The sequence below is a fragment of the Edwardsiella sp. A.80236 genome, from assembly GCF_044540725.1.
In the GTDB taxonomy this organism is placed as follows: domain Bacteria; phylum Pseudomonadota; class Gammaproteobacteria; order Enterobacterales; family Enterobacteriaceae; genus Edwardsiella; species Edwardsiella tarda.
Genome location: NZ_JBIUCY010000007.1, coordinates 115,343 through 155,892, shown reverse-complemented (window position 1 = coordinate 155,892; position 40,550 = coordinate 115,343). Strand labels below are relative to the sequence as shown.

Genomic DNA, 40,550 nt, shown 5'->3' with positions numbered 1-40,550 from the left:
CACTCTTGGGGTATCGCCAAGCGGTAAGGCAGCGGATTCTGATTCCGCCATCCCGAGGTTCGAATCCTCGTACCCCAGCCAAATTTATTCGGTTCGCCCAGGCGGGCCGCGCATCGCGAGATGTCACTCACTCTTGGGGTATCGCCAAGCGGTAAGGCAGCGGATTCTGATTCCGCCATCCCGAGGTTCGAATCCTCGTACCCCAGCCATTAAAGAAGCTCACCCTCGGGTGGGCTTTTTTTTCATCGCAAGCACGCCGACATCCGGCCGCCCTACCCGGCGACGCGCGCCGGGTCCTCGGGTCGCACATCACAGCCCGATGGCGTAACGCAATGCTCGCGTCTTGAGTCCCCCGGCACGCTCCGCCGCCATCAACCCCAGGTTTCGTAGTAAGACCAGCGGGGGAAGACGGTTGCTGAAGGCGCCATAGAAGAGATCCATCCCACTCTGCATCAACAGATTATCGGGACGACGCCGACGCTGATAGCGTTGTAATACCGCCAAGCTCTGCCAATCCTCGCCACGCGCGCGCGCCGTCAGCAACGCTGACAACAACGCCTCGACATCGCGATAACCCAGATTCACCCCCTGCCCGGCGAGGGGATTGATGGTGTGCGCCGCATCGCCCAACAGTGCCAACCCCGCCTGCACATAGTGCTGAGCATGACGGCGGGTCAAGGGAAAGGCCGCGGCGGCCACCGCCTGCACCGGCCCCAGGCGGGCGGGGAAAGTCGCCTGGATCGCCTCAGTTAACTGCGGCAGCGGCATCGCTAACAACTGGCGGATGCGGGCCGGGCTGTCGTACCACACCAACGAGGCCCAGCCGGGCCACAACGGCAAGAAGGCCCGCGGCCCCGCCGGGGTAAACTGCTGCCAGGTCACATCCTGTGGCGTTGCCGGCGTCTTGACGCTGATCAGCATACAATCTTGGCGATACTGCCAGCCCTGAATGCCGATACCGGCCTGGCTGCGCACCCGCGACTCGGCGCCGTCGGCGGCGATCACCAGCCCGGCACGCAGGGTCGAACCATCCGCCAACTGCAACTGCCATCCCTCGCCCTCGCGTCGCAGCTGGCGCAGGGCCGTGCCGGTCCGCAGCGTAACGCGCTCGTCCGCCGCCAGCGCCTGCCATAACGCCCACTGCAACACCCGGTTTTCCAGCATATACCCCAGGCAAGGCAAGCCGAGACTCTCAGCCCGAAAGGCCACCCGAGCATCCTGCCATTCCCACGTCTCCAGACCGCGATACGGCACGGCACGCATGGCACACACCGACGCCCACACCCCGAGGCGCTCCAACAGACGCACGCTGGCCATGCTGATGGACGAGATACGCAGATCGGGATCGCTACCGGGGATGAAGGAAGCCGGAGGCTGCGGCTCCAGTACCGTGACCGCCAGGCCAGCCTGCGCCAACCCCAATGCCGCCGCCGCGCCAACCATTCCGGCCCCGACCACGACGATGTTATCCGCTCGTTCCGCCATCTCGCTGTGCTCTCCTCGCTCTCAACGCCGCCGCTGCGGCACCGCACATTTTGCGCTAGTGTAACGGATTTCCCCCGCCTTGCCCCCTGCTATCTGACTGGTCACGACAGCGCCAAGCGATTACAATAGCCGCCCTGCCGCGGACGCAACGGCCACCGCCGGTGGGCGCCTCATCGGCGTTCGCGCGTCCCTGATCCACCTGCACTGAGCAATGGCAAGTCGATGACAAAAAAACTGCATATTAAAACCTGGGGCTGTCAGATGAATGAGTATGACTCATCCAAGATGGCCGATCTGCTGGGCAGCACGCATGGCCTTGAGCTGACGGATAATGCCGAGGACGCCGATGTCCTGCTGCTGAATACCTGTTCGATCCGTGAAAAGGCGCAGGAAAAAGTGTTCCATCAGCTTGGCCGCTGGAAGATGCTCAAAGAGGCCAAACCGGATCTGATCATTGGCGTCGGCGGTTGCGTCGCCTCACAAGAGGGTGAGCACATCCGCGAGCGCGCCAGCTTCGTCGACATCATCTTCGGGCCACAGACCCTACATCGCCTACCGGAGATGATCGAGCGCGCACGCGGCAGCCACAGCCCGGTAGTCGATGTCAGCTTTCCAGAGATCGAGAAGTTCGACCGTCTACCGGAGCCACGCGCCGAGGGTGCCACCGCCTTCGTCTCCATCATGGAAGGCTGTAACAAGTACTGCACCTACTGCGTCGTGCCCTATACCCGTGGCGCCGAAGTCAGCCGCCCGTGCGACGACGTCCTGTTCGAAATCGCCCAGCTGGCCGCCCAAGGGGTACGCGAAGTCAACCTACTGGGGCAGAATGTGAACGCCTACCGTGGTGCCACCTTCGACGGCGGTATCTGCACCTTCGCCGAACTGCTGCGCCTGGTGGCCGCCATCGACGGCATCGACCGTATTCGCTTCACCACCAGCCATCCGATCGAATTCAGCGACGATATCATCGCCGTGTATGAGGACACGCCGGAGTTGGTCAGCTTCCTGCACCTGCCGGTGCAGAGCGGCTCCGACCGCATCCTCAACCTGATGAAGCGCACCCACACCGCACTGGAGTACAAGGCGATCATCCGTAAGCTGCGCAAGGCGCGCCCGGACATTCAGATCAGCTCCGACTTTATCGTCGGCTTCCCTGGGGAGACCCAGCAGGACTTCGAACAGACCATGCAGCTGATCGCCGACGTCGACTTCGACATGAGCTACAGCTTCATCTTCTCCGCCCGTCCGGGGACCCCGGCCGCCGACATGGTGGACGATGTCCCGGAGGAGGAGAAGAAACAGCGCCTGTATATCCTGCAAGAGCGTATCAGCCAACAGGCGATGCGTTACAGCCGCCGGATGCAGGGCACCGTGCAGCGCATCCTGGTCGAGGGCACCTCACGCAAGAACGTGATGGAGCTCTCTGGTCGTACCGAAAACAACCGCGTGGTCAACTTCGCCGGCCAACCGGAGATGATCGGCCGCTTCGTCGATGTGGAGATCACCGAGGTGCTGCCGAACTCCCTGCGCGGCGTGGTGGTACGCAGCGAAGAGGAGATGGGACTACGCATCAGCGAATCACCGCAGTCGGTGATCGCCCGTACCCGTAAAGAGGACGATCTGGGCGTCGGCCGCTACCAGCCGTAAGCCATCCCGTTCACCCTCCCCCCGTCAACGCCCGGTTCTGGACCGGGCGTTTTTCATACACCAGGGGCGGAAAACGGTGGAGGAAGTGGTAGAATATCCCGCCTAAAAGGCAATGATTACATCGGATTAAACCAACGCCTCCAGCCTGCTCTCCGCGCCGGAAACGGCGCCGAACAGCAACGCATATCGGGCCATGCGGCCAGCCGGGATTGGTAATTGTTCCCTCCTGGCATGTATGATGGAGAGCGTTTTCTTGCGCGTGACCGCCAGGCGGCACGCATTGAGGCGCGCCCGACACCGTCAGCCCTGACGGCGCTTGAGCGCAGCAACGAACCAATACATTCGAGGATCGATTTGAACGTCACTACCGAAGAGCTTCTGCTTGAACCCGCTGATAATCAGCGACTGAACAGCCTATGCGGCCCGTTTGATGACAATATCAAGCTGCTAGAACGCCGCCTGGGGATCGAAATCAGTCACCGTGACAATCACTTTAAACTGGTCGGCCGCACCCCCTGTGTCCGCGCCGCCATCGATATTCTCAAAAATCTGTATGTGGAGACCGCCCCGCTGCGCGGCCAGGTCGGCGACATCGATCCCGAACAGATCCACCTGGCACTCAAGGAGAGCCATGTGCTGGAGCAGGCCGCCGAACACGTGCCGGACTACGGCAAGGCGATCCACATCAAGACCAAGCGTGGGCTGATCAAGCCGCGTACCCCGAATCAGGCGCAGTACATCGCCAACATTCTCGATCACGACATCACCTTCGGCATCGGCCCGGCCGGGACCGGTAAGACCTATCTGGCGGTGGCCGCCGCGGTCGACGCCCTGGAACGCCAGGAGATCCGCCGCATCCTGCTGACCCGTCCGGCGGTCGAGGCGGGGGAAAAGCTGGGCTTTCTCCCCGGCGATCTCAGCCAGAAGGTTGACCCCTACCTGCGCCCGTTGTATGACGCCCTGTTTGAAATGCTCGGCTTCGAGCGGGTCGAGAAACTGATGGAGCGCAACATCATCGAGGTCGCGCCGCTGGCCTACATGCGCGGACGCACCCTGAACGATGCCTTTATCATCCTGGACGAAAGCCAGAACACCACCATCGAACAGATGAAGATGTTCCTGACGCGCATCGGTTTTAACTCCAAGGCGGTGATCACCGGTGACATCACCCAGGTCGACCTGCCACGCAACCAAAAATCCGGCCTGCGCCACGCCATCGAGGTGCTCTCTCCGGTCGACGAGATCAGCTTCAACTTCTTCCACAGCGAAGATGTGGTTCGCCACCCCGTCGTCGCCCGCGTCGTCATGGCCTACGAGGCGTGGGAAGCCGCCGATCAGCAACGTAAGGCAGCGCTGGCCGCCGAGCGTAAACGCGAGGCCCAAGCCTCTCAGCAACAGGAACAAGCATGAGTAATATTATTCTCGACCTACAGATCGCCTGCGACGACGCCCCCGGCCTCCCCGCCGAGGGCGACTTTCTCCGCTGGCTCGAGGCGGTACTGCCGCGCTTTCGTGACGAGGCGGAGGTCACCATTCGCCTGGTGGATGAGGCGGAGAGCCACGAGCTTAACCTCACCTACCGTGGTAAAGATCGCCCGACCAACGTGCTCTCCTTCCCGTTTGAGGCCCCGCCGGAAATTGAGCTGCCGCTACTCGGTGATATGGTGATCTGCCGTCAGGTGGTGGAGTTAGAGGCGCAGCAACAGAACATAACCCCGCTCTCACATTGGGCGCATATGGTTGTGCATGGCGCGCTTCATCTGCTAGGGTATGACCACATCAGCGACGAAGAGGCTGAAGAGATGGAGTCTCTGGAGGCCGACATCATGCAGGCATTGGGTTATCCCGATCCCTACGCGGCCGAAAAAGAGTCCGACTGAACGAACCCTCCGGGTTCATGTTTGCGCTGGCCGCCAGGCGGCCGGCGTTAAGATTGACCAGACAAAGAGTAACCACACACATACGCTATGAGCGACGACCATTCTCAGAATAGCGACAGCCCCAGTCCCCATAAGAAAGGCTTCTTTTCCCTTTTGCTCAACCAACTGTTCCACGGCGAACCGAAAAACCGCAACGATCTGGTTGAGCTGATCCGTGACTCCGAGCAGAACGATCTGATCGACCCCGATACCCGCGACATGCTGGAGGGGGTGATGGATATCGCCGAACAACGCGTCCGCGACATCATGATCCCACGCAGCCAGATGGTCACCCTGAAGCGTAATCAGACCCTGGATGAGTGCCTGGACGTCATCATCGACTCCGCCCACTCCCGCTTCCCGGTGATCAGCGAGGATAAAGATCACATCGAAGGATTGCTGATGGCCAAGGATCTGCTGCCCTTTATGCGCAGCGATGCCGAACCGTTCAGCATCGACAAGGTGCTACGCCAGGCAGTCGTGGTGCCAGAAAGCAAACGCGTCGACCGGATGCTGAAGGAGTTTCGCTCCCAGCGTTACCATATGGCCATCGTCATCGACGAGTTCGGCGGTGTCTCCGGGCTGGTGACCATCGAGGATATTCTGGAATTGATCGTCGGCGAGATCGACGACGAGTACGATGAGGTCGAGGACCGCGACGTGCGCCAGATCAGCCGCCACCTATACACCGTGCGGGCGCTGACCCAGATCGAGGACTTCAACGAGGCCTTCGCGACGCGCTTCAGCGACGAGGAGGTCGACACGATCGGCGGCTTAGTGATGCAGGCCTTTGGCCATCTACCGTCACGCGGCGAGAGTATTGAGATCGATGGCTACCTGTTTAAGGTCGCCATGGCGGACAGCCGGCGCATCATCCAGGTACACGTCAAAATCCCGGATAACGCTCCCCTGCCTAAACTGGACGTCGAGATCTAAAACGAGGGGGCGGCTCGCCCCCCGTTTAGCGCGCTTACGCCAACAGGCGGTGTGGATCGGTGTAACTCAGGCCATGTGCCTGCGCCACCGCCTGGCAGGTCAGTTGCCCCGCCATCACATTCAATCCAGCCAATAATCCCGCATCCTGACGCAACGCCGCCAAGCCGTGATCGGCCAAGGCCAGAATGTAGGGCAGCGTCGCGTTGTTCAACGCCTGGGTCGCGGTGTAGGCCACCGCCCCCGGCATATTCGCGACGCAGTAATGCACCACGCCCTCCTCGACATAGGTCGGCGCCTGGTGGGTGGTTGGATGCGAGGTCTCCACACATCCCCCCTGATCGATCGCCACGTCGACGATCGCCGACCCCGGACGCATCGTCGCCACCTGCGCACGCGATACCAACTTCGGCGCGGCGGCACCGGGCACTAACACTCCGCCGATCAGCAGATCGGTCGTCGGCAACAGACGCCCAATCGCCTCGCAGCTAGAGTAAACCAGCTTCACCCGCCCCTGAAACTCACTGTCCAAGCGTTGCAACACCGCCAGGTTACAATCCAGCAGCGTCACATCGGCGCGCATCCCCAGCGCCATACGCGCCGCATTGGCGCCGACCACCCCGCCGCCGAGGATCACCACCTTGGCCGGCTCGACGCCGGGTACGCCCCCTAACAGGATGCCGCGCCCGCCCTGTGTCTTCTCCAGCGCCTGGGCCCCAGCCTGGATCGACATCCGCCCGGCCACCGCCGACATCGGTGCCAATAGGGGCAGGCCCCCCTCACGCTGGGTCACCGTCTCATAGGCGATGCAGATCGCGCCGCTGGCCAGCAACGCCTGGGTCTGAGCCAGATCGGGTGCCAGGTGCAGGTAGGTAAACAGGATCTGCCCCGGCCGCAGGCGGGCACATTCCGCCGCCTGCGGCTCTTTCACTTTGACGATCAGCTCGGCGCTGGCGAATAGCGTGGCGGCATCGGCAACGACCTCGGCGCCAGCCTGACGGTACAGCTCGTCGCTATAGCCGATCCCCGCCCCTGCCGTGCTTTCCACCATAACTCTATGGCCTCGCAACGTAACTTCACGTACACTGCTCGGCGTCATACCGACACGATATTCGTGGTTTTTTATTTCTCTTGGTATGCCAATAATCATGTTACCCTCACGTTATCTGCTGGTTACCGCACCATAAAAAACAGCCGAATCATTGCTTTATTTTTCACCAGTATAGGCACTGTGGGATAGAATTTGTCACCATTTTTTAACAACGATTGGGCTACATCTCCATTCTGAAGTGAAAAGAGTAGAATTAATGACTATCGCTGCTTTACTGCAACGCCAACGCATTCGTGCGTTATTGGCCTTGGCCTGCGGGGCCTGCGGCACCCTCGCCTTCTCGCCCTACGATATCTGGCCTGCGGCACTGATCTCCCTATGCGGCCTACTCGCCGTCACCCTAAACCGCACCACTCGCCAGGCGATGCTACTGGGCTTCCTCTGGGGGCTAGGGCTGTTCGGCAGCGGCGTCAACTGGGTCTATGTCAGCATAGAACAGTTTGGCGGCATGCCGACGGCGATCAGCGTCTCCCTGGTGGTATTACTGGCCGCCTACCTGGCGCTCTACCCGCTGCTGTTCTGCGCCGTACTCAACCGCCTATGGCCACGTGCCACCGTCTGGCGTCTGGTCATCGCGGCGCCTGCGCTGTGGCAGGTCAGCGAGTTTCTGCGTGGTTGGGTACTGACCGGCTTCCCCTGGCTACAGTTTGGCTATAGCCAGCTCAACGGCCCGCTGAAAGGGATCGCACCGCTGGCTGGCGTCGACGCCATCACCTACCTGTTAGTCGCCATCAGCGGCCTGCTGGTCTTGGCCGCCGTGCAACGCCGCCTCCTACCGGCACTGTTGGCGCTGGTGCTCTTACTCGCCCCCTGGCCACTCCGCCAACTGCACTGGTATCAAAGCCTGCCGCAGAAGTCGGTCAATGTCGCCATGGTGCAAGGCGACATCGCCCAATCGCTAAAGTGGGACCCGAATGCGCTGATCACCTCGCTGCAAGCCTATCTCGACACCACCCGTCCCTATCTAGGCAAGGCGCCGATCATCATCTGGCCCGAGTCAGCCATCGCCGATACCGAGGCCAACGAACAGCCCTTCCTGACCATGATGGACCGCCTACTGCGTGCCCACCACAGCAGCCTGATCACCGGTTTGGTGGACGAACGCCCCGGGCCGAACGGCATGCGCTTCTACAACTCGGTGATCGTGCTAGGTGGCGAGACGCCTTACCACTACCCGGCGCGCCAACGCTACAGCAAGCATCACCTGGTGCCGTTCGGCGAGTTCGTCCCGATGGAGGATCTGCTGCGCCCGCTGGCGCCCTTCTTCAATCTGCCGATGTCGGCCTTCAGCCGTGGCGACTATGTGCAACCGGCACTCCAAGTTCAGGGTTACGATCTCACCACCGCCATCTGTTATGAGATCGTGCTGGGCGAGCAGGTGCGCGCCAATTTCCGGCCCAATACCGACTTCTTGCTCACCGTCTCTAACGATGCTTGGTTCGGCAACTCCATCGGCCCGTGGCAACACTTCCAGATGGCACGGATGCGCGCACTGGAGTTAGGCCGCCCGCTGCTGCGCGCCACCAATAACGGCATCACCGCCGCCGTCGACGCCTCCGGTAACGTCATCGCCAGCCTGCCGCAGTTCAAACGCCTGGTCCTCGAGGTGAACGTCACCCCGACGCGGGGCGAAACGCCTTACGCCCGCCTGGGTAGCACACCACTCTGGATCCTCAGTGCGCTGATGGGCGCCTTGGCGCTGCTCTACACACTACGCCGCCGTTAATCTCGCTCACGGGCGATCGCGAAGATCGCCCGCCTCCCCCACCTTTGGCATATCCCTTGCAATATCTCCCTGTAGTGGGGCAAACGTGTCGTCTAGCGATGGCATACCGCCTCGCTTGCACCACACTGGCGCAACCGGCCGCCCCAACGGCGTGCATCTCTGCACTAACGCCATAAAATGGTGCGCGTTACATCTCATTTTATAAACATATTTATATCAATTTATTTACATTGCGCTATGTTTTCTGCAACACGGCTCACGCTAACGTTCGGCGTGAGACGGATGAAAATAATCATTATAAAACAAATAGATAGACACAACACCCTCGACAGGAAGGAGTTAGGCATGCATAAGTCTGTGTTAACAATGGCACTTTTAGCATTATCTCTCCCGCTGTATGCCGTAGCGGATAACGGCGCCGCCGACTCGGCCACGTTAGCGAAGATCAAGCAGAATGGGGTCATCGTGGTCGGCCACCGTGAGTCGTCGGTCCCCTTCTCTTACTATGACAATAAGCAGCAGGTGGTCGGCTACTCGCAGGACTACAGCAACGCCATCGTGGCGGCGGTAAAGAAGCAACTCGGTCTCCCCAATCTGCAGGTGAAGCTCCTGCCGATCACCTCGCAGAACCGTATCCCGTTGCTGCAAAACGGTACCTATGATTTCGAATGCGGCTCGACCACCCATAACGCCGAACGCCAGCAACAAGTGGCCTTCTCCAATACCCTGTTCATCGTCGGTACCCGCTTGTTAACCGCCAAAGACAGCGGGGTACATGACTTCCGCGATCTGGCCGGTAAACCGGTGGTGGTCACCTCCGGCACCACCTCAGAGATCATGCTCAATCGGATGAACGAGAAAGAGGGCATGAAGATGCGCATCATCAGCGCCAAGGATCACGGCGACTCATTCCGTACCTTGGAAAGCGGCCGCGCCGTGGCCTTCATGATGGATGATGCCCTCTTGGCGGGCGAGCGCGCCAAGGCCAAGCAACCCGATCGCTGGGTCATCGTCGGTACGCCGCAGTCCTATGAGGCCTACGGCTGCATGCTGCGTAAGGATGACCCCGCCTTCAAGAAACTGGTCGATGACACCATCGCTCAGGCACAAACCTCCGGTCAGGCCGCCAGCGGATATCAGCGCTGGTTCGAGCAACCGATCCCGCCGAAGAATATGAACCTGCACTTCGCCCTCTCCGAGGAGATGCGTAAGTTATTCGCCTCACCCAACGATCGCATCGCCGAATAAACATAACCACGCCGCGTCGTCCCGTAGCCCCCTACGGGACACGGCATCGCTCTCCTCGCGCGCCCGCTGGCGGCGCGCAGGTTAACCGGAGTCATCTATGTCTATCGATTGGAACTGGGGCATCTTCCTCGAGCCGGCACCCTTCGGCGGAACCACCTACCTGGGCTGGATCGGCTCCGGGATGCAGGTGACCCTCGCCCTCTCCGCGGCAGCCTGGTTGATCGCCCTGCTGTTAGGTTCTTTGTTGGGCATCCTGCGTACCCTGCCCAGTCGCCCATTGGCTACCCTCGGTGCCCTCTACGTGGAGTTATTTCGCAACGTCCCGCTGATCGTGCAATTCTTTACCTGGTATCTGGTGGTGCCGGAGTTATTGCCGACGGACTGGGGCAACTGGTTTAAGGGTGAGCTGGATCCGCCGATCCAGTTCTTCGTCTCTTCGCTGTTGTGTCTAGGGCTCTTTACCGCCGCGCGCGTCTGCGAACAGGTGCGCGCCGCGATCAACGCCCTGCCGCGAGGGCAGAAGAATGCGGGGCTGGCGCTCGGTTTCACCCTGGCACAAACCTACCGCTATGTGCTGCTGCCCAACGCCTACCGCGTCATCGTGCCGCCGCTCACCTCCGAGATGCTGAACCTGGTGAAGAATTCGGCCATCGCCTCGACCATCGGTTTGCTCGACATGGCCGCCCAGGCGGGCAAGCTACTAGACTACTCGGCACACGCCTATGAATCCTTCACGGCCATCACTCTGGCGTATATCGCTATCAATGCGCTGTTGATGCTGGGCATGCATCTACTGGAGCGCCGCCTCCAGCTACCGGGCAATATGGGGAGCCGCTAATGTATCAATTTGACTGGAGTTCTATCGTCCCCAGCCTGCCCTATCTGTTGGATGGCATGGTGATTACCCTACAGATCACCGTCACGGCGGTCATCGTCGGTATCCTGTGGGGCACCTGTCTGGCGGTGATGCGCCTGTCGCGCTGGAAACCCCTGGCCTGGTTCGCCGCCCTGTACGTCAACCTCTTCCGCTCGGTTCCGTTGGTGATGGTACTGCTGTGGTTCTATCTGGTGGTGCCGAGCCTGTTGCAACAGGTGCTCGGTCTCTCCCCCAAACAGGATATCCGGCTGATTTCGGCGATGGTCGCCTTCGCCCTGTTCGAGGCCGCCTACTATTCCGAGATCATCCGCGCCGGGATCAAGAGCGTCGCACGCGGGCAGAACGCCGCCGCGCTGGCACTCGGCATGACACCGTGGCAATCCATGTATCTGGTGATCCTGCCGCAGGCGTTCCGCGCCATGGTACCGCTGCTGCTGACCCAAGGGATCGTGCTATTTCAAGACACCTCGTTGGTGTATGTCCTAAGTCTGGCCGACTTCTTCCGCACCGCCTCGACCATCGGCGAACGCGACGGCACCCAACTGGAGATGATCCTGTTCGCCGGCTTCATCTACTTTATTATCAGCCTCAGCGCCTCGCTGCTGGTCAACCATCTTAAGAAAAGGAGCGCAGTATGATCGCCCTGCAACACGTCAGCAAATGGTATGGACAGTTTCAGGTGCTGAACGACTGCAGCACCCATGTCGATAAGGGCGAAGTGGTGGTGGTCTGCGGCCCCTCCGGTTCGGGGAAGTCGACCCTGATCAAGACCGTCAACGGGCTGGAGCCGATCCAGCAGGGGCAGATCACCGTCAATGGTACGGCGCTACACGACCGCCACACCAATCTGGCGCAGCTGCGTGCCCAGGTCGGCATGGTCTTCCAGCACTTCGAACTGTTTCCCCATCTATCGATCATCGACAACCTGACGCTGGCGCAAATCAAGGTGCTGGGACGGCCGCGCGCCCAAGCCGTCAGCAAGGGACAGGCGCTGCTGGAGCGGGTCGGTCTGGCCTCGCACGCCGCCAAGTTCCCCGCTCAACTCTCCGGTGGCCAGCAGCAACGCGTGGCCATTGCCCGCGCCCTGTGCATGGATCCGGTGGCAATGCTGTTCGACGAGCCGACCTCGGCCCTCGATCCGGAGATGATCAACGAGGTCTTGGATGTGATGGTCTCCCTGGCACGCGACGGAATGACCATGATGGTGGTTACCCATGAGATGGGCTTCGCGCGCAAGGTGGCCAACCGCGTGATCTTTATGGATGAGGGGCGGATCATCGAGGATCGGGCCAAGGATGACTTCTTCACCCAGCCCCATTCGCCGCGGGCGCGCGATTTCCTGGCCAAAATCATCCACTAACCTCGCGGCAGCTCGGCATATCCGGAGTGCGCCCTGACTCACGCTTTGCCGCGCAACGACTGTCCGCGCTCGCGTCACGGGAGTATGGTGTAAGCCAACCATCCCGTGACGCGAACCGGAGGGTTCCCCATGACACTACCCCTGATTATCGATTGCGACCCTGGCCACGATGATGCCATCGCCCTGATCCTGGCGCTGGCCAGCCCAGAACTGGATGTGCGGGCCGTGACCACCAGCGCCGGCAATCAAACCCCGGACAAGACCCTGCGCAACGCCCTGCGCATCCTCACCCTGCTGCGCCGCAGCGACATCCCGGTCGCCGCGGGCGCCGCCAAACCGTTGCTGCGCGAGCTGATCATCGCCGATAACGTGCACGGAGAGAGCGGGCTGGACGGCCCAGACCTCCCCGAGCCGGGCTTCGCACCACGCCCCGAAGGCGCACTGGCGCTGATGGCCCAGACACTGCGCACCACGACGCAGCCGCTCACCCTGGTGGCCACCGGCCCGCTGACCAACGTGGCGCTGCTGCTGGCCACCCACCCGGAGCTGAAGCCGCGCATTGAGCGCATCGTCATCATGGGCGGCAGCGCCGGGGCGGGGAACTGGACGCCGGCGGCGGAGTTCAATATCTACGTCGATCCCGAAGCCGCCGAGATGGTATTCCAGAGCGGGGTGCCCATCGTGATGGCCGGCCTGGATGTGACCCACCGGGCCCAGATCCTCGACGCCGATATCGAACGCTTACGCGGCCTAGGCAACCGGGTGGCGCGTACCGTCGCCGAGCTACTCGACTTCTTTATGCGCTATCATCGCCAAGAGAAGTGGGGCTTCCAGGGGGCTCCGCTGCACGACCCCTGCACCATCGCCTGGCTGTTACGCCCGCAGATGTTCACCCAGCATGAGTGCTGGGTTGGCGTAGAGACCGCGGGGCAATACAGCGACGGTATGACGGTGGTGGATCGCCTCGGCCTGAACGGCCTGCCCGCCAACACCACCTTACTGACCGATATCGATCGCCAGGCCTTCGTCGATCTGCTGGCCGAGCGGATCGCCACGGCGTATGGCGACTTCACGGAGGAAACACGATGAAACGACCGCTGATCATCGACTGCGATCCTGGCCTGGATGATGCTATCGCCCTGGCGATGGCGCTGCGTGCACCGCAACTGGAGGTGTTGGCCGTGACCACCAGCGCCGGTAACCAGACCCCGGATAAAACCCTCAACAATGCCCTGCGCCTGCTGACCCTGATGGGGCGCGACGACATTCCGCTGGCCGGCGGCGCCGCCCAGCCACTGCTCTCCCCGCTGCGTATCGCCGAGGAGGTGCATGGCAGCACCGGGATGGGGCATACGCAATTACCCGACGCCCCTCGGCATGCCGATGCGCGCGGTGCGCTGGCGCTGATGGCCGAGGTGCTGCAGGCCAGTCCCGAGCCCGTCACCTTAGTGGTCACCGGTCCGATGACCAATGCCGCCCTGCTGCTGCGTAGCTACCCACAGCTGGCCTCACGCCTGGCGCAGATCGTCTTCATGGGTGGGGGAATGGGCGCGGGTAACGCCACCCCCTGCGCCGAATTCAACATCCTGGTCGATCCCCACGCGGCGGAGATCGTCATGCAGTCCGGCGTCCCGCTGGTGATGGCGGGATTGCATATGACACACCAGGCCTTGGTGTTGCCAGAGGAGGTCGAGCGTATCCGCGCCCTCGCCAACCCGGTGGCGTGCGCGGTAGCCGAGATGCTCGATTTCTACCTGCCCATCTACCTCAACGGGCCGAACCGCTTGCCCGGTGCGGCGATGCACGATCCTTGCACCATCGCCTGGCTGCTGGCGCCACAGCTGTTCAGCAGCGAGCGCTATTGGGTGGGGGTGGAGACGCGTGGGCGCTATACGACCGGGATGACGCTGGTCGATCGCGATCGGCTGACGGGGCGTGATGCCAACTGCGAGGTGTTGTTGACCATCGACCGCCCGGCCTTTGTCGAATTACTGATCGCCACGCTACGGCGTTATGCGGTGTAGCGTGGGAGGGTGAGCCACGATGCCATCGCCCTCAGGGGCGGAAGGGGCGGCGCTGGAACTGGTCATGACCACAACGCGGGCAGCGCGGGAGGATCTCCGGGGTGTAGACATCCAGGTTGAAGTGGCACTTCTCGCACACCAAGTGCCCCAGGCCGACCACCTCGCCGCTGTGGTAGACACCGTGATGGCTGACATCCTGTAACACCTCGCGCCATTCGAGTTGCGTCTTATCGGTGATGTCGGCCAGCTCCTGCCACAGGCTCTCCTTGATCACCCGCATGAAGACGCTGTCCTCCATCTCATCGCGGCTCTCCTGATAGGCACGGGCAAACTCCTCCAGATCGCGGCGCATCGCCAGACGGATCTGCTCGATGTCGGCCTCGCTCAGGTCACTGGCATGGCGCAGTTGCTGCTCCGCGCTCTCCAGCAGCGCGTCGATGTCGCGCTCACCCTTCTTCAGGCGTTCGGTCAACGCCGCCAGCCATTGCTGATAATAGTGCGTCACCTTACTCATCGTCCTACCTCCATCTCACAGCGGTCAGAAAAGCGAACGCGCCGGCCCCTCTGCATCGGCCTGCACGAAAATCCCCAAACTCCAGTCTGTTAGTTATAGTTTAGCCATGATTAATTGTCAGACTATCATCTTCATCGTCACGGAGTAACAAAAGGTGACAAGCTCACCGCCGGGGAAAGAATTCGCCACACAGCCACGCTCGGCGGTTGTTGCCTGCGGCGCTTATCGGCTATTCTATGCCGATCACTATCACACATCAGGCTACAGGTGTAGCTGTTTCACTAACAGGACTTCCAGCTGCCATGCAAGAGCAATATCGTCCAGAGGACATCGAATCCCACGTCCAGCGCCATTGGGATGAACAGAAAACCTTCCAGGTCACCGAGGATGCCAGCAAGGAGAAATACTACTGCCTCTCCATGCTGCCGTACCCGTCCGGCCGTCTGCATATGGGCCACGTCCGTAACTACACCATCGGTGATGTGATCTCCCGCTATCAACGCATGCTGGGCAAGAATGTGCTGCAGCCCATCGGCTGGGACGCCTTCGGTCTGCCGGCGGAAGGCGCCGCGGTCAAGAACAACACCGCACCGGCCCCCTGGACCTATGCCAACATCGATTACATGAAGAACCAGCTGAAGCTGCTGGGATTCGGTTATGACTGGAGCCGCGAAATCGCCACCTGCAAGCCGGACTACTATCGCTGGGAGCAGTGGTTCTTCACCAAGCTGTATGAAAAAGGCCTGGTCTACAAGAAGACCTCGGCGGTCAACTGGTGCCCTAACGACCAGACCGTGCTGGCGAACGAGCAGGTGATCGACGGCTGCTGCTGGCGCTGCGACTCCAAAGTGGAGCGCAAGGAGATCCCGCAGTGGTTCATCAAGATCACCGACTATGCCGATCAGCTGCTCAACGATCTGGATAAGCTGGAGGATTGGCCGGAACAGGTCAAGACCATGCAGCGTAACTGGATCGGCCGTTCCGAAGGGGTCGAGATCACCTTCCGCGTCGCCGATCGCGACGAGACCTTCGCCGTCTATACCACGCGCCCGGACACCTTCATGGGGGTCAGCTATCTGGCGATCGCCGCCGCGCACCCGTTGGCCCAAGCGGCCGCGGCCAACAACCCGGCGTTGGCGCAGTTTATCGACGAATGCAAGAACACCAAGGTCGCCGAAGCCGACATGGCGACCATGGAGAAGAAGGGCATGGCCACCGGCCTGTACGCCGTGCACCCGCTGAGCGGTGAGCGCCTCCCCATCTGGGTCGCCAACTTCGTGCTGATGGACTACGGCACCGGCGCGGTGATGTCCGTCCCGGCCCATGACCAGCGTGACTGGGAGTTCGCCAGCAAGTATGACCTGCCGATGAAGGCGGTGATCCTGACCGCCGATGGCCAGGTCCCGGATATCGCCGCCGCGGCGATGACCGAAAAGGGCGTGCTGTTCAACTCCGGCGAGTTTGACGGGCTGGACTTCGCGGCCGCTTTCGACGCGGTAGCCGCCCGCTTAGCCGCCCTCGGCGTCGGCGAGCGTAAGGTCAACTACCGCCTGCGTGACTGGGGTGTCTCCCGTCAACGCTACTGGGGTGCGCCGATCCCGATGATCACCCTGGAAGATGGCAGCGTGATCCCGACCCCGGAAGATCAACTGCCGGTGATCCTGCCGGAAGACGTGGTGATGGATGGCATCACCAGCCCGATCAAGGCCGATGCCGAATGGGCCAAGACCACCGTCAATGGCCAGCCGGCGCTGCGTGAAACCGATACCTTCGACACCTTTATGGAGTCCTCCTGGTACTACGCCCGTTACACCTGCCCGCAGTTCGACCAAGGCATGCTCGATCCGGAGGCCGCCAACTACTGGCTGCCGGTCGATCAATATGTCGGCGGTATCGAACACGCCATCATGCACCTGATGTACTTCCGCTTCTTCCACAAGCTGATGCGTGATGCCGGCCTGGTGGATTCCGACGAGCCGGCCAAGCGCCTACTGTGTCAGGGGATGGTACTGGCCGACGCCTTCTACTACACCGGCGTCAACGGCGAGCGCAACTGGGTCTCTCCGGTCGATGTCACTGTCGAACGCGATGATAAGGGGCGTATCACCAAGGCCACCGACCGCGACGGGCGCGAGCTGATCTACGCCGGCATGAGCAAGATGTCCAAGTCGAAGAACAACGGCATCGACCCGCAGGTGATGGTCGAGCGCTACGGCGCCGATACCGTGCGTCTGTTCATGATGTTCGCCTCGCCGGCGGAGATGACCCTGGAGTGGCAGGAGTCTGGCGTCGAGGGGGCCAACCGCTTCCTGAAGCGTGTCTGGAAACTGGCCTATGACCACGTACAGAAGGGCCCAACCGCCGCGCTCGACCTGAGTGCGCTGAACGACGATCAGAAAGCCTTGCGCCGCGATCTGCACAAGACCATCGCCAAGGTGAGCGACGACATCGGTCGCCGTCAGACCTTCAACACCGCCATCGCCGCCGTGATGGAGCTGATGAACAAGTTGACGCGCGCCCCGCAGGAGAGCGAACAGGATCGCGCCCTGATGCAGGAGGCCCTGCTGGCGGTGGTACGCATGCTGTATCCGTTCACCCCGCACGTCTGCTTCACCCTGTGGCATGCCCTGGGTGGCGCCGGCGATATCGACGTCGCACCGTGGCCGGTCGCCGATGAGGCGGCGATGGTCGAAGAGAACAAGCTGATCGTGGTCCAGGTCAACGGTAAGGTTCGCGCCAAGATCACCGTTGCCGCCGACGCCAGCGAGGAGCAGGTACGCGCCCTGGCGGCTCAAGAGCCGCTGGTCGCCAAGTACCTCGACGGCGTCACCGTGCGTAAGGTGATCTTTGTAGCGGGCAAACTGCTTAACCTGGTTGTCGGCTAAGCCGAGGAGGACGTGTGCGACATCGTATCACTACGCTGTTGCTAGGATTGGCGGTGTTACTCACCGCCGGATGCGGATTCCACCTGCGCGGCGACGCGCAGGTTCCCTCCGAGTTCCATAAGCTCATCTTAGACAGTAGCGACCCGTATGGTCCCTTTACTCGCGCGGTGCGCGAACAGCTACGCCTGAACGACGTCATCATCGTCGATGCCGCGAGCCAGCCGACGCAAACGCGCGCCAAGACGGAGGGTGACCAGGCCAACGTGCTGCCCTCACTGCGTCTGTTAGGCGTCAGCCGGAGTCAGGACACCGTCTCCATCTTTAAGGATGGGGTGACGGCGGAATACCAGATGGTGATGACCGCCAACGCCCAGGTGCTGGTGCGCGGCCACGACATCTATCCGATCACGGTACGCGTCTATCGCAGCTTCTTCGACAACCCGCTGGCCGCCTTGGCCAAGGATGCCGAACAGGCAATGCTGGTCCAGGAGATGTACCAACAGGCGGCTCGGCAACTGGTTCGTAAGCTGATGAGCGTCCAGGCAGCCGAATTGCAGAGCAATGATCAGCGGATGCGCGTCGATGCCAGCGCCCCAAAGGTCCAGGGCAGCGACGACTTTGATCGGGTCAACACCGGCGTCATCGCCGCGCCGGCCTCTACGGCCGGACAGACGGCGCAATGAACCGGATCTACCCCGAACAGCTCGGCGCGCAGTTGCAGGATGAACTGCGCGCCTGCTACTTCATTCTGGGCAACGAACCCCTACTGATCCAGGAGAGCCTGGATCTGATCCAACAACGGGCGCGCACGCTGGGATTCGACGAGCACTATAGCGTCACCCTCGATCCGCACACCGACTGGGAGGCGCTCTTCAGCCAATCCCAATCGCTGAGCCTGTTCGCCAGCCGCCAGATCCTCACCCTGACCCTGCCGGATAATGGTGTCAATGCGGCGATGGGCGAGCGGCTGACTCAACTGGCCGGGCTGTTACACCCCGATCTGCTACTGCTACTGCGCGGTCCCCGTCCGACACGCGCCCAGGAAAACGCCGCCTGGTACAAACAACTGAGCGCACAGGCTACCCTGATCAGTTGCCAGACACCGGAGCAGGCGCAACTGCCGCGCTGGGTCGCCAACCGCGCCCGCCAGATGCAACTCCAGCTCGACGAGGCGGCACTGCAACTGCTGTGCTACTGCTACGAGGGCAACCTGTTGGCGTTAGCGCAGGCCCTCGGCCGCCTCGCCCTGCTCTACCCCGATGGGCGGCTCACCCTGCCGCGCGTCGAACAGGCGGTCAACGACGCCGCGCACTTCTCCCCCTTCCACTGGGTGGATGCCTGCTTAGCGGCGCGCGCCAAACGCGCCTGGCATATTCTGAGCCAGTTACGCCAGGAGGGCTGCGAGCCGGTGGTGCTGCTGCGCACCGTCCAGCGCGAAGTGCTGCTGCTGTTACAGTTGAAGCGAGCGAGCCAACAGACGCCGCTGCGCACGCTGTTCGACCGGCATAAGGTGTGGCAAAACCGCCGCCCGCTGTTGACCCAGGCGTTACAAAACCTGGCGTTACCCCAGTTGTATCAGGCGGTGGCGCTGCTTAGCCAATGCGAACAGATCATCAAACAGGATTTCGGCCAGTCTGTCTGGCCACAGCTGGAATCCTTGACCCTACTACTGTGCGGCAAGACGCTGCCGGAGAGTATGCTGCATGCCGAGTAAATCCTGCCCGGCGGCGCCAGCCCTGCTGGCGCTGTTTGGAGGCACTTTCGATCCCATTCACTATGGTCACCTCAAACCGGTAACGGCCCTGGCCCAGGAAGTCGGCCTCAGCCACATCACCCTGCTGCCCAACCATGTGCCGCCGCACCGTCCCCAACCGGAAGCCAGCGCCGCCCAACGCCTGGCGATGGCGCAGCTGGCGATCGAAGACGATCCGCTATTCTCCGTCGATGACCGCGAGCTCCGCCGCGACAGCCCCTCCTATACCATCGATACCCTAGAGGGATTGCGCGCCGAACTGGGTGTCAACCAACCGCTGGCTTTCATCATCGGGCAAGACTCGCTGCTCAGCCTGCACCAGTGGCAGCGCTGGCAGGATATCCTGCGCTGTTGTCACCTGCTAGTCTGTGCCCGCCCCGGCTATCCCGATCGTCTGGCGACGCCGGAGCTGCAAGCCTGGCTGGAGCGACACCGCACCCAAGATAGTGACCGTCTGCACCAACACCCTCACGGCTTTATCTACCTGGCCGACACACCGCTCTACTCCGTCTCCGCCACCGATATTCGTCAGCGTCGCCACCTGGGCATCAGCTGTGACGATCTCCTGCCGCGGTCGGTACAACGTTACATCGAGCTACAGGGCCTCTATCGCTAAGCATGCCTCATCGGTCGGTCGCTTTCGCCCGTTCGGTGATTGACAGGGATTTGCAGGCTGCTATTCTCCGCAGCTACGCATGACAGGCACGCCATTCACGCGTGCCTCACGCCGGGAGACCCCGCGTCATCCCGGCTCATGCCGGATACATTTATCACCTTTTGATGAGGGGGAACCTTTGCAAGGTAAAGCACTCCAAGATTTCGTTATTGATAAGATTGATGATCTGAAGGGGCAAGAGATCGTCGCCATCGATGTGTGTGGCAAATCCAGTATCACCGACTGCATGATCATCTGCACCGGCACCTCTAACCGCCACGTGATGTCCATCGCCGACCATGTGGTCCAGGCGTCCCGTGCCGCCGGGCTGATGCCGTTGGGCGTCGAAGGGCAAAACGGGGCCGAATGGGTGGTGGTCGATCTCGGCGATGTCATCGTACACGTGATGCAGGAAGAGAGCCGCCGCCTGTACGAACTGGAAAAGCTGTGGGGTTGATGCGGTGAAACTGCAACTGGTGGCGGTCGGCACCAAGATGCCCGACTGGGTACAAACCGGCTTTCTCGACTATATCAAACGCTTTCCCAAGGATATGCCGTTTGAGCTGACCGAGGTGCCAGCCGGTAAACGCGGTAAAAACGCCGACATTCGCCGCATCCTGGAACGAGAGGGCGAGCTGATGCTGGCGGCGGTGGGGAAAGGTAACCGCATCGTCACCCTGGATATTCCCGGTAAACCGTGGGATACCCCGGCATTGGCCGGGCAGTTGGAACGCTGGAAACAGGATGGCCGCGACGTGAGCCTGCTGATCGGTGGCCCCGAAGGGTTGGCGCCGGCCTGCAAGGCGGCGGCCGAGCAAAGCTGGTCGTTGTCACCGCTGACACTGCCGCACCCGCTGGTGCGCGTGTTGGTCGCCGAGAGCCTCTACCGCGCGTGGAGCATTACGACCAATCATCCTTATCATCGTGAGTAATCGCCTGCCGGCCTACGCCGGCAATGACGTTAATCCCGGCAGTACGCTAGAGCATGACGGAACGGAATGAAACCAGATCGTAACCCCTTTCGTGACTATTCGGCAGAGTCCGCCCTGTTCATCCGGCGCGCGCTGGTCGCCTTCGCTGGCGTCCTGCTGCTGACCGGGGTTCTGATCGCCAACCTCTATCACCTGCAGATCCTGCGCTTCGAAGATTACAAGACGCGCTCTAACGAGAACCGTATCAAGCTGGTGCCCATCGCGCCCAGCCGCGGCATGATCTACGATCGCAACGGGACCCCGCTGGCCTTTAACCGCACCATCTATCAGTTGGAAGTGATCCCGGAGAAGGTCGAGGGGCTGCAAGAACAGATCGCGGCGCTGGGCCCCATCGTCGATCTCAGCGCGGACGATCTCGATAACTTCCAGAAGGAGCGTAAGCGCTCACGGCGCTTCACCTCTATTCCGCTGAAAACCGCCCTCAACGAGGTGCAGGTGGCGCGCTTCGCCGTCAACCAGTTCCGTTTCCCCGGTTTCGAGGTCAAAGGCTATCAGCGCCGCTACTACCCCTATGGCTCCGCCCTGACCCACGTCATCGGCTACGTCTCCAAGATCAACGATAAAGACGTCGAGCGACTGGATAAAGAGGGCAAACTGGCCAACTACGCCGCCACCCATGACATCGGCAAGCTGGGCATCGAGCGCTACTATGAGGATGTGCTGCATGGCAAGACCGGTTACGAAGAAGTCGAGGTCAATAACCGTGGCCGCGTGATCCGCCAACTACACGAACAGCCCCCGCAGGCGGGGAAAGACATCTACCTCACGCTGGATCTCAACCTCCAGCGCTACATCGAGCAGCTGCTGGTTGGCAGCCGCGCCGCGGTCGTGGTCAGCGATCCACGCACCGGCGGCATCCTGGCGCTGGTCTCTACCCCCAGCTATGATCCCAACCTGTTTGTCGATGGCATCTCAAGCAAGGACTACCGCGCCCTGCTCAACGACGCCAATCGGCCGCTGATCAATCGCGCGACCCAAGGGGTCTACCCACCCGCCTCGACGGTGAAGCCATATGTGGCGGTCTCGGCGATGAGCGCCGGGGTGATCTCACGCAACACCACCCTCTTCGATCCCGGTTGGTGGCAGCTACCGGGCTCCGAGAAACGCTTCCGCGACTGGAAGAAGTGGGGACACGGGCGGCTGAACATCACCAAGGCACTGGAGGAGTCGGCGGATACCTTCTTCTATCAGGTGGCCTATGACATGGGGATCGACCGCCTGAGCGAGTGGCTCAGCAAGTTCGGCTATGGCCAGTATACCGGCATTGACCTCTCCGAGGAGCGTTCCGGACTGATGCCGACCCGCGAATGGAAACTTAAACGTTACAAGAAACCCTGGTATCAGGGTGATACCATCCCGGTCGGTATCGGCCAGGGCTATTGGACCGCCACCCCGATCCAGATGGCGAAGGCGCTGAATATCCTGATCAACGACGGCAACGTCAAAGTGCCGCACCTGCTGTTGAGCACTCGCATCGACGGCCAGCTGGTACCATTCCGCCAGCAGGAGAGCCAGCAGATCGGCGACATTCACTCCGGTTTCTGGGAGATCGCGAAGGATGGCATGTTCGGCGTGGCTAACCGCCCCAACGGTACCGGTTACAAATACTTCAACGGCGCGCCCTATAAGATTGCCGCCAAGTCAGGTACCGCCCAGGTATTCGGCTACGAGACCTATAACGCGCACACCATCGCCGAACACCTGCGCGACCATAAGCTGATGACCGCCTTCGCCCCCTACGATAATCCGCAGGTCTCGGTGGCGATCATCCTGGAGAACGGCGGTGCCGGTCCGGCGGTCGGTACCATCATGCGCCAGATCCTGGACCACATCATGCTGGGCGATGACAATACCCAGCTTCCCAATGCTACCCCCGCGCCCCCTGGCGTGGAGGGTGACTGATAGGCATACGGATTCACCATGACAGAGAATCAACAAAAGCGCTCGATCTGGGCCAAGATGCACATCGATCTGCCCTTCCTGCTCTGCATCCTGGCGGTGCTGGTCTATAGCGCCATCGTGATGTGGAGCGCCAGCGGCCAAGACATGGGCATGATGGAGCGCAAGATCGGCCAAATCGTGATGGGGTTGGTGGTCATGCTGGTCATGGCGCAGATCCCGCCACGCGTCTATGAGCACTGGGCGCCCTACCTGTATATCTTCTGCGTCATCCTGTTGATCCTGGTGGATGCCTTCGGCCAGATCAGTAAGGGGGCGCAACGCTGGCTGGATCTTGGCTTCGTGCGCTTCCAGCCGTCGGAAATCGCCAAGATCGCCGTGCCATTGATGGTGGCCCGCTTCATCAACCGCGATGTCTGCCCCCCCTCGCTCAAGCATACCGGCATCGCCTTGATCCTGATCTTCCTGCCGACCCTACTGGTCGCCGCTCAGCCGGACCTGGGCACCTCGATCCTGGTTGCCGCCTCCGGGTTATTTATCCTGTTCCTCGCCGGCATGAGCTGGCGCCTGATCGGCTTGGCGGTGCTCTTGGTTGCCGCCTTCATCCCGGTGCTTTGGTTCTTCCTGATGCACGACTACCAGCGTGACCGCGTGATGATGCTGCTCGATCCAGAGAGCGACCCGCTGGGCGCGGGCTACCACATCATTCAATCCAAGATCGCCATCGGCTCCGGCGGATTGAGCGGCAAAGGCTGGCTGCACGGCACCCAGTCACAACTGGAGTTCCTACCGGAGCGCCACACCGACTTTATCTTCGCCGTATTGGCCGAGGAGCTGGGGCTATTCGGGGTACTGCTGTTGTTGGCGCTGTATCTGCTGATCATCATGCGCGGGCTGTATATCGCCGCCCGAGCGCAGACCACCTTCGGTCGGGTGATGGTTGGTGGTTTAATGTTGATTCTATTCGTTTATGTTTTCGTTAATATCGGGATGGTCAGTGGCATTTTACCCGTGGTTGGCGTACCTTTGCCCCTAGTCAGCTATGGTGGCTCGGCGTTGATCGTCCTGATGGCCGGGTTTGGTATCGTGATGTCGATCCATACCCATCGCAAAATGTTATCCAAAAATCTGTAGAGGTCGCGATGCGAATGGCGCACAAATCCTGGCTCAGCCTGAGCCTGGCCTGCCTGATCCTGGCGGGTTGTACCACCAACGACGACGGCGTGATCCAGGCGCCGCCGCAGCCGGCCTATAGCGGGCCCGTCGTCGAGATCCCCGGCGTCGAACCGCGCTATGAACCCTACATTCCCAGCGCCAACCAGGATTACAGCCGTAACGGCCAGCGTTATACCATCGTCAAGGATCCGAGCAACTTCTCGCAGATCGGCCTGGCGGCCAGCTACGGCGAGGAGAATCGCGGTAATGTCACCGCCAGTGGTGAACAGTTCAATCCCGATGCCATGACGGCGGCGCACCCGACTCTGCCGATCCCCAGCTATGTGCGCGTCACCAACCTGGCCAACGGCCGCCGTTTGGTGGTACGCATCAACGATCGCGGTCCCTATACCCCTGGGCGTATCATCGATCTGTCGACTGCCGCCGCGAATCGTCTGAATCTGACCCAGCATACCAAGGTGCGCATCGACTTTATCGATGTGGCGCCGGACGGCACCCTCTCTGGCCCGGGCACCATCGGTACCCGTGTCGCCAAACAGAGCTATGCCCTGCCGGCTCGCCCGCAGATCGACATGACGGCGTCCCAACCCGCCGCCGCCAGCCTGTCGGCCTCCTCGGCCATGCCTTCGCAAGCTCAAACAGCCTCCCCGGCGCAGGAGCAACCGGCGGTAAGCGCCATCGGTAATCCGACGCCAGCCACTCTCGCCCCCGGTCACGAAAACAGCAGCATGCCGCTCAGCGCCCCGGCCAGCCACAGCGGTGGCTTCCTCGGCGCCCCGCAGCCGCTACCGAGCGGCGTGTTAGAGGAGAGCGCCCCAGCGGCCCCAGCCACACCGGCAGCGGCCAGTACGCCATCGGCGACGAGCGGCGCCAGCGCGGCAGCGCCCGTTGCTCGCCACGCTGCCGCCAACGGCCATTACCTGGTGCAGGTCGGCGCGGTCAGTAGCAGCACGCGTGCCCAACAATGGCAGCAGCAGCTCAGCCAACGCTTCGCGGTGCCGGGCAAGGTCGAGGCCAAAGGTGCGATCTTCCGCGTCCAGTTGGGGCCCTTCGCCACCCACGGCGAGGCCAGCGCGCTGCAACAACGCCTATCCCGCGAAGCCGGTCAGCAATCCTTTATCACCAGCGCGCCTTAATCTGTGCGTGGCTCGCCCCTCGTCGAGCCACGCAATACTTATACACATATTGCTTGTGTAAAAAACCATTGCCACACTATGCGTTAACGTTCCATCTGCTATAGTGTGGCTCGTTTTTCACTCTTTAATTCACGGATGTTGTAGTCCCCATCATGAAACGCAAAGCTGCTTCCTTAACCCTGAAATACGTTGCCGCCGGCAGCCTGCTGGCCGTAGCCCTCACCGGCGCGGCGCGCGCCGACGACGTCAATCTGAAGACCATGATCCCGGGCGTGCCGCAGATCGATGCCGAAGCCTATATTCTGATCGACTACAACTCCGGCAAGGTCCTGGCCGAACATAACGCCGACGAGCGGCGTAACCCGGCCTCACTGACCAAGATGATGACCAGCTACGTCATCGGCCAGGCGATGCGCGCCGGCAAGTTCGGTGAAAATGATGTGGTCACCGTCGGTAAGGATGCCTGGGCGACGGGCAACCCGGTGTTCCAAGGCTCCTCACTGATGTTCCTGAAGCCGGGCGATCAGGTCTCCGTCGGTAATCTGATCCGCGGCATCAACCTGGTCTCCGGTAACGACGCCTGTGTCGCCATGGCCGACTACGTCGCCGGTAGCCAAGACGCCTTCGTCGGGTTGATGAACAACTACGTCAAGGCACTGGGGCTGCAAAACACCCACTTCGAGACGGTGCACGGCCTGGACGCGCCGGGTCAGTTCAGCTCCGCGCGTGACATGGCGCTGATCGGCCAAGCGTTGATCCGCGATGTGCCGCACGAATATGCCATCTATAAAGAAAAAGAGTTTACCTACAACAATATCCGTCAGATGAACCGTAACGGCCTGTTGTGGGATACCAGCATGAATGTGGACGGCATCAAGACCGGCCATACCGCCTCGGCGGGCTACAATCTGGTCGCCTCGGCGACGGAAGGCAACATGCGCCTGATCTCGGCGGTGATGGGTGGACGGACCTTTAAGGGCCGCGAGACCGAAAGCAAGAAGCTGCTCACCTGGGGCTTCCGCTTCTTCGAAACCGTCTCGCCGCTGAAGGCTGGACGTGAATTCGCCTCCGAGCCGGTCTGGTTCGGCGATACCGATCGCGCCCAGTTGGGGGTGGATAAAGACGTCTACCTGACCATCCCGCGTGGCCGGATGAAAGATCTCAAGGCCAGTTATGTGCTGAACAGCAATGAACTGGACGCCCCGCTGGCTAAAGATCAGGTGGTCGGCACCATCAACTTCCAGCTGGATGGCAAGACCATCGAACAGCGCCCCCTGGTGGTGCTGAACGAGGTGCAAGAGGGCGGTTTCTTCAGCCGCATGATCGATCATATCAAGCTGCTGTTCCATCGCTGGTTTGGTTGATTTTTGTGCGCCAGGCTTGAAAATGGCGCCCACATCCCCACATACTGTATAAGTCAGACTCCCGCTACGGCGGGAGTTATCATTGGTAGAAAGTGCAATACGCTGGAGCTTAGATGAAAACCAAACTGAATGAACTGCTCGAATTCCCGTGCGAGTTTACCTATAAAGTCATGGGGCTGGCACAGCCTGAGCTGGTCGATCAGGTTGTTGAAGTGGTACAGCGCCATGCACCGGGCGACTACACCCCGCAGGTGAAGCCGAGCAGCAAGGGCAACTACCACTCGGTCTCCATTACCATCAATGCGACCCACGTCGAACAGGTCGAGACGCTGTACGAAGAGCTGGGTAATATCGAAATCGTCCGCATGGTTCTGTAATTACAGTTATTTAACCAAAATACAGCATTTGTCGCGGCCCGGTACGGCATCATCGCCTTACCGGGCCGTGCTTTTTTCCCCTATGGCACTGGTGAGTCAGGGCGACACTCGGTATAATGGCCTTACCAATTTTTTAACCTGAAGATGACGCCATTGCAACAAGAGACTCTCATACTGCGTCAACTGGGGTTGCAGCCCTATGCGCCGGTATCCCAGGCGATGCATACCTTCACCGATCGCCGTAGCACCGAGACCCCGGATGAGCTGTGGTTGGTCGAGCATCCTGCCGTGTTTACCCAAGGGCAGGCCGGTAAGGCCGAACACCTGCTCAATCCCGGCGATATCCCGGTGATCCAAAGCGATCGCGGCGGCCAGGTCACCTACCATGGGCCCGGCCAGCTGGTGATGTATGTCCTGCTCGATCTACGCCGTCATCATTGCGGCGTGCGTGAACTGGTCACGGCACTGGAGGAGAGCGTGGTGCGTACCCTGGACGAGTTAGCGATTCACGCCTACCCACGTCCCGATGCGCCCGGCGTCTATGTCGATGGTAAGAAGATCTGCTCCCTCGGCCTGCGCATTCGTAAGGGGTGTTCCTTTCATGGCTTAGCGCTGAACATCGCCATGGATCTCGCGCCCTTCCAACGTATCAACCCCTGTGGTTATGCTGGCTTGCAGATGACCCAGGTCAGTGACCTGAAGGCCGGCGCCACCCTGGCGCAGATCCAACCCCGCCTGGTACACCATTTTACCCAACTGCTCGGCTATCATCGGCTCGAGCACAGCCAGTGGAATCCGCAAGATTATGAGTAAACCAATTCAGATGGAACGCGGCATCAAATACCGCGACGCCGACAAGATGGCGCTGATCCCGGTGAAATCCGTCGCCGTTGAGCGCGAGCAACTCCTGCGTAAACCGGAATGGATGAAGATCAAGTTACCGGCCGATTCCAGCCGTATCCAGGGCATTAAGGCGGCGATGCGTAAGAATGGCCTGCACTCGGTGTGTGAGGAGGCCTCTTGCCCCAACCTGGCCGAGTGTTTTAACCACGGTACCGCCACCTTCATGATCCTCGGCGCCATCTGCACTCGCCGTTGCCCATTCTGCGACGTGGCGCATGGCCGCCCGCTGGCACCGGATGCGAACGAGCCGGAGAAACTGGCCCAGACCATCGCCGACATGGGGCTACGCTACGTGGTGATCACCTCCGTCGACCGCGACGATCTGCGTGACGGCGGTGCGCAGCACTTCGCCGATTGCATCCGTGCGATCCGCGCCAAGAGCCCGCAGATCCGCATCGAAACCTTGGTGCCGGACTTCCGTGGCCGAATGGATCGCGCCCTGGAGATCCTCAGCGATAATCCACCGGACGTGTTTAACCACAACCTGGAAAATATTCCACGCCTCTATCGTCAGGTACGTCCCGGCGCCAACTACGAGTGGTCGCTGCGTCTGCTGCAACAGTTTAAGCAGCAGCATCCCGACATCCCGACCAAGTCCGGCCTGATGGTGGGCCTGGGTGAAACCAACCAGGAGATCATCGCGGTGATGCGCGATCTGCGCGCGCACGGGGTGACCATGTTAACCCTGGGGCAATACCTGCAACCCAGCCGCCATCACCTGCCGGTGCAGCGTTACGTCAGTCCAGATGAGTTCGCCGAGATGAAAGAGGCCGCGTTGGCGATGGGCTTCACCCACGCCGCCTGTGGTCCCTTCGTACGCTCCTCCTACCACGCCGATCTTCAGGCGCAGGGCATCGAGGTTAAGTAAGCGTATCCGGCCCGCTGGCGGCGGCAAGGCACAAAAAACGCCCCAGGCGGATCGCTCTGCCTGGGGCGTCGTGTCGCCAGCGCTGGCGCGCAGGGTGTCTCCGCCCTTACCTCGCCGCGCTCAAATACGCCATGATTGAGACGGTACGCAAGCCACCCGCTCAACGACTGCATCAATAATGACAAAGGGCTGACGCCGTCAGCCCTTTGTCTTGTCTAGGTTATCGTCTAGACAAAACTGGTTACAACTTTGGGATGTTCCTTCTTCCCCGCGCCCGTCGCTCCGACGCCGGCCCTGCGGATTACTCTTTGTGCTCGACCCGCGGCGTCGCCTCGTCGTTATTGTTTTTCTTGGCCGCCGGCGTCTCGTCGTTCATCGCCTTCTTAAATCCCTTCAGTGCCGCGCCAAGATCGGAGCCTAGCGTGCGCAGCTTGTTGGTCCCAAACAGTAAAACGATCAGCACGGCAATAACCAGAAGCTTGGTAATACTAATACCTTCCATAAATACCTTCTTATGTTGTATACAGCACCGCTCAGGCGGCTGAAGAAACATCACCACAGTAAACCTGAGTTATTAACCGTAAAAATGGCTAACGGCGCAAAGCCAAGATGTAACAGAGTTAAACGGCCTAGGTCGCTAAGAATACGCCACGCCAGAGTGGCGCGACGCGAAGGACACCGAGCGCGGATGCGCCTCGGTGGGTAGAGAGGATCAAGAGTGGTTGCTATCCTGGTAATGCAGGCTCGCCAGATAGGCGTTAAAGGCCGCCGCATCCTGTGCCAGCGCCTCAATATGGCAGCCGACGATTTTAAACTGACGCAGCAAGCTATTATTCTCCGGCAACGAACCGAGGTCGACTAACTTACGGGTAAGCAGTTCATTCTGTTGCAACAACGCCGCCTCGCGCTGACGTGCCTGCGCCAACTGCATGCGCATGCCCTCACACTCCTGTTGCCAAACCTGGCGCTGCTGCTCAAAACTCACCTTCAGATCATCCAGCGCCGCCAATGAATTCCGCAGTTGTACTTCCAAGTCAGACATGACACCTTCCCCCGGACGGCGCGCACCGTCACCTCACCACGCCAATACGCTTCTCGCCTACGTCCGCCATCATAGTGAGCTTGGTGAATAAATGCGACCCTTTGCCGGAAGATCCTGCGGGAATTCAGCGAAAATCCGAATTCTCTCGCGATGTATTAGGGGAGCGGATGGCCCGCCGCCCGATAAATCTGATACCAGCTTTCCCGGCTTAAGTTCAGCGCGCATGCCTGACTGATCTGCGCCAGACGCGTCGGATTCATGCTCCCGGCGATGACCTGCATCTGCGCCGGGTGGCGTAGGATCCACGCCGTCGCCAACGTCGTCTTACTAACATTGAGTTCGGCGGCGAGGGTCGCCAGGGTCTGGTTGAGATCGGCAAAGTCGGGATGGTCGAGGAATACCCCGCTGAACATACCGAACTGGAACGGTGACCAAACCTGGAGGGTGATGTCGTGTAGGCGGCAGTAGTGCAGCACATCGCCACTACGATCGATGGCCGCCTCGCTCTCGACATTCACATTGATGCCGCTGCGCACCATGCCAGCGTGCGCGATGCCGAACTGCATCTGATTAACCCGTAGTGGCTGCGGCAGAAACTTCTGCAATAACGCGATCTGTAGCGGCCCATAGTTGGAGACGCCAAAGGCGCGCACCTTCCCCTGTTCCACCAGCCGGGAAAACGCCTCGGCCACCTCTTGCGGCTCGATCAGGGTGTCGGGACGATGCAACAACAGCATATCCAGATAGCCACACTGCAAACGCTGGAGGATACCATCGACCGACGCCAGGATATGGCGATAGGAGGAGTCATAAAATCCGCTACGGATGCCGCATTTGGATTGGATAAACATCGCCTCACGGCGCGCGCCTTGTGGGCGGGCGGCTTGGGCAAAGCGACGTTCACACTCCCCCGCCCCATAAATATCCGCATGGTCGAAGGCAGTAATCCCCAGCGCCAACGCATGATCGATCAGGTTAGCGGCCTGGCCGTCATCCAACTCCGCCAAACGCATGCAACCCAATGCAATGGCGGATACCTGAGGGCCGGCGGCACCCAATGTCAGTTGTTTCATCATTCACTCCTGTCTCTGCGGGGCGACGCCCGATGGCTGGGGAACGCGATGCAACGCGTAATAAGTGACCACTATGCCACAGTGACGGAAAGTCTGCCGATGGGGAGGTAACATTTATCGCGCAATCTGTAACAGATATATACGTTTACCTTTATGACAATTTACAAAAAAGATCATACATTTTTATCCCGTCGTCACGCGGCAGAGTGCGGCGTGGCGATCTGGGCAGACGTCAGCATGATGCTGGCGTGTCATCATCGGCCGAACAACCTGCCGGCCGCCACGGGAGGATCACCCCATCATGTACGGGATCTCAGATAAACAACGCGGGCTGGCACTGCTGGCACTCCTCATCACCCTCAATCTCGCCGCCTGGTTATGGGCCTTCATCGCCTTTCGCCAACACGCAGTAATGATGAGTGCGGCGCTACTGGCCTATGGCTTCGGCCTCCGCCACGCGGTCGATGCCGACCACATCGCCGCCATCGATGCGGTGACGCGCAAGCTGATGCAGCAGGGAAAGCGCCCGTTGGGCGTCGGTGCCTTCTTCTCACTCGGCCACTCCACCATCGTGGTGCTCGCCTGTCTGGCCATCGTACTCACCTCGCTCGCCTTCCGTGACCGTATCGACAGCCTACACCAGTACGGTGGGTTGATCGGTACCGCCGTCTCGGCCCTATTCCTGTTGGCGATGGCGCTGCTGAATCTGCAAATCCTCTTCGGCGTCTGGCGCCAATTCCGCCGCCTCACTCGCGCCAATGGGCAAGGCGGCGAGTTCGTGGCTGACCAGGCGCTGCCCGGCGGAGTGATGACGCGCCTGTTTCAACGCACCTTTCGCCTGGTAACCCAGAGTTGGCAGATGTACCTGGTCGGTTTTCTCTTCGGGCTGGGCTTCGATACCGCCACCGAAGTCGGCCTACTGGGGATTTCCTCCTCCGCCGCCACGCACGGCCTCTCACTCTGGTCGCTGATGGTCTTTCCGGCGCTGTTCACCGCGGGCATGGCGCTGATTGACTCACTGGATAACTTCGTCATGGTCGGCGCCTATGGCTGGGCCTTCTCCCACCCCATCCGTAAGCTGTACTACAACATGACCATCACCGCCGCCTCGGTAGGCGTAGCGCTGGTGATCGGCGGCTTGGAGGCGCTGGGGCTGCTCGCCGACAGCCTGCAACTTCAGGGGGGATTCTGGCAGTGGATCGGCCGACTCAACGATCAGATGGGGAACGTCGGTTTCTGGGTCATCGGCGGCTTCGTTCTGTTTTGGCTACTGTCGCTACTCAACTACCGCTGGCGCGGCTACGACCGCATCGCAACCGCGAGCGTCGAGTAAAGTTACAATTACTGTCGTGATCTGCCTCGCTATTAACGCTATGATCCTGCGCCGAACCGCCGCGCCTTAGCGCCGGCGGCCGGACACAGGGAGAAGCGGTCGCCCCGGCGACCCGTGCGAGACACAGCCTCATGACACACACCACGCAACGTATCTATGTTATCGGCATCGGCCTGCTGCTGTTAATGGTAGCGGGCTGCTCCAGCCGTCATCACCGCCCGGCGGCCAGCTACAACCCAAACGCCTATGATGGCTTGATCCAGACGGCGGCGACGCAATACCACCTCGATCCCAAGCTAATCAAGGCAATCATTCAGGTGGAGTCCTCCTATAATCCCAACGCCGTCAGCCCCTCCAACGCCATCGGATTGATGCAACTGAAGGCCGACGGGGCCGGTTGCGATGCCTACCGCTACCAGGGTAAGCGCGGCTGTCCCGACAGTGATGACCTGTTCGATCCCGCCACCAATATTCGGCTCGGCGCCGCCTATCTCGGGGCCCTGCAAAATCAACAGCTGTACTGGATCAACGATCCCCTCACTCGCCGCTACGCCACCGAGGTCGCCTATGCCAACGGTGCCGGCGCATTGCTGCGGACCTTCTCCGCGAACCGCCAAACGGCCATCGCCATGATTAACCGCCTCAGCCCGGCCGCCTTTCACTGGCACGTACGCCAGCATCATCCGGCCGCCCAGGCGCCGCGTTACATGCAGAAGGTGGAAACGGCTTACCGCAATCTCTAATCCCCGGCGCTGACGCGCAAAAGGCGCGTCGCTGCCCGACGAGATAACGCCTCATCCCATGCATGACGACTCAATGGCGTCTTTGCCGCCCCCCACGCGCCTACTCCGCCCCGTCGGGCTCGACGCGGCACAGCGGCACGTTTTCGCGGCAATAGGGGCACCAGGTATGACAGCGGCTTAACACGCTATGCAGCCGGACGCGGATGCGGCGCCCACAACGGGCGCAGGCGGTGTAACGCAATGCCAGCAGCCCGTGCACCGCACTTTCAGCCTCATCGGCCTCGCGACTCCCGCGCCGCTCACCGCTGGCGCCAGATCGGGGGATAACCTCCGCTGTACCCTGCATAGCTCGCTCGACGACGGTTAGCCGCGACACAGACGCAGACGCTTCTTATCCACCTTACCGGAGCAGGTGCGCGGAAACTCGCTGACAAACTCCAATAGGGTCGGCACCTTGAAGGCGGCCAGATGGGCCGCGCAGTGCTCGATCAGCGTCTGCGCCGCCACCTCGGTGCCCGGCGTGAGCTGGACGATGGCCTTCACCGCCTGATCGCGTAGCGCATCCTCGACGCCGATCACCGCCGCCTCGCACACCGCCGGATGACGCTCCAGTACCCGCTCTACCTCGCTGGAGGCGACATTCTCGCCCGAGCGCTTGATCAGATTCACCGCCCGATCGACGAAGTAGAACCAGCCCTCCTCATCGTAGTAACCGGTATCCCCGGTGTGCAACCACCCATCCTCGCGCAACAGACGGGCAGTCGCCTGCGGATCATCATAATAGCCCTTGAACAGGGTGCGGCCAGGGATGCCGCGCAGGCAGATCTCGCCGATCTGATTCGGCGGCAACGGCTCTCCCCGCGCATCGACGATACGCGCCTGATACCCCATGCCCGGCCGCCCGATCGATGGGTAGCGCCGCTCACGGCCCGGTGTATCGCCGATGGCCCCGACCACCGTCTCGGTCATGCCGTACGAGTTAAATAATTGCACCCCGAAACGCCGCTCAAAGTCGCGCTTCTCCGTCAAGCTGATGTTGAGGTAGAAGAACAGATCGCGCAGGCAGTGGTGACGCTCCCAGGCGCGTACCGGCTGCAACATTAAGGTCCGAACGATCAACGGAATGGCGTGACTGACGGTGGCGCGATGCAGGCAGATCTGCCGCCAGAAGCGACGGGCGCTGTACTTCTCCAACAGGATTAAGGTGCCGCCGGTCATCAGCATCGGCATCGCCGCGCTGCATTGAAAATCGATGTGGAAATTGGGCATGCAACTCAGATAACGATCGCGCGCCGTCATCTGCCCCTGCCAGGCGGTGTAGTGGCCGCCGAACAGTAGGTTGGCGTGGGTCAGTTCGACCCCCTTCGGCGCCGAGGTGGTTCCCGAGGTAAACAGGATCTCGGCCACATCATCGCCGCCGATCGTCACCGTGTGACGCAACGTGTCCGGCTGGGCATTGCGCGCGGCGTTAAACGACTCCGCCGTGTTCTGCGCGGCCCCCCAACTCAATATATGGCGCAGCATAGGGCGAAAACGACGATACAGCGGTAAAAACTCCGCCTGGCAGACCAGCAGGGAGACGCCACAACGTCGCACCAGATACTCGCACTCCTCGGCGGTATAACCGGTATTGATCGGCACGGCGATGGCCCCGATGTAGGCCAGCCCGAACCAACAGAACAGAAACTCCGGGCAGTTGCGCATCTGCAGCCCCACCCGATCGCCCTTCTCGACGCCCCGCGCCAAGAATAGGTTGGCCGTCTTGACAATCTCCACCTGCATCTGGCGGTAACTGTACTCTTGCGTCGCCCCGTCGCGATCCTCATACACCAAGGCGCATGCCTCTCCCTGTTCGCGCGCGCGCGCCTGCCACACATCCCGCAGGGTGGCGTTCCCGATCATATCCATAGTCCCTCTCGCTACCGTCATCGCCGACAGGCTATCCCCTGCAATCCACGCACCAGATCCTGCTAGCGAATATAATGCCATATGGTTTATTTATTTCTGACATTAATGATTTTTCCTACCGATAAAATTATAAACTTTGGCGTTAATCACACTCGCAAAATAAATAGCCGAGCGATGGTCAGTGGCGCGCGAATAAATACAACAGATGCTCAAAATAATTAAACAAACCAGAAACCAGAAAATAACACCCTTTATCGATCATGCATCGACCTATCCGAGTAGGGACAAGGAGATCAAATGGATAGCATCAACATCAAGGGGTGTGGCGCATGCAAGCCTCGCCGTTAGCGTAGCATCTCTCGCCTTTCCGACGGATAACAGCGCCGCGGGAAATCGCTGGCCAGCGATATTTCCCACGTGACACGTGGATAAGGCGAAATAAGAAGGGGAAGTTCGGCGGATCGTAAAAAATTTATTAATCGTTAAATATTTTTTTAATTAAGGCATGGAGACGGCGATGTTACGGATGCCTCACTCGCCGCCTGGCGACGTATCACGCCCATGTCGGGCGCCGATATGCGACGCCCCGCCGCGCTAGGCTATCCCGCCGCACTGGGCGGCGGGATGTGGCCGGGATTAACGCCCCTTCCAGACCGGTGCGCGTTTTTCGGCGAAGGCCTGCGGCCCTTCCAGCGCATCCTCGGAGTGCAATACCGCCGGGTAATGCTTCAACACGCCGCTACGCGTCAGACGGTAGCCCTCTTCCACCGACAGCTCGGCGGTGGCACGGAAGATCTCCTTCAACGCCGCCAATGCCAACGGTGCGCTCTCAGCCACCTGCTGCGCCAACTCGCGCGCCGTCGCCAACAGTTGATCGCTAGGCACCACCTGATTCACGATCCCCCAACGCAGCGCCTCTTCGGCCTCCATACGGCGCCCGGTCATCATCAGCTCACAGGCGATCGCCGGCGGGAGACACTTCGGCAGGCGTAGCATGCCGCCGCTATCCGGTACGATGCCCAGCTTGGCTTCCGGCAGGGCGAAACAGGCGTTTTCGGCGCAGACGATCATATCGGCCGCCAACGCCAGCTCAAAACCGCCGCCGAAGGCATAGCCGTTCACCGCCGCGATCACCGGCTTATCCAGATCGAACAGCTCCGTCAGGCCGGCGAAACCGCCCGGGCCAAAGTCAGCGTCTGGCGCCTCACCCTCGGCTGCCGCCTTCAAATCCCAACCGGCGGAGAAGAAACGCTCGCCAGCCCCGGTGATGATGGCGACCCGCAGCGTCGGATCGTCACGAAAGGCGATAAACGCCTCGCCCATCGCCAGGCTGGTCTTGGCGTCGATGGCGTTGGCCTTGGGGCGGTTTAGCGTAATTTCCAGAATTGCGCCGTTGCGTTCTATCTGTAATGACTCGCTCATCCTCATTCTCCATTCCGATTTTAACAGGGTTATCGCACCGGCTCTCTGCCCTGGAGTCGAGGCGGGAGATCGTCTCCCGCGACACGCGACTCCGATGCGGCCTAACATAAACTTTTCTTAATCACCTTGCCCGAACAGCTGCGCGGTAGGCTGTCGCGGATCTCCAAGAAGGAGGGCACCTTAAACTTGGCCATGCGCGTCTCGCAGAAGGCGAAGAACGCCTCTTCGCTCAGCGTCTCGCCGGGGTTGAGTACGACCACCGCCTTGATCGCCTCGTCGCGCAGTGAGTCTTTCAACCCGACCACCGCCACATCCATGATCTTGGGATGGGTCGCCAGGATGTTCTCGATCTCCACACAGGACACGTTCTCGCCACAGCGTTTGATCATGTTGCAGCTGCGATCCACGAAGTAGAAAAAACCCTCGTCGTCGCAGTAGGCGTAGTCGCCGGTGCGTAGCCAGCCATCGGCGTGCAGCACCCGCGCCGTCTCCTGCGGCAGGCCGTAGTACTCCTTAAACAAGGTCTTGCCAGGAATACCCCGGACCCATAGCTCGCCGGTCTCGCCGACGCCTAACGCCTGGCCTTCCGGCGCGCGGATCGCCGCCTCGTAGCCCATTCCGACCCGTCCGATGGAGGGCCAGCGCCGCTTGTCGCCGGGGCGATCACCGATCAGGCCGACGATCGTTTCCGTCATGCCATAGGAGGTCAACAGCCGCACGCCAAAGCGTTGCACGAAGGCCTCCATCTCCTGGTTAGAGAGGTTGAGGTAGAACAGCACCTCTCGCAGGCAGTGATTACGCTCCCAGGGCATCACGGGCTGCATCATCAATGTCTTGATCATCAGCGGAATACATTCGGTCAACGTCGCACGATACTTACAGACCTGCCCCCAGAAGGCGCGCGCACTGTACTTCTCCAGCAACACCAACGTTGCCCCGGCGCTGAAGGTCGCCATCGCCACGGTACATTGGCAATCGATGTGGTAGGCGGGCATCGCCGTCAGGTAAACGTCATCGGCGCGTAACGCGCACTGCCAGGCGGTGTAGTAACCGGCAAACAGCAGATTGTAGTGGGTTATCACCACCCCTTTCGGTGCCGACGTGGTACCGGAGGTAAACAGGATCTCCGCGGTATCCAGCGCGTTGAGCGCCGGGGCATGCAGTAGCTGGGGCGGCTGTTGCGCTAACAGCCTCGGGAAATCCCAGCGCCCATCGGCGGGCAGAGTCGCGCGGTCGCCGTCGATCAGCAGGATCGTCTGCAAGGGGGAGTCTGCCTCCTGACGCAAGCGCGCATAGACGGGATAGGCGGCCTGGCTGGTCACCACCAGCCGGGCATCACACTGGGCGATGATAAAGGCGCACTCATCATGTAGCAGATTGGCGTTGATCGGTACCGCCACCGCGCCGATCTTCGCCAGGCCAAACCAGCAGAAGATAAACTCGGCGCAGTTATTCAGATGTAACGCCACCCGCTGACCCGGCTCGACGCCCAGGGTGAGAAACAGGTTGGCCGTGCGGTTGATCTCATCGTTCAGCCGCGCATAGCTGTAACTGCGCGCCTCGCCGCGTAGATCTTCGACGATCAGCGCGATCTTCTGCCCATGCATCTGCGCCAGATCATCCCACGCCTGACGCAGATTTCGTTCCCCTATCATGTCCATACACTACCGCCCTTGCCCGTCACCCGCCGCCGCCCGCTTACCGCAGGCGACGACGCTCACGGCTTATCTTACTTGCTGGTCTTGGCCAGTCCCTTCTCGACCAGCGCGTCGATCGCCGCCTGGTCATAGCCGATGCTGTTCAGGATCGCCGCGGTATCCATGCCGTGATTCGGCATGCCGCGCCAGATCTGGCCGGGGTTGTTCTTGAACTTCGGCATCACGTTCGGTCCCTTGCAGGTATGACCGTCGATGGCCTGCCAGGTGGTGATGGATTCGCGCGCTACGTACTGCGGGTTACTCTCCAACTCATCCACGTTCAGCACCTTAGCGCAGGCGATCTTCAACTCGGCGAAGCGTGCTTGCACCTCGGCGATGGTGTGCTGCGCCAGCCAGGCGTCCAGCTTCTCTTCCACCAGCTCGCCATGCGGGCATTCGATGCGGTGGATCAACTGGGTACCCTCCGGGATCTCAGGGGTATCCAGCAGATGAGCCAGGCCGATGTCGCCAAACAGCTCGCGGATCTGGTTGATACCCACCAGCTCCATCACGATGTAGCCATCGCTACAACGATAGAGACCGCAACCGGCGTAGTAGGGATCTTTGCCCTTGGTCATCCGCGGGCACATCTCGCCACCGTTGAAGTAGTCCATCATGAAGTACTGGCCCATGCGCAGCATCACTTCATACATCGCCACGTCGATGCTTTCGCCGACGCCGGTCTGCTGTGCCTTGTACAGGGCGGCCAGGGCGGCGGTGGTCACCGTCATACCGGAGAAATAGTCGGCGGTATACGGGAAGGCGGGCATCGGCTGATCCTTATCGCCGTTCTGGATCAGATAACCGCTGAAGGCCTGGGCGATGGTGTTATAGGCGGCCAGGTTGGTGTACTCCGGCGAGCCATACTGGCCAAAGCCGGACAGGTGAGCGATCACCAGTTTCTTGTTACGTTCCCACAGCACCTCGTCGGTGATGCCGCGGCGGGCGAAGGCCGGGCCCTTGCTGGCCTCGATGAAGATATCGGTGGTCTCCATCAGGCGCAGGAAGGCTTCACGCCCCTCGTCCTTGAAAATGTTCAGCGACAGCGCATGCAGGTTGCGGCGCGACAGCTGCGGATAGTTGGGTTGTACTCGGATGGTGTCGGCGTAGGCGACGTTCTCGATCCAAATGACTTCCGCCCCCCACTCGGCAAACATTTGCCCGGCAAAGGGACCGGCGATCTCGATGCCGGAAAATACGACGCGTAGGCCAGAAAGCGGACCAAATTTGGGCATGGACAGACAGTCAGACATAGCATGATCCTTCTTTTGCAAAATCAGCGGGCCCGAGGGCGGAGCCTCCGCTCCGGGCATCATGGCGGAGAGACGGCCGCCGTGGCGGCCGTCGTTGGCGTTTAGCGATACTGTTTCAGTACCGCGCGCCCCAGAGTCAGGATCTGCATCTCATCGGAGCCGCCAGAGACGCGGTCCACACGCAGATCGCGCCAGAAGCGGGTGATGCGGTGATCGCCGGCGATCCCTACCCCACCCAGGACTTGCATCGCGCTATCCACGACTTCGAAGGACGCATTGGCGCAAAAGTACTTACACATCGCCGCATCGCCGGACGTCATCAGGCCGTTGTCGCTCTTCCATGCCGCTTCCAACAGCATGTTTTTCATCGAGTTCAACTTGATGGCCATGTGGGCGAACTTCTCTTGGATCAGCTGGAAGCGGCCGATGGTTTCACCGAACTGCACACGCTGGTTGGCGTAGCGGGCCGCATCTTCGAAGGCGCACATCGCGGTGCCGTAGTTCGTCAGGGCAACCAGGAAGCGCTCGTGGTCAAACTCCTCCTTCACGCGGTTAAAACCGTTGCCTTCGCTGCCGAACAGATCCTTCTCTTCCAGCTCGACGTTGTCGAACACCACTTCGCAGCAGCTGTCCATACGCAGACCCAGCTTCTCCAGCTTGTTGACCTTGATGCCCGGCAGGCTCATGTCGACAAACCACTCGGAATAGATGGCCTTATCCGGTGACGCGCCATCGCGTGCCATCACCACCAGGTAGGGGGTGTAGGCGCTACTGGTGATGAAGCACTTGCTACCGTTGAGGTAGACCTTGCCGTTCTTACGGGTGTAGGTGGTTTGCAGGCTACCCACGTCGGACCCCGCACCCGGCTCGGTGATCGCCGAGTTCCACATCTGCTTACCGGTACCGCGGAAGGCCATGATGCGGTCGATCTGCTCCGGAGTCCCTTCACGCAGTACGGTGTTGAAGCCGCCCGGCAGTTGATACAGCACATAGGTCGGCGCGCCCAGACGTCCCAGTTCCATCCAGACCGCGGCCAGGGTCACGAAGCCGGCGTCCAAGCCGCCCTGATCTTCCGGCAGCAGCAGTGAGTCGATGCCCATATCCGCCAAAGCCTTGACGAAACGTTCGGGATACTCGCTGTTGCGATCGCACTCGGCGAAGTAGGCTTCCCAGTTTTCCTGCGCCATCAAATCGCGAATCCCGGCAACGAACAGTTCCTGTTCGTCA

General features: G+C 60.8%; 38 protein-coding genes and 2 tRNA genes (1 of these 40 cut by a window edge). 28 read left to right on the top strand and 12 right to left on the bottom strand.

The features are described from left to right. Nucleotides 1-6: 6 nt before the first annotated feature. Both ACEQFP_RS08490 and ACEQFP_RS08485 read left to right on the top strand, forming a co-directional pair. Nucleotides 7-81 (top strand) — tRNA-Gln (locus ACEQFP_RS08490). A gap of 53 nt (nucleotides 82-134) precedes the next feature. Next, nucleotides 135-209, top strand: a tRNA-Gln gene (locus tag ACEQFP_RS08485). Nucleotides 210-309: 100 nt separating this feature from the next. Here ACEQFP_RS08485 and ubiF read toward each other — a convergent pair. After that, nucleotides 310-1,485, bottom strand: a complete 1,176-nt coding sequence (gene ubiF / locus ACEQFP_RS08480; RefSeq protein ID WP_005289064.1) for a 3-demethoxyubiquinol 3-hydroxylase — start codon at nucleotides 1,483-1,485, stop codon at nucleotides 310-312. Nucleotides 1,486-1,707: 222 nt separating this feature from the next. Between ubiF and miaB the strand changes: the two genes are divergently transcribed. The 4 genes from miaB (at nucleotide 1,708) to corC (ending at nucleotide 5,987) form a co-directional block, all read left to right on the top strand. Next, nucleotides 1,708-3,132, top strand: coding sequence for a tRNA (N6-isopentenyl adenosine(37)-C2)-methylthiotransferase MiaB (gene miaB / locus ACEQFP_RS08475; RefSeq protein WP_005289066.1), 1,425 nt, complete (start codon nucleotides 1,708-1,710; stop codon nucleotides 3,130-3,132). A 354-nt stretch (nucleotides 3,133-3,486) separates the two neighbouring features. Next, entirely contained in the window at nucleotides 3,487-4,542 is a 1,056-nt protein-coding gene (locus ACEQFP_RS08470) for a PhoH family protein (RefSeq protein ID WP_005295300.1), read from the top strand. Continuing rightward, nucleotides 4,539-5,012 (top strand): rRNA maturation RNase YbeY, encoded by a 474-nt coding sequence (ybeY, locus tag ACEQFP_RS08465; protein ID WP_005289073.1) that lies wholly within the window; start codon nucleotides 4,539-4,541, stop codon nucleotides 5,010-5,012. Before ACEQFP_RS08470 ends, ybeY begins: the two co-directional genes overlap by 4 nt. An 87-nt stretch (nucleotides 5,013-5,099) precedes the next feature. Then, nucleotides 5,100-5,987, top strand: coding sequence for a CNNM family magnesium/cobalt transport protein CorC (gene corC, locus ACEQFP_RS08460; RefSeq protein WP_005289077.1), 888 nt, complete (start codon nucleotides 5,100-5,102; stop codon nucleotides 5,985-5,987). A 34-nt stretch (nucleotides 5,988-6,021) separates the two neighbouring features. Here the strand turns inward: corC and ald are convergent, their stop codons facing one another. Then, nucleotides 6,022-7,134 carry an alanine dehydrogenase gene (gene ald / locus ACEQFP_RS08455; RefSeq protein WP_370547252.1) on the bottom strand — a complete coding sequence of 371 codons (1,113 nt, stop codon included), beginning with the start codon at nucleotides 7,132-7,134 and terminating at the stop codon, nucleotides 6,022-6,024. 157 nt (nucleotides 7,135-7,291) lie between these two features. Between ald and lnt the strand changes: the two genes are divergently transcribed. The 7 genes from lnt (at nucleotide 7,292) to rihA (ACEQFP_RS08420) (ending at nucleotide 14,330) form a co-directional block, all read left to right on the top strand. After that, the gene (gene lnt / locus ACEQFP_RS08450) at nucleotides 7,292-8,821 is read left to right on the top strand and encodes an apolipoprotein N-acyltransferase (RefSeq protein WP_370547251.1); all 1,530 of its coding nucleotides are present in this window, start codon (nucleotides 7,292-7,294) and stop codon (nucleotides 8,819-8,821) included. 345 nt (nucleotides 8,822-9,166) lie between these two features. Then, nucleotides 9,167-10,069 (top strand): glutamate/aspartate ABC transporter substrate-binding protein, encoded by a 903-nt coding sequence (locus ACEQFP_RS08445; protein WP_396464156.1) that lies wholly within the window; start codon nucleotides 9,167-9,169, stop codon nucleotides 10,067-10,069. A gap of 97 nt (nucleotides 10,070-10,166) precedes the next feature. Further along, entirely contained in the window at nucleotides 10,167-10,907 is a 741-nt protein-coding gene (locus ACEQFP_RS08440; protein ID WP_005289099.1) for an amino acid ABC transporter permease, read from the top strand. Then, on the top strand, nucleotides 10,907-11,584 hold the full coding sequence (gene gltK / locus ACEQFP_RS08435; RefSeq protein WP_035597435.1) for a glutamate/aspartate ABC transporter permease GltK: 678 nt from the start codon (nucleotides 10,907-10,909) through the stop codon (nucleotides 11,582-11,584). Before ACEQFP_RS08440 ends, gltK begins: the two co-directional genes overlap by 1 nt. Then, the gene (locus tag ACEQFP_RS08430) at nucleotides 11,581-12,306 is read left to right on the top strand and encodes an amino acid ABC transporter ATP-binding protein (protein WP_005289105.1); all 726 of its coding nucleotides are present in this window, start codon (nucleotides 11,581-11,583) and stop codon (nucleotides 12,304-12,306) included. The genes gltK and ACEQFP_RS08430 overlap by 4 nt, the downstream gene beginning before the upstream one ends. Nucleotides 12,307-12,435: 129 nt before the next feature. Next, the gene (gene rihA / locus ACEQFP_RS08425) at nucleotides 12,436-13,395 is read left to right on the top strand and encodes a pyrimidine-specific ribonucleoside hydrolase RihA (protein ID WP_005289109.1); all 960 of its coding nucleotides are present in this window, start codon (nucleotides 12,436-12,438) and stop codon (nucleotides 13,393-13,395) included. Next, the gene (gene rihA / locus ACEQFP_RS08420) at nucleotides 13,392-14,330 is read left to right on the top strand and encodes a pyrimidine-specific ribonucleoside hydrolase RihA (RefSeq protein ID WP_005289112.1); all 939 of its coding nucleotides are present in this window, start codon (nucleotides 13,392-13,394) and stop codon (nucleotides 14,328-14,330) included. The genes rihA (ACEQFP_RS08425) and rihA (ACEQFP_RS08420) overlap by 4 nt, the downstream gene beginning before the upstream one ends. Before the next feature lie 31 nt (nucleotides 14,331-14,361). On the opposite strand, the gene ACEQFP_RS08415 is transcribed toward rihA (ACEQFP_RS08420), so the two are convergent. Beyond that, the gene (locus tag ACEQFP_RS08415) at nucleotides 14,362-14,844 is read right to left on the bottom strand and encodes a zinc ribbon-containing protein (RefSeq protein WP_005289114.1); all 483 of its coding nucleotides are present in this window, start codon (nucleotides 14,842-14,844) and stop codon (nucleotides 14,362-14,364) included. Between the two features lie 302 nt (nucleotides 14,845-15,146). Here ACEQFP_RS08415 and leuS point away from each other — a divergent pair, with 302 nt between their 5' ends. The 13 genes from leuS (at nucleotide 15,147) to lipA (ending at nucleotide 28,852) form a co-directional block, all read left to right on the top strand. After that, the gene (leuS, locus tag ACEQFP_RS08410; protein WP_035597444.1) at nucleotides 15,147-17,729 is read left to right on the top strand and encodes a leucine--tRNA ligase; all 2,583 of its coding nucleotides are present in this window, start codon (nucleotides 15,147-15,149) and stop codon (nucleotides 17,727-17,729) included. 14 nt (nucleotides 17,730-17,743) lie between these two features. Continuing rightward, entirely contained in the window at nucleotides 17,744-18,412 is a 669-nt protein-coding gene (gene lptE / locus ACEQFP_RS08405) for an LPS assembly lipoprotein LptE (RefSeq protein WP_035597447.1), read from the top strand. Next, nucleotides 18,409-19,443 (top strand): DNA polymerase III subunit delta, encoded by a 1,035-nt coding sequence (holA, locus tag ACEQFP_RS08400; RefSeq protein ID WP_005289126.1) that lies wholly within the window; start codon nucleotides 18,409-18,411, stop codon nucleotides 19,441-19,443. The genes lptE and holA overlap by 4 nt, the downstream gene beginning before the upstream one ends. After that, nucleotides 19,433-20,098 carry a nicotinate-nucleotide adenylyltransferase gene (nadD, locus tag ACEQFP_RS08395; protein ID WP_005289129.1) on the top strand — a complete coding sequence of 222 codons (666 nt, stop codon included), beginning with the start codon at nucleotides 19,433-19,435 and terminating at the stop codon, nucleotides 20,096-20,098. Before holA ends, nadD begins: the two co-directional genes overlap by 11 nt. A gap of 178 nt (nucleotides 20,099-20,276) precedes the next feature. Continuing rightward, the gene (rsfS, locus tag ACEQFP_RS08390) at nucleotides 20,277-20,594 is read left to right on the top strand and encodes a ribosome silencing factor (RefSeq protein WP_005289131.1); all 318 of its coding nucleotides are present in this window, start codon (nucleotides 20,277-20,279) and stop codon (nucleotides 20,592-20,594) included. 4 nt (nucleotides 20,595-20,598) lie between these two features. After that, nucleotides 20,599-21,069: a 23S rRNA (pseudouridine(1915)-N(3))-methyltransferase RlmH gene (gene rlmH / locus ACEQFP_RS08385; protein ID WP_005289134.1), complete on the top strand. Its 471-nt coding sequence runs from the start codon at nucleotides 20,599-20,601 to the stop codon at nucleotides 21,067-21,069. A 66-nt stretch (nucleotides 21,070-21,135) separates the two neighbouring features. Next, nucleotides 21,136-23,031 (top strand): peptidoglycan DD-transpeptidase MrdA, encoded by a 1,896-nt coding sequence (gene mrdA, locus ACEQFP_RS08380; protein ID WP_005289136.1) that lies wholly within the window; start codon nucleotides 21,136-21,138, stop codon nucleotides 23,029-23,031. A gap of 18 nt (nucleotides 23,032-23,049) precedes the next feature. Beyond that, complete coding sequence (gene mrdB, locus ACEQFP_RS08375; protein ID WP_005289139.1) at nucleotides 23,050-24,162, top strand: peptidoglycan glycosyltransferase MrdB; 1,113 nt, start codon at nucleotides 23,050-23,052, stop codon at nucleotides 24,160-24,162. Between the two features lie 8 nt (nucleotides 24,163-24,170). After that, a complete protein-coding gene (gene rlpA, locus ACEQFP_RS08370) occupies nucleotides 24,171-25,340 on the top strand; it encodes an endolytic peptidoglycan transglycosylase RlpA (protein ID WP_370547250.1) in 1,170 nt (389 codons plus the stop codon). A gap of 152 nt (nucleotides 25,341-25,492) precedes the next feature. Continuing rightward, nucleotides 25,493-26,704 (top strand): D-alanyl-D-alanine carboxypeptidase DacA, encoded by a 1,212-nt coding sequence (dacA, locus tag ACEQFP_RS08365; protein ID WP_035597453.1) that lies wholly within the window; start codon nucleotides 25,493-25,495, stop codon nucleotides 26,702-26,704. Nucleotides 26,705-26,817: 113 nt separating this feature from the next. After that, the gene (gene ybeD / locus ACEQFP_RS08360) at nucleotides 26,818-27,081 is read left to right on the top strand and encodes a DUF493 family protein YbeD (protein ID WP_005289148.1); all 264 of its coding nucleotides are present in this window, start codon (nucleotides 26,818-26,820) and stop codon (nucleotides 27,079-27,081) included. Between the two features lie 153 nt (nucleotides 27,082-27,234). Beyond that, complete coding sequence (gene lipB, locus ACEQFP_RS08355; RefSeq protein WP_370547249.1) at nucleotides 27,235-27,894, top strand: lipoyl(octanoyl) transferase LipB; 660 nt, start codon at nucleotides 27,235-27,237, stop codon at nucleotides 27,892-27,894. Next, entirely contained in the window at nucleotides 27,887-28,852 is a 966-nt protein-coding gene (gene lipA, locus ACEQFP_RS08350) for a lipoyl synthase (protein ID WP_035597455.1), read from the top strand. Before lipB ends, lipA begins: the two co-directional genes overlap by 8 nt. 301 nt (nucleotides 28,853-29,153) lie before the next feature. Here the strand turns inward: lipA and tatE are convergent, their stop codons facing one another. From tatE to ACEQFP_RS08335, 3 genes are all read right to left on the bottom strand, one after another. Then, complete coding sequence (gene tatE / locus ACEQFP_RS08345) at nucleotides 29,154-29,354, bottom strand: twin-arginine translocase subunit TatE (protein WP_005295271.1); 201 nt, start codon at nucleotides 29,352-29,354, stop codon at nucleotides 29,154-29,156. 210 nt (nucleotides 29,355-29,564) lie between these two features. Beyond that, nucleotides 29,565-29,894 (bottom strand): hypothetical protein, encoded by a 330-nt coding sequence (locus ACEQFP_RS08340; protein WP_005289159.1) that lies wholly within the window; start codon nucleotides 29,892-29,894, stop codon nucleotides 29,565-29,567. Nucleotides 29,895-30,049: 155 nt separating this feature from the next. Further along, entirely contained in the window at nucleotides 30,050-30,967 is a 918-nt protein-coding gene (locus tag ACEQFP_RS08335; protein ID WP_005295268.1) for an aldo/keto reductase family oxidoreductase, read from the bottom strand. 301 nt (nucleotides 30,968-31,268) lie between these two features. Between ACEQFP_RS08335 and ACEQFP_RS08330 the strand changes: the two genes are divergently transcribed. Further along, on the top strand, nucleotides 31,269-32,300 hold the full coding sequence (locus ACEQFP_RS08330; RefSeq protein ID WP_068870481.1) for a HoxN/HupN/NixA family nickel/cobalt transporter: 1,032 nt from the start codon (nucleotides 31,269-31,271) through the stop codon (nucleotides 32,298-32,300). A 131-nt stretch (nucleotides 32,301-32,431) separates the two neighbouring features. Continuing rightward, on the top strand, nucleotides 32,432-33,043 hold the full coding sequence (locus tag ACEQFP_RS08325; protein ID WP_005289172.1) for a transglycosylase SLT domain-containing protein: 612 nt from the start codon (nucleotides 32,432-32,434) through the stop codon (nucleotides 33,041-33,043). A gap of 100 nt (nucleotides 33,044-33,143) precedes the next feature. On the opposite strand, the gene ACEQFP_RS08320 is transcribed toward ACEQFP_RS08325, so the two are convergent. From ACEQFP_RS08320 to caiA, 6 genes are all read right to left on the bottom strand, one after another. Then, on the bottom strand, nucleotides 33,144-33,389 hold the full coding sequence (locus tag ACEQFP_RS08320) for a formamidopyrimidine-DNA glycosylase (protein WP_080954910.1): 246 nt from the start codon (nucleotides 33,387-33,389) through the stop codon (nucleotides 33,144-33,146). 17 nt (nucleotides 33,390-33,406) lie between these two features. Further along, the gene (gene caiC / locus ACEQFP_RS08315) at nucleotides 33,407-34,951 is read right to left on the bottom strand and encodes a crotonobetaine/carnitine-CoA ligase (RefSeq protein WP_370547248.1); all 1,545 of its coding nucleotides are present in this window, start codon (nucleotides 34,949-34,951) and stop codon (nucleotides 33,407-33,409) included. Between the two features lie 636 nt (nucleotides 34,952-35,587). Beyond that, entirely contained in the window at nucleotides 35,588-36,373 is a 786-nt protein-coding gene (gene caiD / locus ACEQFP_RS08310; protein WP_005295256.1) for a crotonobetainyl-CoA hydratase, read from the bottom strand. A 101-nt stretch (nucleotides 36,374-36,474) separates the two neighbouring features. Next, nucleotides 36,475-38,034, bottom strand: a complete 1,560-nt coding sequence (gene caiC / locus ACEQFP_RS08305; RefSeq protein ID WP_005289186.1) for a crotonobetaine/carnitine-CoA ligase — start codon at nucleotides 38,032-38,034, stop codon at nucleotides 36,475-36,477. 68 nt (nucleotides 38,035-38,102) lie between these two features. After that, nucleotides 38,103-39,323: an L-carnitine CoA-transferase gene (gene caiB / locus ACEQFP_RS08300; RefSeq protein ID WP_005295253.1), complete on the bottom strand. Its 1,221-nt coding sequence runs from the start codon at nucleotides 39,321-39,323 to the stop codon at nucleotides 38,103-38,105. A 101-nt stretch (nucleotides 39,324-39,424) separates the two neighbouring features. After that, on the bottom strand, nucleotides 39,425-40,550 hold the 3' portion of the coding sequence (gene caiA, locus ACEQFP_RS08295) for a crotonobetainyl-CoA dehydrogenase (RefSeq protein WP_370547247.1). Its footprint extends 17 nt past the window's final position; the window shows 1,126 of its 1,143 coding nt (coding positions 18-1,143); the start codon falls outside the window, past its right edge; it ends in the stop codon at nucleotides 39,425-39,427.

What these genes read in the sequence shown, in the direction of transcription:
- ACEQFP_RS08325 (WP_005289172.1), top strand. Translation starts at nt 32,432, where the DNA reads ATGACACACACCACGCAACGTATCTATGTTATCGGCATCGGCCTGCTG.
- ACEQFP_RS08415 (WP_005289114.1), bottom strand. Translation starts at nt 14,844, where the DNA reads ATGAGTAAGGTGACGCACTATTATCAGCAATGGCTGGCGGCGTTGACC.
- gltK (WP_035597435.1), top strand. Translation starts at nt 10,907, where the DNA reads ATGTATCAATTTGACTGGAGTTCTATCGTCCCCAGCCTGCCCTATCTG.
- ACEQFP_RS08340 (WP_005289159.1), bottom strand. Translation starts at nt 29,894, where the DNA reads ATGTCTGACTTGGAAGTACAACTGCGGAATTCATTGGCGGCGCTGGAT.
- dacA (WP_035597453.1), top strand. Translation starts at nt 25,493, where the DNA reads ATGAAACGCAAAGCTGCTTCCTTAACCCTGAAATACGTTGCCGCCGGC.
- mrdA (WP_005289136.1), top strand. Translation starts at nt 21,136, where the DNA reads ATGAAACCAGATCGTAACCCCTTTCGTGACTATTCGGCAGAGTCCGCC.
- rlpA (WP_370547250.1), top strand. Translation starts at nt 24,171, where the DNA reads ATGCGAATGGCGCACAAATCCTGGCTCAGCCTGAGCCTGGCCTGCCTG.
- ACEQFP_RS08335 (WP_005295268.1), bottom strand. Translation starts at nt 30,967, where the DNA reads ATGAAACAACTGACATTGGGTGCCGCCGGCCCTCAGGTATCCGCCATT.
- ybeD (WP_005289148.1), top strand. Translation starts at nt 26,818, where the DNA reads ATGAAAACCAAACTGAATGAACTGCTCGAATTCCCGTGCGAGTTTACC.
- ubiF (WP_005289064.1), bottom strand. Translation starts at nt 1,485, where the DNA reads ATGGCGGAACGAGCGGATAACATCGTCGTGGTCGGGGCCGGAATGGTT.
- rihA (WP_005289109.1), top strand. Translation starts at nt 12,436, where the DNA reads ATGACACTACCCCTGATTATCGATTGCGACCCTGGCCACGATGATGCC.
- lipA (WP_035597455.1), top strand. Translation starts at nt 27,887, where the DNA reads ATGAGTAAACCAATTCAGATGGAACGCGGCATCAAATACCGCGACGCC.
- ACEQFP_RS08440 (WP_005289099.1), top strand. Translation starts at nt 10,167, where the DNA reads ATGTCTATCGATTGGAACTGGGGCATCTTCCTCGAGCCGGCACCCTTC.
- mrdB (WP_005289139.1), top strand. Translation starts at nt 23,050, where the DNA reads ATGACAGAGAATCAACAAAAGCGCTCGATCTGGGCCAAGATGCACATC.
- ACEQFP_RS08330 (WP_068870481.1), top strand. Translation starts at nt 31,269, where the DNA reads ATGTACGGGATCTCAGATAAACAACGCGGGCTGGCACTGCTGGCACTC.
- corC (WP_005289077.1), top strand. Translation starts at nt 5,100, where the DNA reads ATGAGCGACGACCATTCTCAGAATAGCGACAGCCCCAGTCCCCATAAG.
- nadD (WP_005289129.1), top strand. Translation starts at nt 19,433, where the DNA reads ATGCCGAGTAAATCCTGCCCGGCGGCGCCAGCCCTGCTGGCGCTGTTT.
- rihA (WP_005289112.1), top strand. Translation starts at nt 13,392, where the DNA reads ATGAAACGACCGCTGATCATCGACTGCGATCCTGGCCTGGATGATGCT.
- caiC (WP_370547248.1), bottom strand. Translation starts at nt 34,951, where the DNA reads ATGGATATGATCGGGAACGCCACCCTGCGGGATGTGTGGCAGGCGCGC.
- leuS (WP_035597444.1), top strand. Translation starts at nt 15,147, where the DNA reads ATGCAAGAGCAATATCGTCCAGAGGACATCGAATCCCACGTCCAGCGC.
- caiD (WP_005295256.1), bottom strand. Translation starts at nt 36,373, where the DNA reads ATGAGCGAGTCATTACAGATAGAACGCAACGGCGCAATTCTGGAAATT.
- miaB (WP_005289066.1), top strand. Translation starts at nt 1,708, where the DNA reads ATGACAAAAAAACTGCATATTAAAACCTGGGGCTGTCAGATGAATGAG.
- ybeY (WP_005289073.1), top strand. Translation starts at nt 4,539, where the DNA reads ATGAGTAATATTATTCTCGACCTACAGATCGCCTGCGACGACGCCCCC.
- caiC (WP_005289186.1), bottom strand. Translation starts at nt 38,034, where the DNA reads ATGGACATGATAGGGGAACGAAATCTGCGTCAGGCGTGGGATGATCTG.
- ACEQFP_RS08430 (WP_005289105.1), top strand. Translation starts at nt 11,581, where the DNA reads ATGATCGCCCTGCAACACGTCAGCAAATGGTATGGACAGTTTCAGGTG.
- ald (WP_370547252.1), bottom strand. Translation starts at nt 7,134, where the DNA reads ATGATTATTGGCATACCAAGAGAAATAAAAAACCACGAATATCGTGTC.
- lnt (WP_370547251.1), top strand. Translation starts at nt 7,292, where the DNA reads ATGACTATCGCTGCTTTACTGCAACGCCAACGCATTCGTGCGTTATTG.
- caiB (WP_005295253.1), bottom strand. Translation starts at nt 39,323, where the DNA reads ATGTCTGACTGTCTGTCCATGCCCAAATTTGGTCCGCTTTCTGGCCTA.
- ACEQFP_RS08320 (WP_080954910.1), bottom strand. Translation starts at nt 33,389, where the DNA reads ATGCAGGGTACAGCGGAGGTTATCCCCCGATCTGGCGCCAGCGGTGAG.
- holA (WP_005289126.1), top strand. Translation starts at nt 18,409, where the DNA reads ATGAACCGGATCTACCCCGAACAGCTCGGCGCGCAGTTGCAGGATGAA.
- tatE (WP_005295271.1), bottom strand. Translation starts at nt 29,354, where the DNA reads ATGGAAGGTATTAGTATTACCAAGCTTCTGGTTATTGCCGTGCTGATC.
- ACEQFP_RS08445 (WP_396464156.1), top strand. Translation starts at nt 9,167, where the DNA reads ATGCATAAGTCTGTGTTAACAATGGCACTTTTAGCATTATCTCTCCCG.